54 protein-coding genes and 1 tRNA gene (2 of these 55 only partly in view) are annotated in these 55844 nt (G+C 73.2%); 42 read left to right on the top strand and 13 right to left on the bottom strand.

The genetic code is table 11. The features are described 5' to 3' along the window. The 7 genes from IF129_RS05090 to IF129_RS05060 form a co-directional block, all read left to right on the top strand. Positions 1–782, top strand: the 3' portion of a protein-coding gene (locus IF129_RS05090; protein WP_191208153.1) for a nitrate/nitrite transporter. Its footprint begins 622 nt before the window's first position; the window shows 782 of its 1404 coding nt (coding positions 623–1404); its start codon lies off the left edge, out of view; the stop codon is at positions 780–782. A 206-nt stretch (positions 783–988) separates the two neighbouring features. Further along, entirely contained in the window at positions 989–2113 is a 1125-nt protein-coding gene (locus IF129_RS05085) for a uroporphyrinogen-III synthase (protein ID WP_191208152.1), read from the top strand. A gap of 107 nt (positions 2114–2220) precedes the next feature. Continuing rightward, complete coding sequence (locus IF129_RS05080) at positions 2221–2760, top strand: sigma-70 family RNA polymerase sigma factor (RefSeq protein WP_381480130.1); 540 nt, start codon at positions 2221–2223, stop codon at positions 2758–2760. Beyond that, positions 2757–3467 carry an anti-sigma factor family protein gene (locus IF129_RS05075; protein WP_191208150.1) on the top strand — a complete coding sequence of 237 codons (711 nt, stop codon included), beginning with the start codon at positions 2757–2759 and terminating at the stop codon, positions 3465–3467. The genes IF129_RS05080 and IF129_RS05075 overlap by 4 nt, the downstream gene beginning before the upstream one ends. Before the next feature lie 80 nt (positions 3468–3547). Beyond that, a complete protein-coding gene (locus tag IF129_RS05070; RefSeq protein ID WP_381480309.1) occupies positions 3548–5911 on the top strand; it encodes a HelD family protein in 2364 nt (787 codons plus the stop codon). 403 nt (positions 5912–6314) lie between these two features. Continuing rightward, a complete protein-coding gene (locus IF129_RS05065; RefSeq protein WP_191208148.1) occupies positions 6315–7727 on the top strand; it encodes an NAD-dependent malic enzyme in 1413 nt (470 codons plus the stop codon). A 368-nt stretch (positions 7728–8095) separates the two neighbouring features. Further along, positions 8096–8377, top strand: coding sequence for an HU family DNA-binding protein (locus IF129_RS05060; RefSeq protein WP_191208147.1), 282 nt, complete (start codon positions 8096–8098; stop codon positions 8375–8377). 76 nt (positions 8378–8453) lie between these two features. Here the strand turns inward: IF129_RS05060 and murA are convergent, their stop codons facing one another. Then, positions 8454–9779, bottom strand: a complete 1326-nt coding sequence (gene murA / locus IF129_RS05055; RefSeq protein ID WP_191208146.1) for a UDP-N-acetylglucosamine 1-carboxyvinyltransferase — start codon at positions 9777–9779, stop codon at positions 8454–8456. Between the two features lie 271 nt (positions 9780–10050). Between murA and IF129_RS05050 the strand changes: the two genes are divergently transcribed. The 8 genes from IF129_RS05050 (at position 10051) to IF129_RS05015 (ending at position 19679) form a co-directional block, all read left to right on the top strand. After that, positions 10051–10614, top strand: a complete 564-nt coding sequence (locus IF129_RS05050) for a YqgE/AlgH family protein (protein ID WP_191208145.1) — start codon at positions 10051–10053, stop codon at positions 10612–10614. Between the two features lie 42 nt (positions 10615–10656). Further along, entirely contained in the window at positions 10657–10980 is a 324-nt protein-coding gene (locus IF129_RS05045; protein WP_191208144.1) for a DUF3039 domain-containing protein, read from the top strand. A gap of 394 nt (positions 10981–11374) precedes the next feature. Further along, on the top strand, positions 11375–12304 hold the full coding sequence (locus tag IF129_RS05040) for an FAD binding domain-containing protein (protein ID WP_191208143.1): 930 nt from the start codon (positions 11375–11377) through the stop codon (positions 12302–12304). Beyond that, on the top strand, positions 12301–13563 hold the full coding sequence (locus IF129_RS27050) for a 2Fe-2S iron-sulfur cluster-binding protein (protein ID WP_191208142.1): 1263 nt from the start codon (positions 12301–12303) through the stop codon (positions 13561–13563). The genes IF129_RS05040 and IF129_RS27050 overlap by 4 nt, the downstream gene beginning before the upstream one ends. Then, positions 13560–15881 carry a xanthine dehydrogenase family protein molybdopterin-binding subunit gene (locus tag IF129_RS05030; RefSeq protein ID WP_381480134.1) on the top strand — a complete coding sequence of 774 codons (2322 nt, stop codon included), beginning with the start codon at positions 13560–13562 and terminating at the stop codon, positions 15879–15881. The genes IF129_RS27050 and IF129_RS05030 overlap by 4 nt, the downstream gene beginning before the upstream one ends. 161 nt (positions 15882–16042) lie before the next feature. Then, positions 16043–17824 carry a DEAD/DEAH box helicase gene (locus IF129_RS05025; RefSeq protein WP_191208141.1) on the top strand — a complete coding sequence of 594 codons (1782 nt, stop codon included), beginning with the start codon at positions 16043–16045 and terminating at the stop codon, positions 17822–17824. A gap of 330 nt (positions 17825–18154) precedes the next feature. Beyond that, positions 18155–18799, top strand: a complete 645-nt coding sequence (locus tag IF129_RS05020; protein ID WP_191208140.1) for an IclR family transcriptional regulator — start codon at positions 18155–18157, stop codon at positions 18797–18799. Between the two features lie 94 nt (positions 18800–18893). After that, entirely contained in the window at positions 18894–19679 is a 786-nt protein-coding gene (locus IF129_RS05015) for a S16 family serine protease (protein WP_191208139.1), read from the top strand. A 60-nt stretch (positions 19680–19739) separates the two neighbouring features. Here the strand turns inward: IF129_RS05015 and IF129_RS05010 are convergent, their stop codons facing one another. Next, the gene (locus tag IF129_RS05010; RefSeq protein ID WP_191208138.1) at positions 19740–20225 is read right to left on the bottom strand and encodes an Lrp/AsnC family transcriptional regulator; all 486 of its coding nucleotides are present in this window, start codon (positions 20223–20225) and stop codon (positions 19740–19742) included. A gap of 121 nt (positions 20226–20346) precedes the next feature. Here IF129_RS05010 and hppD point away from each other — a divergent pair, with 121 nt between their 5' ends. Together hppD and IF129_RS05000 are read left to right on the top strand one after the other, a co-directional pair. Next, positions 20347–21489, top strand: coding sequence for a 4-hydroxyphenylpyruvate dioxygenase (gene hppD, locus IF129_RS05005; RefSeq protein WP_191208137.1), 1143 nt, complete (start codon positions 20347–20349; stop codon positions 21487–21489). A 99-nt stretch (positions 21490–21588) separates the two neighbouring features. Next, positions 21589–23001: an FAD-binding oxidoreductase gene (locus IF129_RS05000; protein ID WP_191208136.1), complete on the top strand. Its 1413-nt coding sequence runs from the start codon at positions 21589–21591 to the stop codon at positions 22999–23001. 31 nt (positions 23002–23032) lie between these two features. Here IF129_RS05000 and IF129_RS04995 read toward each other — a convergent pair whose 3' ends face one another. Further along, positions 23033–23473 (bottom strand): SsgA family sporulation/cell division regulator, encoded by a 441-nt coding sequence (locus IF129_RS04995; RefSeq protein ID WP_191208135.1) that lies wholly within the window; start codon positions 23471–23473, stop codon positions 23033–23035. Between the two features lie 255 nt (positions 23474–23728). On the opposite strand from IF129_RS04995, the gene IF129_RS04990 reads away from it, so the two are divergent. Further along, positions 23729–25237: an RDD family protein gene (locus tag IF129_RS04990; protein ID WP_191208134.1), complete on the top strand. Its 1509-nt coding sequence runs from the start codon at positions 23729–23731 to the stop codon at positions 25235–25237. Between the two features lie 98 nt (positions 25238–25335). After that, entirely contained in the window at positions 25336–26031 is a 696-nt protein-coding gene (locus tag IF129_RS04985; protein ID WP_191208133.1) for an RDD family protein, read from the top strand. Positions 26032–26057: 26 nt separating this feature from the next. Here IF129_RS04985 and IF129_RS04980 read toward each other — a convergent pair whose 3' ends face one another. Then, positions 26058–26333 carry a hypothetical protein gene (locus tag IF129_RS04980; RefSeq protein WP_191208132.1) on the bottom strand — a complete coding sequence of 92 codons (276 nt, stop codon included), beginning with the start codon at positions 26331–26333 and terminating at the stop codon, positions 26058–26060. A gap of 414 nt (positions 26334–26747) precedes the next feature. Here IF129_RS04980 and IF129_RS04975 point away from each other — a divergent pair, with 414 nt between their 5' ends. Together IF129_RS04975 and IF129_RS04970 are read left to right on the top strand one after the other, a co-directional pair. Continuing rightward, a complete protein-coding gene (locus IF129_RS04975; RefSeq protein WP_191208131.1) occupies positions 26748–29051 on the top strand; it encodes an immune inhibitor A domain-containing protein in 2304 nt (767 codons plus the stop codon). Between the two features lie 144 nt (positions 29052–29195). Then, positions 29196–29525, top strand: coding sequence for a hypothetical protein (locus IF129_RS04970; protein WP_191208130.1), 330 nt, complete (start codon positions 29196–29198; stop codon positions 29523–29525). 62 nt (positions 29526–29587) lie between these two features. On the opposite strand, the gene IF129_RS04965 is transcribed toward IF129_RS04970, so the two are convergent. Next, the gene (locus tag IF129_RS04965; protein ID WP_191208129.1) at positions 29588–30172 is read right to left on the bottom strand and encodes an isochorismatase family protein; all 585 of its coding nucleotides are present in this window, start codon (positions 30170–30172) and stop codon (positions 29588–29590) included. 139 nt (positions 30173–30311) lie between these two features. Beyond that, positions 30312–31649 carry a nicotinate phosphoribosyltransferase gene (locus IF129_RS04960; protein ID WP_191208128.1) on the bottom strand — a complete coding sequence of 446 codons (1338 nt, stop codon included), beginning with the start codon at positions 31647–31649 and terminating at the stop codon, positions 30312–30314. A gap of 120 nt (positions 31650–31769) precedes the next feature. Between IF129_RS04960 and clpS the strand changes: the two genes are divergently transcribed. The 8 genes from clpS to IF129_RS04925 all read left to right on the top strand — a co-directional run bounded on the left by clpS (position 31770) and on the right by IF129_RS04925 (position 37938). Continuing rightward, the gene (gene clpS, locus IF129_RS04955; RefSeq protein WP_191208127.1) at positions 31770–32078 is read left to right on the top strand and encodes an ATP-dependent Clp protease adapter ClpS; all 309 of its coding nucleotides are present in this window, start codon (positions 31770–31772) and stop codon (positions 32076–32078) included. Then, on the top strand, positions 32078–32671 hold the full coding sequence (locus IF129_RS04950) for a DUF2017 domain-containing protein (RefSeq protein ID WP_191208126.1): 594 nt from the start codon (positions 32078–32080) through the stop codon (positions 32669–32671). The genes clpS and IF129_RS04950 overlap by 1 nt, the downstream gene beginning before the upstream one ends. A 464-nt stretch (positions 32672–33135) precedes the next feature. Further along, entirely contained in the window at positions 33136–34719 is a 1584-nt protein-coding gene (locus IF129_RS04945; protein ID WP_191208125.1) for an alanine/glycine:cation symporter family protein, read from the top strand. 310 nt (positions 34720–35029) lie between these two features. Next, entirely contained in the window at positions 35030–35482 is a 453-nt protein-coding gene (locus IF129_RS04940; RefSeq protein WP_191208124.1) for a Mov34/MPN/PAD-1 family protein, read from the top strand. Between the two features lie 76 nt (positions 35483–35558). Next, a complete protein-coding gene (locus IF129_RS26875; RefSeq protein WP_318153546.1) occupies positions 35559–35654 on the top strand; it encodes a putative leader peptide in 96 nt (31 codons plus the stop codon). A gap of 88 nt (positions 35655–35742) precedes the next feature. Further along, complete coding sequence (locus IF129_RS04935) at positions 35743–36021, top strand: MoaD/ThiS family protein (RefSeq protein ID WP_191208123.1); 279 nt, start codon at positions 35743–35745, stop codon at positions 36019–36021. Next, positions 36021–36971, top strand: a complete 951-nt coding sequence (locus tag IF129_RS04930) for a PLP-dependent cysteine synthase family protein (protein ID WP_191208122.1) — start codon at positions 36021–36023, stop codon at positions 36969–36971. Before IF129_RS04935 ends, IF129_RS04930 begins: the two co-directional genes overlap by 1 nt. 211 nt (positions 36972–37182) lie before the next feature. Next, positions 37183–37938 carry an MBL fold metallo-hydrolase gene (locus IF129_RS04925; protein WP_191208121.1) on the top strand — a complete coding sequence of 252 codons (756 nt, stop codon included), beginning with the start codon at positions 37183–37185 and terminating at the stop codon, positions 37936–37938. 45 nt (positions 37939–37983) lie between these two features. Here IF129_RS04925 and IF129_RS04920 read toward each other — a convergent pair whose 3' ends face one another. Continuing rightward, complete coding sequence (locus IF129_RS04920) at positions 37984–39228, bottom strand: PTS transporter subunit EIIC (RefSeq protein WP_191208120.1); 1245 nt, start codon at positions 39226–39228, stop codon at positions 37984–37986. 199 nt (positions 39229–39427) lie between these two features. On the opposite strand from IF129_RS04920, the gene IF129_RS04915 reads away from it, so the two are divergent. The 4 genes from IF129_RS04915 (at position 39428) to rdgB (ending at position 41595) form a co-directional block, all read left to right on the top strand. Beyond that, positions 39428–39661, top strand: a complete 234-nt coding sequence (locus IF129_RS04915; protein ID WP_191208119.1) for a glucose PTS transporter subunit EIIB — start codon at positions 39428–39430, stop codon at positions 39659–39661. Positions 39662–39742: 81 nt separating this feature from the next. Beyond that, complete coding sequence (gene rph / locus IF129_RS04910; protein WP_191208118.1) at positions 39743–40471, top strand: ribonuclease PH; 729 nt, start codon at positions 39743–39745, stop codon at positions 40469–40471. A gap of 133 nt (positions 40472–40604) precedes the next feature. Then, positions 40605–40979 (top strand): hypothetical protein, encoded by a 375-nt coding sequence (locus IF129_RS04905; RefSeq protein ID WP_191208117.1) that lies wholly within the window; start codon positions 40605–40607, stop codon positions 40977–40979. A 4-nt stretch (positions 40980–40983) separates the two neighbouring features. Further along, complete coding sequence (gene rdgB / locus IF129_RS04900) at positions 40984–41595, top strand: RdgB/HAM1 family non-canonical purine NTP pyrophosphatase (RefSeq protein WP_191208116.1); 612 nt, start codon at positions 40984–40986, stop codon at positions 41593–41595. 53 nt (positions 41596–41648) lie between these two features. Here rdgB and IF129_RS04895 read toward each other — a convergent pair. From IF129_RS04895 to bcp, 3 genes are all read right to left on the bottom strand, one after another. Continuing rightward, positions 41649–41730, bottom strand: a tRNA-Leu gene (locus IF129_RS04895). Beyond that, positions 41696–42859, bottom strand: a complete 1164-nt coding sequence (locus IF129_RS04890; RefSeq protein WP_224754466.1) for an HNH endonuclease signature motif containing protein — start codon at positions 42857–42859, stop codon at positions 41696–41698. The genes IF129_RS04895 and IF129_RS04890 overlap by 35 nt, the downstream gene beginning before the upstream one ends. Before the next feature lie 140 nt (positions 42860–42999). Beyond that, entirely contained in the window at positions 43000–43476 is a 477-nt protein-coding gene (gene bcp / locus IF129_RS04885; RefSeq protein ID WP_191208115.1) for a thioredoxin-dependent thiol peroxidase, read from the bottom strand. A 138-nt stretch (positions 43477–43614) separates the two neighbouring features. Here bcp and IF129_RS04880 point away from each other — a divergent pair, with 138 nt between their 5' ends. The 3 genes from IF129_RS04880 (at position 43615) to IF129_RS04870 (ending at position 44785) form a co-directional block, all read left to right on the top strand. Then, positions 43615–43929 (top strand): DUF3618 domain-containing protein, encoded by a 315-nt coding sequence (locus IF129_RS04880; RefSeq protein WP_191208114.1) that lies wholly within the window; start codon positions 43615–43617, stop codon positions 43927–43929. A gap of 85 nt (positions 43930–44014) precedes the next feature. Then, a complete protein-coding gene (locus IF129_RS04875; protein WP_191208294.1) occupies positions 44015–44317 on the top strand; it encodes a GroES family chaperonin in 303 nt (100 codons plus the stop codon). A 147-nt stretch (positions 44318–44464) separates the two neighbouring features. Continuing rightward, a complete protein-coding gene (locus IF129_RS04870) occupies positions 44465–44785 on the top strand; it encodes a DMT family transporter (protein ID WP_191208113.1) in 321 nt (106 codons plus the stop codon). Positions 44786–44837: 52 nt separating this feature from the next. On the opposite strand, the gene IF129_RS04865 is transcribed toward IF129_RS04870, so the two are convergent. Then, a complete protein-coding gene (locus IF129_RS04865) occupies positions 44838–47099 on the bottom strand; it encodes a transglycosylase domain-containing protein (protein ID WP_191208112.1) in 2262 nt (753 codons plus the stop codon). Between the two features lie 305 nt (positions 47100–47404). On the opposite strand from IF129_RS04865, the gene IF129_RS04860 reads away from it, so the two are divergent. The 3 genes from IF129_RS04860 to IF129_RS04850 are packed head-to-tail and all read left to right on the top strand — an operon-like array spanning position 47405 to position 50026. Beyond that, positions 47405–48214: an ABC transporter permease gene (locus IF129_RS04860; RefSeq protein ID WP_191208111.1), complete on the top strand. Its 810-nt coding sequence runs from the start codon at positions 47405–47407 to the stop codon at positions 48212–48214. Positions 48215–48245: 31 nt separating this feature from the next. Next, on the top strand, positions 48246–49013 hold the full coding sequence (locus IF129_RS04855; RefSeq protein ID WP_191208293.1) for an ABC transporter permease: 768 nt from the start codon (positions 48246–48248) through the stop codon (positions 49011–49013). Next, entirely contained in the window at positions 49010–50026 is a 1017-nt protein-coding gene (locus IF129_RS04850; RefSeq protein WP_224754243.1) for an ABC transporter ATP-binding protein, read from the top strand. The genes IF129_RS04855 and IF129_RS04850 overlap by 4 nt, the downstream gene beginning before the upstream one ends. 15 nt (positions 50027–50041) lie before the next feature. Here IF129_RS04850 and IF129_RS04845 read toward each other — a convergent pair whose 3' ends face one another. Further along, positions 50042–51379 (bottom strand): SGNH/GDSL hydrolase family protein, encoded by a 1338-nt coding sequence (locus IF129_RS04845; protein WP_191208109.1) that lies wholly within the window; start codon positions 51377–51379, stop codon positions 50042–50044. Between the two features lie 214 nt (positions 51380–51593). Here IF129_RS04845 and IF129_RS04840 point away from each other — a divergent pair, with 214 nt between their 5' ends. Continuing rightward, complete coding sequence (locus IF129_RS04840) at positions 51594–52940, top strand: DUF445 domain-containing protein (protein ID WP_224754242.1); 1347 nt, start codon at positions 51594–51596, stop codon at positions 52938–52940. A 258-nt stretch (positions 52941–53198) separates the two neighbouring features. Here the strand turns inward: IF129_RS04840 and IF129_RS04835 are convergent, their stop codons facing one another. Next, positions 53199–54608: an aldehyde dehydrogenase family protein gene (locus tag IF129_RS04835; protein ID WP_191208107.1), complete on the bottom strand. Its 1410-nt coding sequence runs from the start codon at positions 54606–54608 to the stop codon at positions 53199–53201. Between the two features lie 59 nt (positions 54609–54667). Between IF129_RS04835 and IF129_RS04830 the strand changes: the two genes are divergently transcribed. Beyond that, positions 54668–55351, top strand: coding sequence for a TetR/AcrR family transcriptional regulator (locus IF129_RS04830; protein WP_191208106.1), 684 nt, complete (start codon positions 54668–54670; stop codon positions 55349–55351). Positions 55352–55549: 198 nt separating this feature from the next. Beyond that, positions 55550–55844, top strand: the start of a protein-coding gene (locus IF129_RS04825) for a fumarylacetoacetate hydrolase family protein (RefSeq protein WP_191208105.1). Its footprint extends 563 nt past the window's final position; 295 of the gene's 858 nt are visible here — the first part of the coding sequence; the start codon lies at positions 55550–55552; the stop codon falls past the right edge of the window.

The raw sequence follows: 55844 nt of genomic DNA, 5'->3' as shown, positions 1-55844 counted from the left end.
CCGCCGTCTGCGCCTGGCTGTTCATGGACAACCTGAGCGTCATGCAGAACGACACCGGCGCCGCTCGGGAATCCGTGCGCGACCGGCACACCTGGATCATGTCCTTCCTGTACGTCGGCACGTTCGGCTCGTTCATCGGATACAGCTTCGCGTTCGGCCTCGTGCTCCAGAACCAGTTCGACCGCACCCCGCTGCAGGCCGCCTCCCTGACGTTCATCGGCCCGCTCCTCGGCTCGCTGATCCGCCCCCTCGGCGGTTCGCTCGCCGACCGCTACGGCGGCGCCCGCATCACCCTGTGGAACTTCGCCGGCATGGCCGCCGCGACCGTGGTGATCATCCTGGCGTCCGTCCAGGAGTCGCTGCCCGTCTTCCTCGGCGGCTTCATCGTGCTGTTCGTCCTCACCGGCGTGGGCAACGGCTCCACCTACAAGATGATCCCCGGCATCTACCACGCCAAGGCCCTCGCCCTCGGCCTCACCGGCGAGGACGCCGCCCGCTACGGCCGCCGGCTCTCCGGGGCGGCCATCGGACTCATCGGCGCGGTCGGAGCGGTCGGCGGCCTGGGCATCAACCTGGCCTTCCGCCAGTCCTTCCTCTCCACCGGCACGGGCATCAGCGCCTTCACCGCCTTCCTGGTCTTCTACGGCCTGTGCTTCGCCGTCACCTGGGCCGTATACCTCCGCCGCCCCGCTGCCACGGGCCGCCGCACGGCGGCCCCCGGCACGGTGTCCGGCGACCGTGCGGACGCGGCCGACGAGCGTCCCACCTACGCCCGGGTCTGACCGGCCCGGCGATACCGGCACCACCCCGTTCCGGCGGCACCGCCACCGGAACGGGGTGGCACTGCGGCGGTGCCGCCGACGACGATCCGACGAACGGCGGAACCCCCGCGTAACAGGCGGGAAACGCGGTGGAACCGAGCCTGTCACGCGGCACGGGCAGGCTCGGTTGCACGGTGTGCGACCCCAGGGGACGAGGACCACTTCCCATGCAAGAACCCACGCACGACATCAAGCCCCTCGCGGGCTTCACGATCGGCGTCACGGCGGCCCGCCGGGCCGAGGAGCTGATCGCGCTCCTCGAACGCCGGGGCGCCGTGGTGCAGCACGCCCCCGCCCTGCGCATCGTGCCGCTCACCGACGACTCCGAACTCCTCAGCACCACCGAGCGGCTCCTGGCCGCCGCCCCCGACACCGTCATCGCCACCACGGCCATCGGCTTCCGCGGCTGGATCGAGGCCGCCCACGGCTGGGGTCTGGGCGAGGACCTGCTCGCCCGCCTCGACGGCGTCGAGCTGCTGGCCCGGGGGCCCAAGGTGCGCGGCGCGATCCGTGCCGCCGGGCTGACCGAGGCGTGGTACCCCGAGTCGGAGTCGATGGCCGAGGTCCGCGCACGGCTGCTGGCCCAGGGCGTGGCGGGCCGCCGCATCGCGGTCCAGCTGCACGGCGAGCCCCTGCCGGGCTTCAGCGAGGCGCTGCGCTCGGCGGGCGCGGAGGTCGTGCCCGTCCCCGTCTACCGCTGGCTGCCGCCGGAGGACCCGTCCGCGCTCGACCGGCTGATCGACGCCCTGCGCGCCCGGGCCCTGGACGCGGTCACCTTCACCAGCGCCCCCGCCGCGCTGTCCCTGCTGCGCCGGTCCGAGGAGCGCGGACTGCGCGAGGAGGTGCTGGCGGCGCTGCGCGCGGACGTGCTCCCCGCCTGCGTCGGCCCGGTGACGGCGGCGGTCCTGGAACGCCACGACGTCCCGACCTCCCAGCCCGAACGCTTCCGCCTCGGACCGCTCGTGCAGCTGCTGTGCGCGGAACTACCGGGCGCGGTACGGCCGTTGCCCGTGGGCGGGCGATGGCTGGAGATCCGCGGTCACGCCGTCGTCGTCGATGGCGAGCTGCGCCCCGTCCCGCCCGCCGGAATGGCGCTGCTGGGCGCGCTGGCCGCGCGGCCCGGCTGGGTGGTGCCGCGCGCCGACCTCCTGCGGGCGCTGCCGGGCGCGGGCCGCGACGAGCACGCCGTCGAGACGGCCATGGCCCGGCTGCGCTCCGCGCTGGGCGCGCCCAAGTTGATCCAGACGGTCGTCAAGCGCGGCTACCGGCTGGCCGTCGACGCCTCCGGGTGAGAGATCCGCGCCCCACCGGCTGAACGGAGTGCGTGCCCCGCCCGTATGCAAGGGTGGGCGCGGAACGCGCCAAGAACTCGCACGTCGTATCGACCGGGGGGCGCACCGTGAGTGAGGATGCCGGCGTGGCCGACCGAACGTCGCAGGACGACGCCCTCATGCGAGCCCTCTACGACGAGCACGCCGGACCGCTGCTGGCCTTCGTGCTGCGCCTGGTCGGCGGCGACCGCCACCGCGCCGAGGACGTCGTGCAGGAGACGCTGCTGCGCGCCTGGCGCAACGCCGAACAGCTCCAGCGGGCCACCGGGTCGGTGCGGCCGTGGCTGGTGACGGTCGCCCGCCGCATCGTCATCGACGGTCACCGCAGCCGACGGGCCCGGCCGCAGGAGGTGGACGCCGCGCCGCTGGAGACGATCCCGGCCGCCGACGAGATCGACCGCGCGCTGCGCCTCATGACGATCTCCGAGGCCATGGCCGATCTCACCGACGCCCACCGCGAGGCGCTGGTGGAGACGTACTTCAAGGGCCGCACGGTGAACGAGGCGGCCGAAGTGCTCCGGGTGCCGCCCGGTACCGTCCGGTCCCGGGTCTTCTACGCGCTGCGCTCGATGAAGCTCTCGCTGGAGGAGAAGGGGGTGACGGCATGACCACCGGGGACCCGCACGCGCACCACACGGACGTCGGTGCCTACGCCATCGGTGTGCTGGACCCCGCCGACGCGGCGCGCTTCGAGGAGCACCTGGCCGTGTGCAGCGCCTGCGGGCGCGAGTTGGAGGAACTGCTGGGCCTCGGTCCCGTGCTCGCCGAGTACGCGCGGGACGCCCCGGGCGCCGACGCGCTCACCGCCCGCCCCGGTCCGGGGCTGCTGGCGGGGCTGCTCGACGAGGTCGCGGCCACCGCGCGGCGGCGGCGCGGTCGGCGGCTCGCCCTGGTCGCCGCGGCCGTCGTCCTCCTCGTCGCCGGTCCGGTCGCCGGCGCCGCCTGGAGCGAGCGGGACGGCGGCCCGGCGCAGGCGCGCGGCGCGGCCGAGGCCGTCTTCGCCGACGGCGACAAGCTGACGGCCACCGACCCCGGCACCCGGGTCGCCGCCACCGTCTCCACCGTGCCGCGCGCCTGGGGCACGGAGATCGCCGTGCGGCTCGACGGCGTCACCGGGCCGCGGACCTGCGGCCTCGTGGCCGTCGGCACCGACGGGACCGAGCAGACGGTCACCACGTGGTCGGTGCCCGCCGGCGGCTACGGCTGGGAGGAACCGCGCCTGTACGTGGGCGGTGCCGCCTACGACCGTCCCGAGATCGCCCGCTTCGAGGTGCGCACCCTGGACGGGGAGCACCTCGTCACCGTCCCCGGCTGAGCGGCGTCGCGCCCGTCGCCGCAGCTCACCCCGGGTCGTCGTGCGTGCGCAGGGGGGCCCGGGTCGCGTACGGTGGACGGCTGCCCTGGACACAGCGGAAGGGGGCCCTTGCGTTGGAGGCGCAGGACACCGGCGTGCGGGAACGCGAGATCCACGCCGAGCAGAACCACCTGGACGCGGTCTACCGCCGCCTGGCGGAGAAGATCCACGACGCCGAGTTCCTGATGGCCGACGCGGGCCGGCGCGCCCAGGTCGGCACGCCCGGCGCGCTCGCCGAACGGGACGCCCAGGTGTTCCGCGCCGGCGTCCACCTGAACCGGCTCAACAGCGAGTTCGAGGACTTCCTCTTCGGCCGCATCGACCTGCTGGACGGCAAGGACGGGGAGCGGGGCCCCGACGGCGCCTACACCTCCGTGGAGCCCGCCGAGGGAGCGGTCCGCCCGGACATGACCGCCGACATCGCCGAGACCCTGCACATCGGCCGGCTCGGCGTGCTCGACGCCGACTACGCCCCGCTCGTCATCGACTGGCGCGCCCCCGCCGCCGCCCCCTTCTACCGGGCCACCCCCGTCGCCCCCGGCCGCGTCGTCCGTCGCCGGGTCATCCGCTCCCGGGGCCGCCGGGTCCTCGGCGTCGAGGACGACCTGCTGCGGCCGGAACTGACCGCCCGCCTGGCCGGCGCGGAACTGCCGGTCGTCGGCGACGGGGCGCTGATGGCCGCGCTCGGCCGCGCCCGCGGCCACACCATGCGGGACATCGTCGCCTCCATCCAGGCCGAGCAGGACGAGGTCATCCGGGCCCCGGCCGCGTCCGTCACCGAGGTGGAGGGCGGACCGGGCACGGGCAAGACGGCCGTCGCCCTGCACCGGGCGGCCTACCTGCTCTACCAGGACCGGCGCCGGTACGCGGGCGGCATCCTCGTCGTCAGTCCCACCCCGCTGCTCGTCTCCTACACCGAGGGCGTGCTGCCCTCGCTGGGGGAGGAGGGGCAGGTGGCGATCCGGGCGCTCGGCTCCCTCGTCGACGGAGCGGAGGCCGCCGCGTACGACCCCATGGACGTCGCGCGGATCAAGGGCTCCAGCCGGATGGCGAAGGTGCTGCGCCGTGCCGCGCGCGGCACGTTGGAGCAGGCCGGCGGGGCGGGGGCCGGGCTGCGGGTGGTCGTCTTCGGCGCCCGCGTCGAGTTGGACGCCGAGGAGCTGCGGGCCGTGCGGACGGCCGCGCTCGGCGGCACCGCGCCGGTCAACCTGCTGCGCCCCCGAGCCCGCAAGCTGCTGCTCGACGCGCTGTGGGAGAAGGCGGGCGGGCCCGTGCGCCACCCGCCGGGCAGCGACCCGGAGCTGGCGGCCGAGGCGCGGCAGGCGTTCGACGACGACGTCTCGGAGGAGGACGCCTTCCAGGAGTTCCTGGCCGCCTGGTGGCCGGAGCTGACGCCCCGGCTCGTGCTCGCGGCCCTGCGCGACGAGCGGCGCCTCGGCCGCTGGGCGCGCCGGGTGCTGCAGCCCCGCGAGGTGCGCCGCCTCGCCCGCTCGCTGTCCCGGCTGGACGCCGCCGGGCAGGGCCCGCTGTCCGTGCACGACGTCGCGCTGCTGGACGAGCTCCAGCAGGTCCTCGGCGCGCCGGCGCGGCCGAGGAAGCGGGAGGTGGACCCGTTGGACCAGTTGACCGGCCTGGCCGAGCTGACCACGGCGGCCGACCGCGACCCCACGCGCCGGGCGACCCGGGCCGAGCGGGCGGGGGAGGACCGCCGCGACTACGCCCACGTCATCGTGGACGAGGCGCAGGACCTCACCCCCATGCAGTGGCGGATGGTGGGCCGGCGCGGACGGCAGGCCACGTGGACGGTGGTCGGCGATCCGGCGCAGTCGTCCTGGTCGGACCAGGAGGACGCGGCCGAGGCGCGGCGGGAGGCTCTCGGCACCCGCCCCCGGCGGCGGTTCGAGCTGACCGTCAACTACCGCAACCCGTCGGAGATCGCGGAGCTGGCCTCGCGCGTCCTGGCGCTGGCCATGCCGGGAACCCAACCGCCCAAGGCGGTGCGCTCGACCGGCCTCGTGCCCCGCTTCGCCGTCGTCGGCGGCCCCGCCGACTCCCGCGGCCGTCCCGGCGGCCTCGGCGACGCGGTGCGCCGGGAGGCGGAGCTGCTGCTCGACGAGGTGGAGGGCACGGTCGGGGTGGTCGTCCCCATGGCCGCGCGGGAGCGGGCGGGCCGCTGGCTGGCCGGCCTCGGTGACCGGGTCGTCGCGCTCGGCAGCCTGGAGGCGAAGGGGCTGGAGTACGACGCGACGCTCGTCGTCACGCCGGCCGAGATCGCCGACGAGTCCCCGGCCGGGCTGCGGGTGCTCTACGTCGCCCTCACCCGGGCCACGCAGCGGCTGACGATCCTCTCCGGCGAGCGTGACCTGCCGGACGGGGACGGGGTGCCGGACCTGCTGCGGGAGTAGGGGCGCCCCGGGCGGGGAGGGGGCGCGGAACGCGGTGAGGCGGGTCCCGGTGCGGGACCCGCCTCACGGACGTGTCAGGTGGCGCCGACCCGCCAGCTCGCCTCGCGGCAAGTGGTCGCTCGCAGCGACGATGGTTGGGCCCGGGGGCATGGATCGGGCCGACGCCACGTCCAGGCTAACAAACGGGATTCCCTTGTGGGCAAGGCCGGTTGTGCGTCCGGTCACGGAGCGGTCCGAACCGGGCGGTGCGGGGGGAGGGACTTCCGTCGGCACGCTTTCTCTCGTATCGTGGAATTATCTTTCCGAATCAAGGTCCGCTTACCGCGTACCCGGAGGTAGGTGCGACGATTCGGAGGCAAACGCGCACCCGCGAAGTGCATGAGGGAAAGCAGAGGAAGTCGGCATGGCAACGGCGCCCAGCGTCTCCTACTCGATGACCGTCCGGCTGGAGGTTCCGGTCGGCGGCTCGGCGGTCAGCCAGATCACCACCGTCGTGGAGTCGTCCGGAGGTCACGTCACCGCCCTTGACGTCACCGCGTCCGGCCACGAGCGGCTGCGCATCGACGTCACGGTCGCCGCGACCTCGACCGACCACGCCGCGCGGATCGTGGACAGGCTCGGCGAGATCGACGGCGTCACGCTCGGGAAGGTCTCCGACCGTACGTTCCTCATGCACCTCGGCGGCAAGATCGAGATGTCGTCCAAGCACCCCATTCGCAATCGCGACGACCTCTCGATGGTCTACACCCCCGGTGTCGCCCGCGTCTGCACGCAGATCGCGGAGAACCCCGAGGACGCCCGGCGGCTGACGATCAAGCGCAACAGCGTCGCCGTCGTCACCGACGGCTCGGCCGTCCTGGGGCTGGGCAACATCGGGCCGCAGGCCGCGCTGCCCGTCATGGAGGGCAAGGCCGCCCTCTTCAAGCGGTTCGCCGGGATCGACGCCTGGCCGCTGTGCCTGGACACCCAGGACACCGACGCCATCGTGGAGATCGTCAAGGCCATCGCCCCCGGATTCGCGGGCATCAACCTGGAGGACATCTCGGCCCCCCGCTGCTTCGAGATCGAGGCCCGGCTGCGCGAGGCCCTGGACATCCCCGTCTTCCACGACGACCAGCACGGCACCGCCATCGTGGTGCTCGCCTCCCTGCACAACGCGCTGCGCGTCGTCGGCAAGGCGATCGGCGACGTGCGGGTGGTCATGTCCGGCGCCGGGGCCGCCGGCACCGCCATCCTCAAGCTGCTCATGGCGGCCGGCGTCAAGCACGCCGTCGTGTGCGACATCAACGGCGTCGTGCACTGCGAGCGCGACGACCTCAAGGCGGCCGACGGCGGCACCGCGCTGCGCTGGATCGCCGACAACACCAACCCCGACGGCGTCACCGGCACGCTCAAGGAGGCCGTGGCGGGCGCGGACGTCTTCATCGGCGTCTCGGCCCCCGACGTCCTGTCCGCCGAGGACGTCGCGGCCATGGCCGAGGGCGCCATCGTCTTCGCGCTCGCCAACCCGGACCCGGAGATCGACCCGGCCGTGGCGCGCCGGACCGCCGCCGTCGTGGCCACCGGCCGCTCGGACTTCCCCAACCAGATCAACAACGTCCTCGTCTTCCCCGGCGTCTTCCGCGGCCTGCTGGACGCCCAGTCCCACACCGTGACCGACGGGATGATGCTGGCCGCGGCCCGCGCCCTGGCCGACGTCGTGGGCGAGGACGAGCTCAACGCGAACTACATCATTCCGAGTGTCTTCAACGAGAAGGTCTCCGGTGCGGTGGCGGACGCCGTCCGGGAGGCCGCGAAGGCGGCTCCGGCGAACTGACCCGCACGGCCGCGGGCCGTCTCCGGGCGGGCGCCGCCCCGCGTCCGGGTGAACGCCGCACGGTGGGCACCCGGACGTCGGGGCGTCCCGCGACGCGGGGGTACGGCGCGTCGCGGGATGACGCGCGGCCCGGCGGCCGTAGGGTTGCGGGCGGACAAAGCCTGCGGAACGTCAGCGCGACGGGACGGCGGAGCTTTTCGTGTGATGCGACGGCCCCGGATTGGCTTTCCCGCCACTGGTGCGGGCAGGATGCGTGCCGGGCGCGAGGGTCTGGGAGCAGACCCCGGGTCGCGGCACTGTCCGAGGGCCCTGGCAGCATCGGCTTCGTCTCACGCCTCAACGGCAAGAAGAACACGGGAGTAACACACATGAACCGCACTGAGCTGGTGGCCGCCCTGGCCGACCGCGCCGAGGTGACCCGCAAGGACGCCGACGCCGTTCTGGCCGCCTTCGCCGAGACCGTCGGCGAGGTCGTCGCGAAGGGCGACGAGAAGGTCACCATCCCGGGTTTCCTCACCTTTGAGCGCACCCACCGTGCCGCTCGCACCGCCCGCAACCCGCAGACCGGCGACCCCATCCAGATCCCGGCCGGCTACAGCGTCAAGGTGTCCGCGGGCTCGAAGCTGAAGGAAGCCGCCAAGGGCAAGTAACCCACGGCAACCAGGGGCGGCCGCCCCGGCCCCCGGGGCCGGAGCGGCCGCCCCTCGCCGTGTGCGCGCGGACGGGCTACGCCGCCTCCACCTTCGCGCCGAGGCCGGGGAGCTTCTCCATGAAGTTCTCGTAGCCCCGGTTGATGAGCTCGATGCCGTGCACGCGGGACGTCCCCTGGGCCGCCAGCGCCGCGATGAGGTAGGAGAACCCGCCCCGCAGGTCCGGGATCACCAGTTCGGAGGCCTGGAGTTTCGTCGGGCCCGACACCACGGCCGAGTGCAGGAAGTTGCGCTGCCCGAAGCGGCACGGCGTGCCGCCCAGGCACTCCCGGTAGAGCTGGATGTGCGCACCCATCTGGTTCAGGGCCTCGGTGAAGCCGAGCCGCGACTCGTACACCGTCTCGTGCACGATCGACAGGCCCGATGCCTGGGTGAGGGCCACGACGAGCGGCTGCTGCCAGTCCGTCTGGAACCCCGGGTGGACGTCCGTCTCCAGCGCGATCGCCTTCAGCGGGCCGCCGGGGTGCCAGAAGCGGATGCCGTCGTCCTCCACGGCGAAGGCGCCGCCCACCTTCCGGTAGGTGTTGAGGAACGTGAGCATCTCGCGCTGGCTGGCGCCGTGCACGTACACGCTGCCCTCGGTCGCCAGGGCGGCGCACGCCCAGGACGCGGCCTCCAGCCGGTCGGGCAGGGCCCGGTGCTGGTAGCCGCCCAGCCGGTCCACACCGGTGATGCGGATGGTGCGGTCGGTGTCGAGGGAGATGATCGCGCCCATCTTCTGCAGGACGCAGATGAGGTCCTCGATCTCCGGCTCGACGGCGGCGTTCGACAGCTCCGTCACGCCTTCGGCCAGGACGGCCGTGAGCAGGACCTGCTCGGTGGTGCCCACCGAGGGGTACGGCAGCTTGATCTTCGTGCCGCGCAGCCGCTGCGGGGCCTCCAGGTACTGGCCCTCGGGGCGCTTCTCGATCGTGGCACCGAACTGGCGCAGCACGTCGAAGTGGAAGTCGATCGGCCGGCCGCCGATGTCGCAGCCGCCCAGGCCGGGGATGAAGGCGTGGCCCAGCCGGTGCAGCAGCGGGCCGCAGAACAGGATGGGAATGCGCGAGGAGCCGGCGTGCGCGTCGATGTCGGCGACGTCGGCGCTCTCCACGTTCGACGGGTCGAGCACCAGCTCACCGGCCTCCGAGCCGGTGCGCACCGTCACCCCGTGCAGCTCCAGCAGTCCCCGGACGACCCGCACGTCACGAATGTCGGGGACGTTGCGCAGGCGGCTCGGTTCGCCGCCGAGGAGGGCCGCGACCATCGCCTTGGGCACGAGGTTCTTCGCGCCGCGGACCCGGATCTCACCCTCCAGCGGGGTGCCGCCGTGGACGAGCAGGACGTCTTCGTTGCCGGTCATGTAACTCGCGATCTCTACAAACTGGGCGGGGGACGAACAAGTGGGCGGGAGACAGAGGAATGGTAGCCGCCGGTCGGCCGGGCCACGGAGGTCCCGCGCGGTCCCGCGCGCCCGGGCCCGGGGGCGCGCGGCACGCCCCGCCCCGGGCGGGCCCGGCGCCCGGGCGCGGCCCGTCCGCGCCCCCGTACGCCGTCACCAGGAGAAACACCACGGGTGGCGCACCTGCCGGAGCGCGTGGACCGCGGTGCGCCGCGTACGGAATCATGGGCGCATGTCCTCCGAGGTGTCCTCGCTCACCGGACGGCTGCTGGTCGCCACTCCGGCACTGACCGATCCGAACTTCGAGCGTGCCGTCGTGCTCCTCCTCGACCACGACCGGGGCGGCTCCCTGGGCGTCGTCCTCAACCGCCCCACCCCCGTCGGCGTGGGCGACATCCTTCAGGCGTGGGCGGAGATCGCGGGCGCCCCCGGGGTCGTCTTCCAGGGCGGCCCGGTGTCGCTGGACGCCGCGCTGGGCGTCGCGCTCATCCCGGGGAGCGAGGGGCCGCTCGGCTGGCGACGGGTGCACGGGGCGATCGGGCTGGTGGACCTGGACGCGCCGCCCGAGGTCCTCGCCGCCGAGCTGGGCTTCCTGCGCATCTTCGCCGGGTACGCGGGCTGGGGCCCGGGTCAGTTGGAGGACGAGGTGGAGGAGGGGGCCTGGTACGTCGTGGACTCCGAGCCCGGCGACGTCTCCTCGCCCGACCCGGAGCGCCTGTGGCGCGCGGTGCTGCGGCGGCAGCGCGGCGAGTTGGCCTTCGTCGCCACGTATCCGGACGACCCCTCGCTCAACTGAGGCCCGTCCCGCACCCCGGACGGGTCGGTACCCTTGGGAGCCATGAGCACTCCTCTTGAGCCCGGGCCCGAGCGCGGCACGGGGACCGGAACGCTGGTCGAGCCGACGCCCCAGGTGTCCCACGGTGATGGCGACCACGAGCGCTACGCCCACTATGTCCAGAAGGACAAGATCATGGCGAGCGCGATGGACGGCACGCCCGTGGTCGCGCTCTGCGGCAAAGTGTGGGTGCCCGGACGCGATCCGAAGAAGTACCCCGTCTGCCCGCTGTGCAAGGAGATCTACGAGTCCATGACCAGCGGCGGAGACAAGAACGGCAAGGGCGGCAAGGACGGCAAGGGCGGCGGGGACGCCGGCCGGAAGTGACCCGGGTCCGGGCCGGCCGCCGCGCGGCCGGTCCGGGTGCCGCGGCGCCGCGCCCCGCCCCGGCGGGCCGCGCCCGGCGGGTTGCGGCGTTCGCACGCGTGAGCGACGCCGGGCCCCCGATCGTGTGAGAGCCGCGCACCGCCCCGCACCGGGGCGGTCGGCCCTGCGAGCGTGGGGACGTGCAGCCGCGATCCGTGCGCGTTCTCGCGGGAACGATTCACCGGCCCCCGGCCGTCGAGCCCCCGCCCGGCCGCCCCCGCCGGGCGGAACTCACCATTCCGTCATGGACCTGCACTCCTCCGGCGTCAAGACATGTGCCAGAGTTGCCACGTCCGCCCCGTGAGCACGTACGGTACGGCTGGGCATCCGGGAGACCGGGGAAGGGGCAGCTGGGTTGAGCACGCACGCACCGCATGCGCCACATGATCCCGGGGTGACGCGGTCCGTCACCCTGCCGACGACGCTGGACGAGGCCGTGGCGGCACTCACCGCCATGCCCGCGGCCGTGCCCGTCGCCGGCGGCACCGACCTGATGGTGGACGTCAACGCCGGGCGGCTGCGCCCGGCGGCCCTCGTCGGCCTCGGCCGGATCAGCGAGATCCGCAGCTGGGAGTACCAGGACGGGCACGGCCTCCTCGGCGCCGGACTCACCCACGCCCGCATGGGCCGCCCCGACTTCGCCGCCCTCTTCCCCGCCCTCGCCGCCGCCGCCCGCGCCGCCGGGCCGCCGCAGACCCGCAACGCCGGGACCCTCGGCGGCAACATCGTCAGCGCGGCCCCCACCGGCGACACCCTTCCCGTCCTCGCCGCCCTGGAGGCCGTGCTCGTGGTCGCCGGTCCCGGCGGCGCCCGGCGCGAGACGCCGGTCAGCCACCTCCTGAGCGGACGCGAACTGCTCAACCCCGGCGAGGTCGTCGGCCACATCCGCGTGCCCCTGCTGCACGCCCCGCAGACGTTCCTCAAGGCCACCGGCCGCACCGGCCCGAGCCGGGCCCTCGCCTCCGCCGCCGTCGTCCTCGACCCCGCCCGGCGGGGCGTGCGCTGCGCCGTCGGTGCCGTCGCCCCCATGCCGCTGCGCCCGCTGGAGGCCGAGCAGTGGGTGGCCTCGCTCATCGACTGGTCCATGGTCCGCGTCGCGGGCGGTGTCGCCCTTGCCCCCGAGGCCCTGCGGGCCTTCGGCGACTACGTGGCGATGGCCTGCATCCCCGATCCCGTCCCCGGCCCGGACGGCGGGGAGACGCCCGCCCTGCCGCCGGCCGTCCTCCAGCTGCGCCGCACCGTCGCCGCGCTGGCCCGCCGAGCACTCGGGAGGGCGCTCGCATGAGCAACGACCCGCACGCGCCGTCCGCCCACCCCGACGCGTCCGCGCCTCCGCAGGGCGGCTGGGGTGGCGAGTACGACGCCGACGCCACCGCGTTCATCCAGCTCCCGCCGCAGGTGACGGAGCACGGCCCGCCCGGCCCCGGCCACGACGGCCGCACGCCGCTGGCTGCCCCCGGCACCGGGCAGGGCTGGGAACCGCCGGTCATCCCACCGCCCACCCCCGCGGCCACCACGGACCCGACGGACACCGGCACCTGGACGCTGCCGTTCGCGCCGGCCGTCGCCGACCCGTCGCCCGAGGGCCTGCCCGCCGACGGGCAGGCCCCCCCGGCCGGGCTCGGCCAGGACGCCGCCGCACTCGGCCAGGGAGCCGCCGCCGCACTGGCCGGCTCCCACGAAGGCCGGCTGCACGCCGACACCGGCGCCGCCGACCCACCCGAGCAGCCGTGGCCCGCCCCGGCACCCGGCGGCGCCGAGCCGTACGACACCGGGACGTGGGACACCACGGCGCTCCCCGCCGAACCGCCCGCCTTCGTCCCCCACCCCTCGCCGGCCCCGGACGCGGCCGGGCCGTCCGCCGCCGAAGCGGCGTCCGAGCCGGGCCATCCCGCCGGGACCGCGCCGTCGGACCTCGCCGAGGAGCCGTCCGCCGCCGCGCCCCCGGCCGAGGACGACGAACACCCGCTCGTCTCGTACACGTTGCACGTCAACGGCGCGGAGCGGCACGTCGCCGACGTGTGGCTCGGCGAGTCCCTGCTCTACGTCCTGCGCGAACGCCTCGGCCTGGCCGGTGCCAAGGACGGCTGCTCCCAGGGCGAGTGCGGCGCCTGCTCCGTGCAGGTCGACGGACGGCTCGTCGCCTCCTGCCTGGTGCCCGCCGCGACCGCCGCCGGAAGCGAGATCCGCACCGTCGAGGGGCTCACCCGCGACGGCGTCCCCTCCGACGTGCAGCGCGCCCTCGCCGAGCGGTCCGGCGTGCAGTGCGGGTTCTGCGTGCCCGGCATGGCCATGACCGCGCACGACCTGCTGGAGGGCAACCACACCCCCACCGACCTGCAGATCCGCACCGCCCTGTGCGGCAACCTGTGCCGCTGCACCGGGTACCGGGGCGTCGTGGACGCCGTCCGCGAGGTCGCCGCCGAGCGTGCGGCCCGCTCCCGTCCGCAGCCCGAGGACCGGGGCGGGGCCGTCGAGGGCACCGGCGGCGCACCCCGCATCCCGCAGCAGGCCGGGCCCAGTGACGAGGGAGACCCGCAGTGACGTCCAGCGACGCGGTGACGGCGACCCCGGCCGGGGGCACTCCGCTGCCGTCCGCCCGCCCGCACGCCGAACCGGCACCGCACGGCCTCGGCGCGTCCGTCCTGCCCACCGACGCGCTCGCCAAGGCGCAGGGCACCTACGCCTACGCGGCCGACCTGTGGGCCGAGGGCCTGCTGTGGGCGGCCGTCCTGCGGGCCCCGCACCCCCACGCCCGGATCGTCTCCATCGACACCGGGCCGGCCGAGGCCATGCCCGGTGTGCGCGCCGTCGTCACCCACGCCGACGTGCCCGGCGACGCCAACCACGGACGGGGCGTCGCCGACCGTCCGGCCTTCGCCCGCGACCTGGTGCGGCACTACGGCGAGGCCGTCGCCGCCGTCGCCGCCGACCACCCGGACACCGCCCGGCTGGCCGTCGCGGCCATCGCCGTCGAGTACGAGGTCCTGGAACCCGTCACCGACCCGGAGAAGGCCTTCGAGGCCGAGCCGCTGCACCCCGACGGCAACGTGGTGCGTCACCTGCCGCTGCGCTACGGGGACGCCGACGCCACCGGCGACGTCGTCGTGGAGGGGCTCTACCGCGTCGGCCGCCAGGACCCGGCGCCCATCGGCGCCGAGGCCGGGCTCGCCGTGCCGCGCGTGGACGGCGGCGTGGAGCTCTACACCGCCTCCACCGACCCGCACACCGACCGCGACCGCGTCGCCGCCTGCTGCGGGCTCCCGCCCGAGCAGGTCAAGGTCGTCGTCACCGGCGTGCCCGGGGCCATGGCCGACCGCGAGGACCTGAGCGTCCAGATCCCGCTGGGCCTGCTGGCCATCCGCACCGGCTGCCCGGTCAAGCTCGCCGCCGGGCGTGAGGAGTCCTTCCTCGGCCACCCCCACCGGCACCCCACGCTGCTGCGCTACCGGCACCACGCGGACGGCGCGGGCAAGCTCGTCAAGGTCGAGGCGCAGATCCTCATGGACGCCGGCGCCTACGCCGACGGCTCCCACGAGGCGCTGGCCGCCGCCGTCTCCTTCGCCGCCGGCCCCTACGTCGTCCCGCACGCGACGATCGACGGCTGGGCCGTGCGCACCAACAACCCGCCCTCCGGGCACGTGCGCGGGGAGGGCGCCCTCCAGGTCTGCGCGGCCTACGAGGGCCAGATGGACAAGCTCGCCAAGGCGCTCGGCATGGACCCGGCGGAGCTGCGCGCCCGCAACGTCATGGCCACCGGCGACCTCCTGCCCACCGGGCAGGCCGTCACCTGCCCCGCGCCCGTCGCCGAGCTTCTGCGCAACGTCCGCGAGGCGCCGCTGCCCGCGCTCCCCAAGGACTGCCCCGCGGACCAGTGGCTCCTGCCCGGCGGCCCCGAGGGCGCGGGCGAGCCCGGCGCCGTCCGGCGCGGGGTGGGACACGCCGTCGGCATGGTCCACCTGCTCGGCGCCGAGGGCACGGACGAGGTCGCCACGGCGACGGTGAAGGTGGACGGCGCCGTCGCGACCGTGCTGTGCGCCGCCGTCGAGACCGGGCAGGGCTTCACGACCCTGGCCCGGCAGGTCGTCCAGGAGGTGCTGGGGGTCGACGAGGTGCACGTCGCCCCCGTCGACACCGACCAGCCACCCGCCGGGCCCGGCGCCCGGGGCCGGCACACCTGGGTGTCGGCCGGCGCCGTGGAGCGGGCGGCCAAGATGGTTCGCACCCAGCTGCTCCAGCCGCTGGCCGCGAACTTCGGCATGTCCACGGAGCTGCTGTCCATCGCCGACGGCAAGATCACCTCCTACGACGGCGTCCTGTCCACGACGGTCGCCGAGGCGCTGGAGGGCAAGGAGCTGTGGGCCACGGCCCAGTGCCGCCCGCACCCCACCGAGCCGCTGGACGACACCGGGCAGGGCGACGCCTTCGTGGGCCTGGCCTTCGCCGCCGTGCGGGCCGTGGTCGACGTGGACGTCGAGCTGGGCTCCGTCCGCGTCGTCGAGCTGGCGATCGCCCAGGACGTCGGCCGGGTGCTCAACCCGGCGCAGTGCCGCGCCCGCATCGAGGCGGGCCTCACCCAGGGAGTCGGCGCGGCCCTCACCGAGCACCTGCGGGTCGCCCGGGGCGTCGTGCGCCACCCCGACTTCACCGGGTACGCCCTGCCCACGGCACTGGACGCGCCGGACCTGCGGATCGTCGAACTCGTCGAGGAACGCGACGTGGTGGCGCCCTTCGGGGCGAAGTCCGTCAGCGCGGTGCCCCTGGTCGTGACGCCCGCCGCCATCGCCTCCGCCGTCCGCGCCGCCACCGGCCGCCCGATCGGCCGCCTCCCCATCCGCCCCTCCGCCGTGGTGACAGAGTAGAACGCCCCGGTGGACACCCGAGCACCGCGGGAGGCCGGGAAGTGGCGGATCTCCTGCGGCGGCTCGGGTGAGCGGCGTCCGACCGCCGGGTGGCGGTCGGGCGGGGTGCGGGGCCGGGTAGGCTGGCGCGGTCCTGGCGTCGACCCCACCGCACGGAGACCGTGACTACCACCTCACACCACCTCTCCCCGGCCTTCCCCGGCCGTGCCCCCTGGGGCACCGCGGGCAAGCTGCGCGCCTGGCAACAGGGTGCGATGGACCGCTATCTCACCGCGCAGCCCCGGGACTTCCTCGCCGTCGCCACACCGGGCGCCGGCAAGACGACGTTCGCGCTGACGCTGGCGTCCTGGCTGCTGCACCACCACGTCGTGCGGCAGGTGACCGTCGTCGCGCCGACCGAGCACCTGAAGAAGCAGTGGGCGGAGGCCGCCGCCCGGATAGGCATCAAGCTGGACCCGGAGTACAGCGCGGGTCCGGTCGGCCGGGAGTACCACGGCGTCGCGGTGACGTACGCGGGGGTGGGCGTGCGGCCCATGCTGCACCGCAACCGCTGCGAGCAGCGCAAGACCCTGGTGATCCTGGACGAGATCCACCACGCGGGCGACAGCAAGTCCTGGGGCGAGGCGGTCTTCGAGGCGTTCGAACCGGCGACGAAGCGGCTGGCGCTGACCGGCACGCCGTTCCGCTCCGACACCAACCCCATCCCGTTCGTGGAGTACGCCGAGGACAACGCGGGCATCCGGCGTTCCGTGGCCGACTACACCTACGGCTACGGCAACGCGCTGTCCGACGGCGTGGTGCGGCCCGTCATCTTCCTCTCCTACAGCGGCAACATGCGCTGGCGCACCAAGGCCGGGGACGAGGTCGCCGCACGGCTGGGCGAGCCGATGACGAAGGACGCCGTCTCCCAGGCGTGGCGCACGGCGCTCGATCCGCGCGGGGAGTGGATGCCGAGCGTGCTCGGCGCCGCCGACCGGCGGCTGAGCGAGGTGCGCAAGGCCATCCCGGACGCCGGCGGACTGGTGATCGCCAGCGACCAGGACTCCGCGCGCGCCTATGCGAAGCTCATCCGCGAGATCACCGGCGGCTCCGCGACGCTCGTGCTGTCCGACGACTCCGGCGCCTCCCAGCGCATCGAGGACTTCAGCCACTCCGACGACCGCTGGATGGTCGCCGTCCGCATGGTGTCCGAGGGCGTGGACGTCCCCCGGCTGGCGGTCGGGGTGTACGCGACGACGATCTCCACTCCGCTGTTCTTCGCGCAGGCCGTGGGGCGTTTCGTGCGGTCCCGGCGGCGCGGTGAGACCGCCTCGGTGTTCCTGCCGACCATCCCCATGCTGCTGTGCTTCGCGCACGAGATGGAGGTCGAGCGCGACCACGTCCTGGACAAGCCGAAGAAGGGCGGGGACGAGGACCCGTACGCGGAGGAGGCCGACCTGCTGAAGGAGGCCGAGCGGGAACAGGACGAGGACACCGGCGAGCAGGACCTGCTGCCCTTCGAGGCGCTGGAGTCGGACGCCGTCTTCGACCGGGTCATGTACGACGGCGCCGAGTTCGGCATGCAGGCGCATCCCGGCAGCGAGGAGGAGCAGGACTACCTGGGCATCCCCGGTCTGCTGGAGCCGGACCAGGTGCAGTTGCTCCTGCAGAAGCGGCAGGCGCGCCAGATCGCGCACAGCCGCAGGCGTCCCGACGAGGAGGCGGACCTGCTGGAGGTGCCCGCCGAGCGCCGTCCCGTCGTCACGCACAAGGAGCTGCTGGAGTTGCGCAAGCAGCTCAACTCCCTCGTCGGCGCCTACTCCCACCAGAGCGGCAAGCCGCACGGCGTGATCCACACGGAGCTGCGGCGGCTGTGCGGCGGGCCGCCGACGGCCGAGGCGACGGCGGGACAGCTGACCCAGCGCATCACCAAGGTGCGGGAGTGGGCCACGCGGATGCGGTGACCCCCCCCGCGGTGGGGCCGCCCGCGACGGCATCCGGACACCGGCGGTCAGCCGCCGACACCTTTCGGACATGGAGCGTAAAAAGGGGGCCACTCTCTACCCCGGAGTGCCCGGATTCTGGACGAAGTCTTCCGGTGAGCGGATCGGGTCGCTAAGTTTCGGACACGCACACGCCCCGTGGCAGCGCCGCCTCGGAGCGCAGCCGGTGCGGCCCTTGCCAGCGCGACCGGTGGCCTCCCCTCTTCGCTGCCCACGGGACCCGGGCGGCGACGCACAACGCATCCGTGCGCAGGGTGGACGCCGCCGGCACTGACCCGAAAAGGGGGCGTCGTGACCGCGGAGACCTCTCAGACGCTCGACCGGGGACTCAGAGTCCTGAAACTTCTCGCCGACACCGATCACGGGCTGACGGTGACCGAGCTCTCCCACAAGCTCGGCGTCAACCGGACCGTGATCTACCGGCTGCTCGCCACGCTGGAGCAGCACTCCCTCATCCGCCGGGACCTCGGTGGCCGGGCCCGGGTCGGGCTCGGCGTCCTGGGCCTCGGCCGTCAGGTGCACCCCCTGGTGCGGGAGGCGGCCCTGCCGTCGCTGCGCTCCCTGGCCGAGGAGGTCGGTGCCACCGCCCACCTCACCCTGGTCGACGGCAGCGACGCGCTCGCCGTCGCCGTCGTCGAACCGAGCTGGACCGACTACCACGTCGCCTACCGGCCGGGCTTCCGGCACCCCCTCGACCGGGGCGCCGCCGGGCGGGCCATCCTCGCCGGCCGCCACCCCGACGCGGACCCGCTGGACTCCTACGTGCTGACGCACGGGGAACTGGAGGCCGGCGCGAGCGGGGCCGCCGCGCCGCTGCTCGGGGTGGCCGGGATAGAGGGCAGCGTCGGCGTGGTGATGCTCTCCGACTCGGTGCCGGAGAAGGTCGGCGACCGCGTCGTGGCCGCCGCGCAGGAGGTCGCGGAAGCCCTGCGCTGAGCCGGACGCCGACCCCCGGCGGGCCGCACCCGCCGGGACGTCGCGCACGGGTGGTTCGGCCCCGGCCCGAGGCAGCGCATAGATTGCACGGGTGATGTCTGCTCTCGCCGCCCGCCGCCGTCCGGTGCTGGCCGTCTGCGGCCTCGTGCTGGCCGCTCTCGTGGCCGCCGCCGCCCTCGTCCCCCTGCCGTACACCCTCGTCCAGCCGGGCGTCACCGCCGACGTCCTCGGCGAGTACCGGGGCGAGCGGGTCATCACCGTGCGCGGGGGCGACGCGGCGAAGGACCCGGAGGGCGAACTGCTGATGACCACCATCGCGGCCACCGGTCCGGACGCCACCGTGCGGATCGGCGACGTGCTCTCCGGGTGGTTCGCGCACGACCGGGCGGTCATGCCCCGCGAGGTGGTCTACCCCGTCGGGGACTCGCCCGAGGAGATCCGCGACTACAACGACGAGCGGATGGCCGACTCCCAGCGGGCCGCCGTGCGGGCCGCCCTGGACGAACTCGGGCTCGACGAGGGGGACCTGCGGGTCACCGTGCGGCTCGACGAGATCGGCGGGCCGAGCGCGGGCCTGCTGTTCGCCCTCGGCATCGTGGACACGCTGGACGGCGACGGCAGCCTGACCGGCGGCCGCACCGTCGCGGGCACCGGGACGATCGCCGCCTCCGGACGCGTCGGCCCGGTCGGCGGTGTTCCGCTGAAGACCCAGGCCGCCCGGCGCGACGGGGCGACCGTCTTCCTCGTGCCGCGCGCCGAGTGCGCGGACGCGGCCGCGCAGGCCCCGCCGGGGCTGCGGCTGGTCCCCGTCGGCACGCTCGACGACGCCCTGGAGGCGCTGGCCGACCTCCGGGCGGACCGTCCGACGCCGACCTGCTGAGCCGCTCGACCGCCGACACGTGGCCCGCCCCGCGCCCGCCTCGCGCCCGCCCCGCACCCGTCAGGCCCCGCCGCGGTCCGCGGGTCCGGACGCCTTGCGGACCAGGGGCACGATCCGCAGCGGCACCGGGTTCTCCATGACGATCGCCGTCGAGGCGCGCACGATGCCCGCGAACCCCACCACGCGGTCGATGACCCGCTGGAGGTCGGCGTTGGAGCGGGCCACGAGGCGGCAGAGCATGTCCCCGTGGCCGGTGATCGTGTGCAGCTCCAGCACCTCCGGCACGGTGGCCAGATGGGCGCGTACGTCCGCGCCCTGGCCCTGCTTGATCTCCAGGGTGGCGAACGCCGTCACCGGGTAGCCGAGGGCGGCCGGGTCCACGTCGGGGCCGAACCCCCGGATGACGCCGGTGCTCTGCAGCCGGTCCAGGCGGGCCTGCACCGTGCCGCGGGCCACGCCGAGCCTGCGGGACGCCTCCAGCACCCCGATGCGGGGCTCCGCCGCGAGGAGCTCCAGCAGCCTGCCGTCCAACTCGTCCACGCCCATGCGCACACCTCCGTGGTCATTGTGTACAGATCGCCCGGTGCTTCCGCGATACCGCTGCACAGATTGTTCATTGCCATGTCAAACTATTGCGCATCCTGTGGAACGGCGAGACCCTGCGCACATGACTGAGACCCTTCAGAACGCCCAGACCTCCCGGCAGGACGACCCCTTCCCGGTCAAGGGAATGGACGCGGTCGTGTTCGCCGTCGGCAACGCCAAGCAGGCGGCCCACTTCTACTCCACGGCCTTCGGCATGCGCCTGGTCGCCTACTCCGGGCCGGAGAACGGCAGCCGCGAGACGGCCAGCTACGTGCTGGAGTCCGGTGCGGCGCGGTTCGTGCTGACCTCGGTCATCAAGCCGGTCACCGAGCACGGCCGCTTCCTCGCCGAGCACGTGGCCGAACACGGCGACGGTGTGGTGGACCTGGCCATCGAGGTGCCCGACGCCCGCGCGGCGTACGCGTACGCCGTCGAGCACGGCGCCACCGGGCTCGCCGAGCCGTACGAGGTGAAGGACGAGCACGGCACCGTCGTCCTCGCCGCCATCGCCACCTACGGCCAGACCCGCCACACCCTGGTCGACCGCTCCGGCTACGACGGCCCCTACCTGCCCGGCTTCGCCGCCGCGCAGCCGATCGTCGAGCCCCCCGCGCGGCGCACCTTCCAGGCCGTCGACCACTGCGTCGGCAACGTCGAGCTCGGGAAGATGAACGAGTGGGTGACCTTCTACAACAAGGTCATGGGCTTCACCAACATGAAGGAGTTCGTCGGCGACGACATCGCGACCGAGTACTCCGCGCTCATGTCCAAGGTCGTCGCCGACGGCACCAAGAAGGTGAAGTTCCCCATCAACGAGCCGGCGATCGCGAAGAAGAAGTCGCAGATCGACGAGTACCTCGAGTTCTACGGCGGCCCCGGCGTCCAGCACATCGCCCTCGCCACCAACGACATCGTCTCCACCGTGCGGACGATGCGCGCGGCCGGCGTGGAGTTCCTCAACGTGCCGGACACGTACTACGACACGCTCGGCGAGTGGGTCGGCGACACCCGCGTGCCCATCGACGAACTGCGCGAGCTGAAGATCCTGGCCGACCGCGACGAGGACGGCTACCTGCTCCAGATCTTCACCAAGCCCGTCCAGGACCGTCCGACCGTCTTCTTCGAGATGATCGAGCGGCACGGGTCCATGGGCTTCGGCAAGGGCAACTTCAAGGCCCTGTTCGAGGCCATCGAGCGCGAGCAGGACCGACGCGGCAACCTCTGAGCCGCCCCGCAACCCGCACGTGCGCCGGACGGACGCCACCAGCTCCCGTCCGGCGCACGGCCGTTGCCGGGTCACCGCGCGGCTGGCAGGCTGAGACGCATGGGCGCAGGCGCAGGCGTGGTGATCGAGCGACTCCGGCAGGGACTGCCCGGCGAGGCCGTCCTCACCGACCCCGACGTGACGGCCGCCTACGCCAGGGACCAGGCCGGGTTCTGCCCCGCCGGCACCCCCGGCGTCGTCGTGCTGCCCCGCACCGTGGAGCAGGTGCGGCACGTCATGCGGACGGCGACGGCCACCCGCACCCCCGTCGTGCCGCAGGGGGCCCGCACGGGCCTGTCGGGCGGCGCGAACGCCTCCGACGGCTGCATCGTGCTGTCGTTGGTGAAGATGGACCGCATCCTGGAGATCAGCCCCGTCGACCGGCTCGCGGTCGTCGAGCCCGGCGTCGTCAACGCGGACCTCTCCCGGGCCGTGGCCGCCCACGGCCTCAGCTACCCGCCGGACCCCTCCAGCTGGGAGGAGTGCACGATCGGCGGCAACATCGGCACGGCCTCCGGAGGGCTGTGCTGCGTCAAGTACGGGGTCACCGCCGAGTACGTCCTCGGACTGGACGTCGTCCTCGCCGACGGGCGACTGCTGTCCACCGGGCGCCGCACGGCCAAGGGCGTCGCCGGCTACGACCTGACCCGGCTGTTCGTCGGTTCCGAGGGCAGCCTCGGCGTCGTCGTGCGCGCGGTGCTGGCCCTGCGGCCCGAGCCGCCGCGCCCCCTCGCGCTGGCCGCCGAGTTCCCCACGGTGGAGGCCGCCTGCGACGCCGTGTGCCGCATCATGGGCGGCGGTGGCGGCGTTGACGGCGGTGGCGGCGAACCGGCGCACACGCCCGCGCTGCTGGAGCTGATGGACCGCACCACACTGCGGGCCGTCAACGACCTCACCCGGATGGGGCTGCCCGAGACCACCGAGGCCCTGCTCCTCGCCGGGTTCGACACCCCTGACGCCGCCGCCGACCTCGCCGCCGTCGCCGGGCTGTGCAAGGCCGCCGGCGCCACCGAGGTCGTCCCCGCCGAGGACGCCGCCGAGTCCGAACTGCTGCTGGCCGCCCGGCGCTCCGCGCTCGTCGCGCTGGACCGGGTGAAGGGCACCACCATGATCGACGACGTCTGCGTGCCCCGCAGCCGGCTCGCGGACCTGCTGAAGGGCGTGGCCGCCGTCGCCGACCGCAACGGCCTCACCATCGGAGTCCTGGCCCACGCGGGCGACGGCAACAGCCACCCCACCGTCTGCTTCGACGCCTCCGACCCCGACGAAGCCGCCCGCGCCCGCGCCTCGTTCGACGAGATCATGGCCCTCGGGCTGGAACTCGGCGGCACGATCACCGGCGAGCACGGCGTCGGGCTGCTGAAGAAGGAGTGGCTGGCCCGCGAGCTGGGACCCGTCGGCCTGGAGCTGCAACGCGGCGTCAAGCAGGTCTTCGACCCCCTCAGCCTCCTCAACCCGGGCAAGCTCTTCTGACGGCGCTCCGGAGCCCCGGGCGACGGGAGGCTCAACCGCCCGACTCCTCGCCGAGCAGGGCGCACAGCGCCTCGTCCAGCCCCAGCTCCGCCGACTCGCGTCCCGGCGGTACCAGCCGCAGCGTCCGCTCCACCCACGCCGCCACCGGACCGGCCGGCGCCTGGAGCAGCGCCTCGCCCTCCGGCGAGCTGAGCGCCATGCACACCGCGTTGCGCCGCTGCGGCCGCCCGCCGTGGCCGGCGGAGAGCGGCCACACCCGCACGTCACCGTGGCCGCTCGGCCGGAAGACGCCCTCCACCAGCAGCTCCCTGGCGAACGTCCAGTGCACGGGGGTGTCGGAGCCGATGTGGAAAGAGACGTGCACGGCGTAGGGGTCGTCGGTGCGGTAGAGGAGCTTCGCCGGAACCGCGACGCTGCGCTCCGGAGACAGCACCAGAACCATCTCCAGCTCTCGTTCGACGGTGGTGTGCATGCGCGTAGACCCTTCCTCGGATGCTGCGGTGACGCAGGACTGCACCCGGTGAGAGCGCGTACCGGGCGGATCGTTACGCGACTTCGGGAGTGAATCCGCGCACGCCTGTCCGAATCCGTTCGGCGGGTGACGGCCCGGAGAGTTTTCGTGCCCGAAGTGATGGGGTCGGGCGACGCCCCGGCAACCCCCGGTCCGACTCTGGTAGATGTGGACGCTGCAACCCACCTTCGGCCAAGCAGATACGGGACCGGACAGATGAGCGCGCCTCCCTCGGCATCCGCCAACGGCAGCACCCCCGCAGGCTATTACCCCGACCCGTCCATCCCGGGGTACGTCCGCTACTGGGACGGCGTCGCGTGGGTACCGGGCACCAGCCGCCCCGCTCCGCGCGCCGGGGACCCGTCTGCGCCGCCGCCCGCCGGGTCCGGCACGGCCGCGCCCCTCCCCGGCGGGGCCCCGACCGCACCGCCCCCCGCGCCCGCCGTGCCGCAGGACGCCGTTCCGGGGCCGCGTGAGGAGACCGGGCCCGTCTTCCTGGACGAGACGCCCGAGCCGGCCTCCGTGTCCGAGCCCGGACCGGCTCCGGCGTGGCGGGCGGACGCCTCCCGCCAGGCGGGTTTCGGTGCCGACCCCGAGCGCGTCTCCTGGGGAGCCGGATCCCCCGATGCCGCCGACGCCGCCGACGCCCCTGACCCCGCCGGACCCGCCGAGCGTGCCGCGTCCGTCGAGCGTCCCGCGCCGACCGGGGATCCGCAGGCACCGGCCGATGCCCGTCCGGCGGCCGGTACGTCCGGCGGTTCCGCCGCCGGTCCGCCGGTCGCGGACCCCCGGGGCGGCTGGCTGCGGCCCGAACCGGCGGCCCCGGTGCGGGAGGATCCGCCGTCCACGGCGCCGCCGGAGGCCCGTCCGACGCCGACCTCGCGGTCGGACGCCACGTTCACCCTGCGGGCGGCCCGGCCGGACAGCCCGCCGCACCCCGGTGCCGAGGCCCCGGCGCCCACCGGCCCCTCCGCACCGGCGCCCGTCGCCCCCTCCGCCCCCGCCCCCTCCGCCCCGGCCCCGGCGGCCCCCGCCCCGGCACCGGCCCCCGCCCCGGAGCCGGTGCGGCAGCCCCCCGCGGGGCAGGAGCAGTCCGGCGGCTGGGCGCAGCAGGTCCGCGAACTCGCCCGGCCCGAGGAGGCGAAGGGCGGCGCCGGTCCGGTCACGCCCTGGCGGCCGCCGGTCAGCGACCCGTTCCTCCGTGCCGCGCAGGAGCAGGCCCGACCCGCCCCCTTCGGCCGTCGGCTGGCGGCCCGGCTCCTCGACACGCTCGTGCAGGGGGCCGTAGCCGGTGCCGTGGCCGCGCCGTTCGTCCCCAAGGCGCTGGACCACTGGCGCGCCCAGGTGGACGCGGCCGAACAGGCCGGCGTCACACGGGAGATCTGGCTGATCGACGGGACCACCGGCGGGTACCTCGCCGTCGTGGTCGGAGCCTTCCTGCTCTTCGGTCTGCTGTACGAGGCCCTGCCCACGGCGCGTTGGGGCCGGACGCTCGGCAAGAAGGTGTGCGGGGTGCAGGTCCTGCGGATGGCGGAGCAGACCCCGCCGGGCTTCGGCGCGGCAGCGGTGCGCTGGCTGCTGCACGGCGTGCTGGCCCTCGTGGCCCTCGGGCTGCTGAACGTCGCCTGGTCCCTGTTCGACCGGCCGTGGCGGCAGTGCTGGCACGACAAGGCCGCCGGCACGTTCGTCGGGCGCCCGACGGCCGGGGGCGTGCGGCTGGGCTGAGGGGCCGCGGGTGTGCCGGGTCCGAACGGGGTCCGGGGCGTTCCCCCGGACGGACCGTGCGGGATGCGGGGCGGGGAACGGCACGATGCACTCGGGCCATGAGCACCGACCAGCCGCGCCCCGGTGGGGAGCCCCCGGAGGAGGACCCGTTCCGCAAGCCGCCCCCGGCGCCGCCGCCCCCCGGCGCCGGCGGTCCGCGCGACCCGGGCCCCCCGGCGGGCGGCCCGTACGGTCAGGGTCCCTACGGCCAGGAACCGCCGGGCCAGGGCCCCTACGGCGGCCAGGGCGGGCCGGGCGGCTACGGCGAGTACGGCTACGGGCCGCCGAGCCCGCTCGCCGGGATGCCGCCGCTCGCGTCGCGCGGCAAGCGGCTGCTCGCGCGCATCATCGACTGGGTGGTCGTGGCCGTCCCCGTGCTCGTCGTCACCGGGCTGCTGTTCAACACCTGGGTGATCGACACGGAGGGTTCGGACACCGCCTACGACGGTTCGGACTTCGCGCAGACGATCATCTACACCCTCGTCTACTTCCTCTACGAGGGGCTGATGCTCACCACCCGGGGGCAGACGCTCGGCAAGATGGCCATGCGCATCCGGGTCGTCATGCTGGACAACGGTGCGCTCCCGGCCGGGAACCCCGGCTGGTTCCGCGCGGCGGTGTACTCACTGCCGACCGTCGTCCCGTGCCTCGGGTTCCTGTTCTGGCTCGTCAACGTCCTGTGGTGCACGTGGGACCAGCCGTACCACCAGTGCCTGCACGACAAGGCGGCGAAGACCGTGGTGGTCCGGGCGTGACGCGGGGCGCCCGGGGGAGCGGCGGTTCAGCGGCGCAGTGAGGGCTCCGGCAGTGGCCGCTCGGTGGCGGGCCGGGCGGCCGTCGGGTGCACCGCCGCGCCGGTCGGGGCGGAACCGGTCTGTGCGGCCCGGGCCCTGGTCGGCACGGTGAGGGAGACGACCAGCCCGAGGACGAGCGAACCGCTCGCGACGAGGACGGCTCCGGTGCCCGACTCCGTCCGGGTGAGCAGCAGCAGAGCGACGGCTGTCAGCATGACGGTCGCGAGACCGTAGGCGATCTGGGCGGGGCTCGGGCGCGGCATGGCGTAATCCGTCCTCGGGGGGTCAGCTGCGGTGGTCGGTCAGGTCAGGCGCGGCCGTCGAACGACTCTACGATGCGAGATGCCCGCGAGGAACGGTGAGTAAGCGTGACCTGACCCACGGCGCCGGTGCACGGGGGGCGCACGGAGACGTACCCGCGTCGGACGGATGACGCTTTACGGTCGAGTCACGGTCAAGAATCCCCAGACAGATGCCAGTTGTGGTCAAGACACAGACGAGATCAGCAACGTACCGGTTTGACGTGTCTAAAACAAGGTCTGTCTTTTCTTGTTTCCCTCCTGTCGAATGCCTCCCGTCAAGTCACCGTGCTTGCAGGGGAGGACATCACACCCGTGATCAGAACAAATCGATCCATAAGATCGAGGACAACGGCGCTGGCCACCGCCGTCGCCGCGATGAGCGCAGCGGTCGTCATGCTGCCCGGTACCGGCGCGCAGGCCCAGGAACCGGCGAACGACCACACGACGCACCCGCAGGCGTCCGACCACCACGCCTCGCACGTGGACCACAACCTCGAAGGTCCGCTCACCCACCAGCAGAACGCCCAGAAGCAGGCGGCGCTCCAGAAGCTGGCGTCCGGTGAGAAGCCGGTGGAGCGCAACGGCTCCAAGGTCATGAAGCTCGACGACGAGAAGTACGTCGAGATGGAGCAGGTCAAGACCGACAAGATCTTCACGATCCTGATCGAGTTCGGCGACAAGGTCGACCCGCAGTACGGTGGTACCCGCGGGCCGCTGCACAATGAGATCGCCGAGCCGGACCGCGACGAGGACAACACCACGCTGTGGCAGGAGGACTTCGACCGCGAGCACTTCACCGACATCTACTTCGGTGACGGCCCCGGCAGCGTGAAGACCTACTTCGAGACGCAGTCCTCGGGCAAGTACTCGGTCGACGGCACCGTCTCCGACTGGGTCAAGGTCGAGTACAACGAGGCCCGTTACGGCAACAACGCCTGCGGCCAGAACAACTGCCCCACCGTGTGGGACGCCGTCCGCGACGGCGTCAACCAGTGGGTCGAGGACCAGAAGGCCGCCGGGCAGTCCACCGAGGACATCAAGGCCCAGCTCGCCGAGTACGACGTCTGGGACCGCTACGACCACGACGGCGACGGCGACTTCAACGAGCCGGACGGGTACCTGGACCACTTCCAGTTCGTCCACGCCGGTGAGGACGAGTCCGCCGGCGGCGGCGCGCAGGGCGAGGACGCCATCTGGGCGCACCGCTGGTACGCCTACGGCACCGACTACGGCAAGACCGGCCCGGAGTTCAACAGGGCCGGCGGCACCGAGATCGGTGACACGGGCGTGTGGGTCGGCGACTACACCGTGCAGCCGGAGAACGGCGGCCTCGGCGTCTTCGCGCACGAGTACGCCCACGACCTCGGCCTGCCGGACCTCTACGACACCTCGGGCACCGGCGAGTCCGCCGTCGCCTACTGGTCGCTGATGTCCTCCGGTTCCTGGCTGGGCAAGGGCGAGGACGCCATCGGTGACTGGGCCGGCGAGATGACGGCCTGGGACAAGCTGATGCTGGGCTGGCTCGACTACGACACGGCCAAGGCCGCGACGACGTCGTTCCACACCCTCGCGCCGCAGGCCGACGAGCCCGACGCGAAGAAGCGCAAGGGCGCCCAGGCGGTGCTCGTGGAGCTCCCGGAGAAGGAGCTCACCACGACCGTCGTCAAGCCGGCGGCCGGTGAGACGCAGTGGTGGAGCGGCAGCGGTGACGACCTCACCAACTCCCTGACCCGCAGCGTCGACCTCACCGGCAAGACCGGTGGCGCGGCCCTGTCGCTCAAGGGCTGGTGGGAGATCGAGGCCGGGTACGACTACCTGTACACCCAGGTCTCCACCGATGGCGGCGCCACCTGGAACGCCCTCGACGGCACCGTGAACGGCGAGCCGATCGGTCGGGACGGCAGTGACACCCCGGCGCTGGACGGCGAGTCCGGCGGCTACGTCGACCTCGTCTACGGCCTCGACGACTACGTCGGCCAGGAGTTCGACCTGCGGTTCTTCTACCGCACGGACGGCGGCGTGGCCGAGATGGGCTTCGCGGCCGACGAGATCTCCCTCGTGGTCGACGGCGAGCTCGTCCTGGAGGACGGTGCCGAGGACGGCGACGCCGGGTGGACGGCCAAGGGCTTCACCCGCATCGGTGAGTCCTTCACCAAGTCCTACCCGCAGTACTACATCGCCGAGAGCCGCCAGTACACGGGCTACGACGAGACCCTGAAGACCGGCCCGTACAACTTCGGTTTCCCGGACCGTCCCAACTGGGTCGAGCACTTCAAGTACCAGACCGGCCTGCTGGTCTGGCTGTGGGACACCTCGCAGGCGGACAACAACGTCGGCGTCCACCCCGGCGAGGGTCTGATCCTCCCCGTCGACGCCCACGCCAAGCCCCTGAAGTGGTCGGACGGTTCGCTCATGCGCAACCGGATCCAGGGCTTCGACTCGACGTTCAGCTGGTACCCGACGTGGGGCTTCACGCTCCACAAGGGCGGTGAGCCGACGAAGATCAAGAGCCACCTGCCCAAGCCGGTCTTCGACGACCGCGTCGGCTCCTACTGGTCCGAGGAGAACCCCACGCACAGCGTGAAGGTGCCCGACACCAACACCCGCATCACGATCCTCAACCAGCCGTGGAGCGGGAAGCACATGAAGGTCATGGTCGGCCCCTCCAAGTGGTGGTGATCATGGCCTGAGCGTCCGTGACCGTACGCGTACGGTCATGGCCGCAGGTCAGCACGGTAACGGCCGTCGCCCTCTAGCGGGCGGCGGCCGTTCGCGTTTCAATGCGTGGTGACCACCGGACACGACCGAACGGGGAACTTGATCATGACAGGAGGCGGGTACGCTCGTCAGCCGGACGGGAGCGTCGTCGTGGCGCTCAGCCTCGCCGGGCCGGGGGGCGCGCAGGCCGGACGCATCCGCGTCCTGGTGCGCGCCGGGAACCGCGCCCGCGCCCTGACGCGGCTGCGCAACCTGGGGCTGCGCGCCGTCTACCTGCGCGGCAACGCCGAGCCGCCGACGCCCGACGAGGTGACCGCCGTCCTGCACCACCCGGACGGGCTGGTCTGGCGGGAGGCCGTGGCGGCCGACCCCGGGTTCTGGCAGCCGGCGACCATGTTGCCGAGGCCGCGCGCCGCCGCCCCGGCGGGGGGCTGACGGCGCGGGGCCGGGGCGGCGCCCCGCGGGTGCGCCGCCCGGTCCGCGGGGCGGGAGGGCCGTCAGCCGACGGGCGCGCCGGTCAGCGCGACGCCCGCCGCGCGGAGCTCGTCGGCCGCCGTGGCGGCCGTCGCGGGGGAGACCGCGGCCGTCAGGTTGAGGAGCACCCGGGTGCGGAAGCCCTCGCGGGCCGCGTCCAGGGCCGTGGCCCGGACGCAGTGGTCCGTGGCGATGCCGACGACGTCGACCTCCGTCACCTCCCGCTCCCGCAGCCAGCGCGCCAGCGGGACGCCGTGCTCGTCCGCGCCCTCGAAGCCGCTGTACGCCGCCGTGTGGTGGCCCTTGTCGAAGACGGCGTCGATCGCGCCCGAGGCGACCACCGGGGCGAAGTTGGGGTGGAACCCGACGCCCTCCGTCCCGGCGACGCAGTGGGCCGGCCAGGACCGCGCGTAGTCGGGGCGCTCCGAGAAGTGGTCCCCCGGGTCGATGTGGTGGTCCCGTGTGGCGACGACGTGCCGGTACCCGGCCGCGGAGTCCCCGACCAGGTCCGTGATGGCGGCGGCGACGGCCGCGCCGCCGTTCACGGCGAGGCTTCCGCCCTCGCAGAAGTCGTTCTGCACGTCGACGACGATCAGTGCCCGGTGCATGGTGCGGACCCTTCGAACGGTGTGCGGTGGAGTTGCGGACCGGTGACGGCCGGTACCAGCGAGCCTAGTGAGCGCGGGCCGGTTGCGGGAGGGCGGGCGGCGGGGTCGACGGGGTGCCGTCCCGGCGCACCGCCGTCCCTCAGGGCGTGACGTACTCGGTGGCGAGCACCGGGTCCCCCGCCGAGAGCTGGGTGGCCGAGAGCGGCAGGGCGGCGCGGGCCCTGCGGTGCCGGTCCCTGGGGACGTCCAGCGGCTCGCGCCCGATGACGCGGCCCCCGCGCACCAGCTCGACGCCGACCCGGTGCCCGGCCAGCTCGGGGGGCACCGGCCCGGTGCCGACCACCTCAGCCTCGGCGGTCCCGTCGGCGTCCGGCCGCCGCGCGGCCCACTTGGCGCCGCCGACCGACAGCTTGCCGCCCATCGACTTCTTGGCCACCGGGCGCAGCGGCGCGTCCGGCCGGTCGCCGTCGGCGCGGGCGACCAGCTTGTAGACCATCGAGCACGTGGGGTGGCCGCTGCCGGTCACGAGCCGGGTGCCCACACCGTAGGCGTCCACGGGCGCGGCGGCGAGCGAGGCGATGGCGTACTCGTCCAGGTCGGAGGTGACGATGATGCGCGTCCTGTCCGCCCCCAGCTCGTCGAGCTGCTGGCGCACGCGGTGGGCCAGCAGGAGCAGGTCCCCGGAGTCGATGCGGACCGCGCCCAGCTCGGGGCCGGCCACCTCGACGGCGGTGCGGACGGCGGTGGCGACGTCGTAGGTGTCGACCAGCAGCGTCGTCCCCCGGCCCATGGAGTCGACCTGGGCGACGAAGGCGTCCCGCTCGGTGTCGTGCAGGAGGGTGAAGGCGTGCGCGCTGGTGCCCACCGTGGGGATGCCGTAGCGGAATCCGGCGGCGAGGTCGGAGGTGGAGGAGAAGCCGCCGACGTAGGCGGCGCGGGCCGCGGCGACCGCCGAGAGCTCGTGCGTGCGGCGCGCGCCCATCTCCACCAGCGGCCGGTCCCCGGCGGCGACGGCCATCCGGGAGGCGGCGGCCGCGACGGCCGAGTCGTGGTTGAGGATCGACAGGATCACGGTCTCCAGCAGCACGCACTCGGCGAAGCCGCCCTCCACGCGCAGCACCGGCGAGCCGGGGAAGTACACCTCTCCCTCGGGGTAGCCCCGGATGTCCCCACGGAACCGGTAGTCGGCCAGCCAGCGCAGGGTGGGCTCGTCCACGACCCGCTGGGCGCGCAGGTACTCCAGCACGGGTTCCTCGAAGCGGAAGTTCTCGACGGCGTCGAGCACCCGTCCGGTGCCCGCGACGACGCCGTAGCGGCGCCCCTCGGGCAGCCTGCGGGTGAAGACCTCGAACACCGAGCGGCGGTGCGCGGTGCCCCCGCGCAGAGCCGCCTGCACCATCGTCAGCTCGTAGTGGTCGGTGAACAGCGCGGTCGAGGGCACGACGACCGGCAGAACCGGCTCTCCAGCAACGTCCATGCGGCGATGCTACCGCACATTTCGTCAGTGTGACGATATCGAGGTCCGCTCCCCGTTCCCCGGCGCGTATCGCCCCGTTGGCGCGGGGCGTTTGCGCACCCACCCCCGGGCGGTGGCAGCATGGAACCCGTGACCGTACCCCTGGAGATCGAACGGACCGAGGCGAGCGAGGCCGCCGAGGCGGTGCCCGAGCCCGACGTCCCCTGGGTGACGGTCGTGCACAACGACCCGGTCAACCTCATGAGCTACGTGACCTACGTCTTCCAGGCGTACTTCGGCTATCCGAAGGACACGGCGCACCGGCTCATGCTCGACGTCCACCACAAGGGCCGCGCGATCGTCTCCAGCGGGACGCGCGAGGAGATGGAGCGCGACGTGCAGGCGATGCACGGCTACGGCCTGTGGGCGACCCTCCAGCAGGAGCGCTGATGGCGGCCCAGTTCGAGCCCTCGCCCCGTGTGCGCGGAGGCGCCGTGATCGCGCTGGACGAGCTGGAGATCTCCATCCTGCGCAGTCTCACCGTGCAGCTGCTGGAGCTCATCGGCCCGGGCGACGAGCCCGAAGCCGACGACGACCCGCTGGCGGAGCTGTTCGCCGACGGGCCCAGCGAGCCGCCCAGCGACCCCGCGCTCGCCCGCCTCTTCCCGGACGCCTACACCGGACCGGGGGAGCGCCAGGACCGGGCGGCCCGCGAGGCGGGCGCCGAGTTCCGGCGCTTCACCGAGACCGAGCTGCGCTCCCGCAAGCGCGGCGACGGGCTGGCCGTCGTCCACGCGCTCGACACGCTGGAGCCGGCGGAGGGGTCGGGCGCCGCGGTCCTCACGCTCGCCCCCGCGGAGTCCCGGCGCTGGCTCGGCGCCCTCAACGACCTGCGTCTGACGATCGGGGCGCGGCTCGAGGTCGACGAGGACACCGACGACCTGTACCGGCTGCCCGACAGCGACCCGCGGAAACCGTTGGTGATGGCCTACCTCTGGCTCGGCGCGCTCCAGGAGTCCCTGATCGAGACCCTGCTGCCCTGAGCCGCCGCACCCACCGTCGCCGTCCCGAACGGCCCTGCCCGCGCGCCCGGTTGGGTCCGGGCCGGGCCCCGCGGTGCACCGTGCCGCTTTGTTCCCGGTCCGCGGTGTGAGCTTCACCGCCCGCAGCCGTACGGCGTACTACGATCACGTAACGTCACGGATTTCGGTCGATAATCGGCGTCCGGCACGTCACTCAGCGTTGTAAAAGGATGATTTGGGGTGGTTCATCCAGACTGTGATGCGGCCGTTATGTGGGCGTGTGATTCGTGTCACACGAAATCCGTAGCTCTCCGTGGTAGGAACAGCCAATCCGATATTTCCGCGGGGCTGACACCTGGGTGAATTTCGGAGGAGACTGCGTGGCGATCCGCTTTCGTACATGCGGTTGAACCCTTGCGTCGCAGCACCGGTAACCCCGCCGGTGGCCCCCCACTACCGTCCGCCGCACTAGGCAGAGGTTTTTCATGGCAAGCAGCGAAACGACGTGGACCGACTCGGTCGACGAAGCGGTAAACAACGTATTTGAGCCGGTCGCCACCTTCCTGGGCGACATCGTCTTCTACACCGTCAACATCTTCGGGACGGATTTCCCGCTCATCGTCGGCTGGCTCGTCGTCGCCGGTCTCGTCTTCTCGGCCTACTTCGGCCTCGCCCAGGTCCGGCACCTGAAGGTCGCCTACCGCCTGGTGCGCGGGAAGTACGACCAGAAGGACGCGCCCGGCGAGGTGAACCACTTCCAGGCGCTGACCTCGGCGGTGTCCGGAACGGTCGGCCTCGGCAACATCGCCGGTGTCGCCATCGCGATCTCCATCGGCGGCCCCGGCGCCACGTTCTGGATGATCCTCTGCGGCCTGCTCGGCATGGCCACCAAGTTCGTCGAGTGCACGCTCGGCGTGAAGTACCGCGAGTTCAACGCGGACGGCACCGTCAACGGCGGCCCGATGCTCTACCTCCGCAAGGGGCTCGCGGAGCGGGGCAAGGCCGGACTGGGCAAGGTGCTCGCCATCGGCGCCGCCGCCAGCCTCCTGTTCTTCACCTTCTTCGGCGGCAACCTCTTCCAGGTCAACCAGTCCCTGGAGCAGGTCGTCTCCGTCACCGGCGGCCAGGACGACAGCATCTTCGCCACCAGCGGCGGCGCGATCTTCTTCGGCCTCGTCCTCGCCGGCCTCGTCGCGCTGGTCCTCATCGGCGGCATGAAGAGCATCGGCGCGGTCACCAGCCGCCTGGTGCCGTCCATGGCGATCATCTACGTCATCGCCTGTCTGCTGGTCATCACCTTCAACATCACCGAGGTGCCCAGCGCGCTCGGCACCATCTTCACCGAGGCGTTCCAGCCCGAGGGTGTGGCCGGCGGTGTGATCGGTGCCCTGATCGTCGGCTTCCAGCGGGCCGCGTTCTCCAACGAGGCCGGCATCGGCTCCGCGCCGATCGCCCACTCCGCGGTGAAGACGAAGCGCCCCGCCACCGAGGGTCTCGTCGCGATGCTGGAGCCGTTCATCGACACGGTCATCATCTGCACCATGACCGCCCTGACCATCGTCATCGCGGGCGGCCCGCTCTACCAGCAGACCCGTGACGCGGCCATCAAGGGCGAGGAGTTCGACACGGGCACCGGCGCCGGTATCTCCATCACCTCCGACGCCTTCGACACCGCGCTGCCCTGGTTCCCCTACATCCTGACCGTCGCCGTGGTCCTGTTCGCCTTCTCCACGGTCATCACCTGGGGCTACTACGGCCTCAAGTGCTGGGGCTACCTGTTCGGTTACAGCAAGACCGGTGAGCTGGTCTACAAGGTCCTGTTCTCCATCATCATCGTCACCGGCGCGCTGCTCAGCCTGGGCACGCTGGTGTCGCTGGCCGACTCCACGCTCTTCATGGCGGCCCTCTTCAACATCCTGGGCCTCTACTTCCTCGCCCCCGTGGTGCGGAAGGAGCTGCGCAAGGTCCTCAACTACGTCCGCCGCCGCGACGCGGGCGAGTCCGAGGAGGAGATCGAGGCGGCCGAGGCCGCCGAGGAGGCCCAGGAGGCTTCCCTCCGCAAGGCGTGACGCGAATCCGACGCGCAGGCCCCACCGGCTCCGAAGCCGAGTGATCCGTGTGCCCCCGCCCCTCCCGGGTGGGGGCACACGGCGTTTCCGGTACCGCGTGCCCGGCCTCCATGTTATTGATTGCAGTAAGCATGTATTTCCGGGCCCGCCGGGTGGGCGGGGAAGAATTTCCGGACACCGCCGCATTTCCTCCGGCGGATTCGACCCCACGGGTCCATTTCGCCGGACCGGGCACCGTGCGGAAGGCCGCCGCCGAAGACGCCCACGGGGCCCGGAACTCCGTCGGGCGCCCGTGCGTATGCTCGTTCCCATGCTGACCATCACCCGAGAGCTGCACGACCGGATCGTGGCCCACGCCCGCGAGGACCACCCCGACGAGGCGTGCGGCGTCGTCGCCGGACCGGTGGGCCAGGGGCGCCCCGAGCGCTTCATCCCGATGCTCAACGCCGCCCGCTCGCCCACCTTCTACGAGTTCGACTCCACCGACCTGCTGAAGCTCTACCGGGAGATGGACGACCGGGACGAGGAACCCGTGGTCATCTACCACTCGCACACGGCGACCGAGGCGTACCCCTCCCGCACCGACATCGGCTACGCGAACGAGCCCGGCGCGCACTACGTGCTCGTCTCCACCGCCGAGTGCGGCAACGACGAGGGCCCCTTCTCCTTCCGCTCGTTCCGCATCGTGGACGGTGTGGTGACCGAGGAGGACGTCCGGATCGTCGACGCCTACGCCCCGGCGGCCCAGGTCACGGCGTCCTGAACGGTTCTGAGACGCCAACGTCCGCATCATGAAACGCCCGTCCGATCCCGGGATCGGGAATCGCTACGATGTGCCCATGGTTATCCACGACGTGAACACCGAGGCCCCGGGCTGCCTGCTCGTCGCGCGCCTGCACGTCGACCTGTGCCGCCTCTCCAGCGCCATGTGTTGAGGCCCGTCCGGCGCGTGCCCGCACCGCCGACGCGACACCTCCGTACGCCCTCGCGCCCCCGCACACTTCACCGACCAGGAGCACACCCATGGCCATCGAGGTCCGCATCCCGACCATCCTCCGCACCTACACCGACGGCCAGAAGGCCGTCGAGGGCAACGGAGGCACCCTCGCCGAGCTCTTCACCGACCTGGAGTCCCGCCACAACGGCATCCGGGAACGCCTGGTGGACGGCGGCGAGCTGCGCCGCTTCGTGAACGTCTACCTCAACGACGAGGACGTGCGCTTCCTGGACGGGATCAACACCGAGCTCGGCGACGGGGACAGCGTCACCATCCTCCCCGCCGTCGCCGGGGGCATGCGCTGATGCGCTACGACGCGCCGCTGGCCGCGGTGGGCAACACCCCGCTGGTGCGCCTGCCGCGGCTCTCGCCGTCCGAGGACGTCCGGATCTGGGCCAAGCTGGAGGACCGCAACCCCACGGGCTCCATCAAGGACCGCCCCGCCCTCCACATGATCGAGGAGGCGGAGAAGGACGGCCGCCTCACCCCGGGCTGCACCATCCTGGAACCCACCTCCGGCAACACCGGGATCTCGCTGGCCATGGCGGCCAAGCTCAAGGGCTACCGCATCGTCTGCGTGATGCCGGAGAACACCAGCGAGGAGCGCCGCGAGCTGCTGGCCATGTGGGGCGCCGAGATCATCTCCTCCCCCGCCGCCGGCGGATCGAACACCGCCGTCCGCGTCGCCAAGGAACTCGCCGGCGAACACCCCGACTGGGTGATGCTCTACCAGTACGGCAACCCCGGCAACGCGGGCGCCCACTACGCCACCACCGGCCCGGAGATCCTCACCGACCTCCCCTCGATCACGCACTTCGTCGCCGGCCTCGGCACCACCGGCACCCTCATGGGCGCCGGCCGCTACCTGCGCGAACACCGCCCGGACGTCCAGATCGTCGCCGCCGAGCCGCGCTACGACGACCTCGTCTACGGCCTGCGGAACCTGGACGAGGGCTTCGTCCCCGAGCTGTACGACGCCTCCGTCCTCACCTCCCGCTTCTCCGTCGGCTCCGAGGACGCCGTCACCCGCACCCGGGAGCTGCTGGCCCAGGAGGGGATCTTCGCCGGCGTCTCCACCGGGGCCGCCCTGCACGCGGCCATCGGCGTCGGCCGCAAGGCCGTCCGCGCCGGGGAGTCCGCCGACATCGTCTTCATCGTCGCCGACGGCGGGTGGAAGTACCTGTCCACCGGCATCTACACCGCCGCCTCCACCGAGGAGGCCGTCGCCCGGCTCCAGGGCCAGCTCTGGGCCTGACGACGCGGCCCCGGCCCTGCCGCCCCGGCGGCGCGCAGGGCCGCGGCCCCGGCGTCCGCGCTGGTCGAACCCCGTGCCGGACACCGGGCACGGACGTCACACTGACTGGTGATTCCGCGCACACATAGTGTCCCCGAGGAGCCGCCGGGGCCGACGGCCCTTACGCTCGGAAAACCCCCCTCTACCGGGCTGCGCGGAGGTTCCCACCCCTATGAAGCTCACCGTCGTCGGCTGCTCGGGCTCGTTCCCGTCCGCCGACTCCGCCTGCTCCAGCTACCTGGTGGAGGCCGACGGCTACCGCCTGTTGCTCGACATGGGCAACGGCGCCCTGGGAGAACTCCAGCGCCACTGCGGACTCTACGACCTCGACGCGATCATCCTCAGCCACCTGCACGCCGACCACTGCATCGACATGTGCGCCTACTTCGTCGTGCGCTACTTCCGCTTCGAGGGCGGACGCTGCGCCGCACTGCCCGTCTACGGCCCCGCCGGGACCGAGCAGCGGCTGACGGCCGCCCACGCGGACGTCCCGTCGGAGGGCGCGATGCGCGAGGTCTTCGACTTCCGGACGCTGACCGACGGCGGCGAGCTCGCACTCGGCCCGCTGCGCGTCCGCTCCGCACGGGTGGACCACCCCGTCGAGGCGTACGGATTCCGGATCGAGCACGGCGACGCGGTGCTCGCCTACTCCGGCGACACCGGCGAGACACCCGCCCTGGACGAGCTGGCCCGCGACGCCGACCTCTTCCTGTGCGAGGCGTCCTTCACACACGGCAAGGAGGACATCCCCGGCCTGCACCTCAACGGCCGCGAAGCCGGCGAGACGTCCCGGCGGGCCGGCGCGTCCCGACTGGTCCTCACCCACGTGCCGCCCTGGACGGACGCCCAGGTCAACCTCCGCGACGCCAAGACCGCCTTCGACGGACCCGTGGAACTGGCCCGCCCCGGCGCCACCTACGAGGTCTGAGACCCGGGCCCGCCGAGGCGGTCCGCCCGTCCGGCGCGGCTCCGCTCACGAGAGGTTCTCCCGCTCCATCGCGGCGATCTCCTCGTCCGACTCCCGACCCGGCGTCCTCAGGTCGAACTTGGTGATCACCACCCGGAACAGCACGTAGTAGACCACCGCGAAGACCAGCCCGACCGGGATGAGCAGCCACGGCTTCGTCGCCTCCCCGTAGTTCAGCAGGTAGTCGAAGAGGCCCGCCGAGAACGTGAAGCCCTCCCGGATGCCCAGCGCCCAGGTCACCGCCATCGAGACACCCGTCAGCAGCGCGTGGATGCCGTAGAGCGCGGGCGCCAGGTATACGAAGGAGAACTCGATCGGCTCCGTCACACCGGTCACGAACGACGTCAGCCCCAACGAGAACATCATCCCCGACACCGCCTTGCGACGCTCCGGCCGCGCGCAGTGCGCCATGGCCAGCGCCGCGGCCGGCAGGGCGAACATCATGATCGGGTAGAACCCCGTCATGAACATCCCCGCGTCCGGGTCCCCGGCCAGGAAGCGGAAGAAGTCGCCGTTGGCGGTCTCGCCCTCCTCGTCCGTGTACGCGCCGAACTGGTACCAGGCGAACGTGTTGATCAGCATGTGCATCCCGAACGGGATGAGCAGCCGGTTCATCACCCCGAAGATGCCCGACCCCCACGCGCCCAGATCCGACAGGCTCTCCGCCGCACCGTTCAGCCCGTTCCCGATCGGCGCCCAGCCGTAACCGAACACCACCGCCAGGACCAGCGCGATGAACGACATCAACACCGGCACGAAACGCCGCCCGCTGAAGAAGCCCAGCCACTCCGGCAACCGCGTGCGGTGGTAGCGCTCCCACACCTTCGCCGTGATCACCCCCAGCACCACCCCGCCCAGCACCCCCGGATTCACCGGGTCGCCGGTGACCTCGTCGGTGAACGCGCTCACCAGGGTGCTGCTGAACACCAGATACGCCACCACGGCCGCGAACGCCGTCGACCCGTCCGCCTTGCGGGCGAAACCGATCGCCACCCCCACGCAGAACAGGATCGCGATGTTGTCGATGATCCCGCCGCCCGCCCCGCTGAACACCGCCGCCAGCCGGTCCCAGCCGAGCCCCTCGTCACCCAGCACGTCCGGCTGGCCGATGCGCAGGATCAGCCCCGCCGCCGGAAGCGCGGCCACCGGAAGCTGCAGGCTGCGCCCCAGCTTCTGCAACGACCCCAGCGTCGCCTGCCGCCAGCCGCGCCGCGGCCTCGCGTCCTTCCGGGGGGTGGGCTCGGAGCTCATGGGCGCTCTCCCGGTTCGACCTGGCGGCGACGATGGGTGGAGCCCGGACGTGTCCCACGGACGGCGGGCGTCCGGCCCCGGAGCCGCTGCACGCCATCTTTCGGCACACATCACCCCAGCGCCCGCCAACCTGGGCCAACCGAGGGCCACTGTGGCAATCTGACGCATGGCGACCCCGCCGAGACACAGGAGAGCGCCCATGGCCACCAAGGCTGAGAAGATCGTCGCCGGGCTCGGCGGCATCAAGAACATCGAAGAGGTCGAGGGCTGCATCACCCGCCTCCGCACCGAGGTCATCGACTCCTCGCTGGTCGACGACGCCGCCCTCAAGAGCGCCGGCGCCCACGGCGTCGTCAAGATGGGCACCGCCGTCCAGGTCGTCATCGGAACCGACGCCGACCCCATCGCCGCCGAGATCGAGGACATGATGTAGCCGCACCGAACCCGGCCGCACCCCCACCCCGGGTTCCCCCTGCGGAACGGGCCTTCCGCATCTCCCACTAGGCTCGCCCCCATGTCTCGTATCGACGGCCGCACAGCCGAACAGCTCCGCCCCGTCACCATCCAGCGCAACTGGAGCAAGCACGCCGAAGGGTCCGTCCTCGTCTCCTTCGGCGACACCAAGGTCTTCTGCACCGCCAGCGTCACCGAGGGCGTGCCGCGCTGGCGCCGGGGCAGCGGCGAGGGCTGGGTCACCGCCGAGTACGCGATGCTGCCGCGCGCCACCAACACCCGCGGCGACCGCGAGGCCGTCCGGGGCAAGATCGGCGGCCGCACCCACGAGATCTCCCGCCTCATCGGCCGCTCCCTGCGCTCCGTCGTGGACTTCAAGGCGCTCGGCGAGAACACCATCGTCCTCGACTGCGACGTCCTCCAGGCCGACGGCGGCACCCGCACCGCCGCCATCACCGGCGCCTACGTCGCCCTGGCCGACGCCGTCGCCTGGTGCCACGAGCGCAAGCTCATCCGCGCCAAGGCCCAGCCCCTGACCGGCACCGTCGCCGCCATCAGCGTCGGCATCGTCGACGGCGTCCCGCTCACCGACCTCTGCTACGAGGAGGACGTCCGCGCCGAAACCGACATGAACGTCGTGTGCACCGGCGACGGCCGCTTCGTCGAGGTCCAGGGCACCGCCGAGGGCGAGCCCTTCTCCCGCGACGAACTCAACTCCCTCCTCGACCTCGCCGTCGCCGGCTGCGCCCAGCTCGACGGCGCCCAGCGCCAGGCCCTCGCCGCCCCGTAACACCCGGCAACCACCCGGGGCCCCCTCACGTCCAAGCCGGTACGGGCCGTACGCTGCACCCAGGATTCGCCGCGTACGGCCCGGCCGCCGGGCCGTACCCGGAGCGCATTCGTCACAAGGGAGAGGACCCGACGTGCGTCGCACCCTGCTCACCGTCGCCGCAGCCACCTTCGCGGCCACCGCAACTCTCGGCTGCAGCGCCGTCGAGAAGGCGATCAGCTGTGCCAACACCGCCGCCGCCGTGGCCCAGAGCGTCAACGACCTCCAGGACGCGATCGGCAACGCCGGCGAGGACCCCGTCGCCGCCGCCCAGGCACTCGACGCCATCGACAACGACCTGGACGAGATCGAGAAGAACACCGGCGACGCCGACGTCAACCAGGCCGTCGGAGACCTCCGCGACGCCGTCGACAACGTCCGCACCTCCCTCGACGACGGCCAGACGCCCGACCTCACCCCGATCGGCGACGCCACGGGCGAGCTGACCAACGTCTGCACCCCGGGCTGACCCCATGAGCCACACACCACGCCTGATCCTGGCCACCCGCAACGTCCACAAGGTCACCGAGCTGCGCGCCATCCTCGGCGCGGCCGACCTCACCGCCGACCTGACCGGCGCCGACGCCTACCCCGAGATCCCCGACGTCAAGGAGACCGGCGTCACCTTCGCCGAGAACGCCCTGCTGAAGGCGCACGCCCTCGCCCGCGCCACCGGCCTCCCCGCCGTCGCCGACGACTCCGGCCTCTGCGTGGACGTCCTCGGCGGCGCGCCCGGCATCTTCTCCGCCCGCTGGGCGGGCCGGCACGGCGACGACCGGGCCAACCTCGACCTGCTGTTGGCCCAGCTCTCCGACATCGACGAGGCGCACCGCGGCGCGCACTTCGCCTGCGCCGCCGCGCTCGCCCTCCCCGACGGCACGGAGCGGGTCGTCGAGGGGCGGCTGCGCGGCACCCTGCGCCACACCCCGTCCGGCGAGGGGGGCTTCGGCTACGACCCGGTCCTCCAGCCGGAGGGCGAGACGCGCACCTGTGCGGAGCTGACGCCCGACGAGAAGAACGCCATCAGCCACCGCGGCCGGGCGTTCCGCGCCCTCGTCCCCGTTCTCCGCGACGTCCTGAGCTGAGACGCCGACAGGCCCCTGACACCGTGCGTGTCAGGGGCCCCTGCGTGCTGGAGTGCGGCGGAAGGGATTCGAACCCTCAAGCCCTGTCGGGCCACAGGACCTAAACCTGCTGCGTCGCCGTTGCGCCACCGCCGCCGGTCACCGGCATCGTATCGCCTGCGGCGGCGACGCCCGGTCCGGGTGCCCGGGAGCGCACGACGGCCACACGTCCCGTGCTCCGGTTCCTGCCGCACCACGTAGCGGTGAGGGCATGGCAGTTGGGGCACAGGTACCGCAGGTTCTCGCGCCGGTTGTCGTGCCAGTCGCCGTTGACGTGGTCGATGTGCAGGGTCAGTGGTTCGCCCAGCCAGGAACCGCCGTTGCCGCATCGGCCGCAGGCGTACGCGACGCCCAGGGCGTCGAGCGCCCGGCGCAGCCTGCTCCGGTGGGTGCGTGAGCTGGTCGCGGGAGTGACCCGCAGAACGTCTTCGGGCCTCGCTCGTGCGGCCGGAGAAGCCGACGTGCGGGCACGCGGTCGACGGCGGAAATGGGAGGTGTCCCACCCGGCACGCGTGATGAGACGCCGCACCCTGCGCCAGTTCGCGTCCGTCTGCGGAAGCCCCAGGGCACGGACGACGGCCGCCACGCTCGTGTGCTCCGCCACGGCGGCCCGCACCCGTTCCTCGGGCAGCGCGGTGGGCGAGTGGCTGAAGTGCCGGACGTCGACGCCGCACCGGTCCAGGGTGCGGCGGAGCGCGGCACGTGTCGCCGCGTCGTCGGAGAGTCCGAGGGCACGTGCCAGGGCTCGGGTGCTCGTGCAGCGGGCGGCCTCCCGACGCAGCTCCGGCTCGGGAATCTGTACATGGAGCTCCGGGCGGTTCAGCCCGGGGAAGTGGCCGACATCGATCCCCGCCGAGTCGATGCGGCGACTGAGGTGCGAGAGCGTCCCGGTGGCGGGTCGGGCGCCCAGGGCGCACGCCACCTCGCGCAGGGAACGCGACCTGGCCACGGCTTCGGCGATCGCCGCGTCCGGGTACTTCCGCCAGGGGCTGCGGCGGGTGAAGTGCGCCGTGTCGAGACCGTACTCGGCCGCCTCGCGCCGGAGAGCGGTCCGCCCGGCCCGGTCGGGGGTCATGCCCAGCGCTCGCATGACCTCCGCCCAGTTCGACGACCGGGCGACCGCGTCGGCCAGGGCCCGGCGGGCGTGGGGCGGTCCGCCCGGCGGTGTACACCGAGCCCCGGTGGACGCCGCGGCCGTCCCGACATCGACGCCGTGCTCGGTCATCGGCACGTTCGACCCCCTGCGCTCGCCACCCCGTGTCCCGAAGCGCGGCGCGAACAGGCCGGCCGCCCTTCTGTTCGTTCAACGAACAGGGGAGCGGCCGGTTACGCCGGTCAGGGGGTGGGCTTCGGGGCCTCGTGGGGTCAGTCGGTGGGGATCTTGAGGTCCTTGAGGAGCTTGGCGACGTGGCCGGTGGCACGCACGTTGTACAGGGCCCGCTCCACGGCGCCCTGCTCGTCGACGACGATCGTCGAGCGGATGACGCCGGTCACCGTCCTGCCGTACATCTGCTTCTCCCCGAAGGCGCCGTACGCGGTGAGCGTCTCCTTCGACGGGTCGCCGACGAGCGTGACCTTGAGGTCCTCCTGCTCGCGGAACTTCGCGAGCTTCTCCGGCTTGTCCGGGGAGACGCCGATCACCTCGTAGCCGGCGTCCGCGAGGACGCCCAGGTTGTCGGTGAAGTCGCAGGCCTGCTTGGTGCAGCCGGGGGTGAGCGCGGCGGGGTAGAAGTAGACGATGACCTTGCGACCCGCGAAGTCGGCGAGGGAGACCTGCCGGCCGTCGGCGTCGGGGAGCGTGAAGGCGGGGGCGGTGTCGCCGGGCTGCAGGCGCTCGCTCATGGTGGCTCTCCTTGTCGTGATGCGTGCCCCCGAGCCTAGCCGCGCCGCAAACGGGGGTGTGGTGGGGCGCGGACGGGAGTGAGCTGACAGACTGTCCAGCAGTCATGACGTAAGCGACGGCTCGACGGAGGAGTTGCGGTGCCCGACAGGACCCCCGCGCAGATCGAGGCGGACATCGTCCGCCGACGGGAGCAGCTGGCCGCGACGCTGGACGAGATCGCGGTGCGGGTGCACCCGAAGACCATCGCGGACGGCGCCAGGGCCCGGGCGGCCGCCGCGGTGGACCGTACGGCGGGACGTGCCTACCTCGCGGCCAACCGCGCCGTGGGCTCGGTGCGGGACCAGCTGGTGACGGAGGACGGTGCGCCCCGCCTGGCACGGGTGGTGCCGTTGGCGCTGGTCACGGTCGCCGTGGCCGGTCTGTACCTCTCCTCGCGGCGCAGGCACCGCTGACGGAGCCCGGGCGCGGCGGCGTGGCGGCCTGGGATACGGTCGGCCCGTGAGCACGCACACGACCGACGACAAGCTGCCCATCCGGATGTTGCACGACCGGGTGCTGGTCCGTACCGACGTGCCCGAGGGGGAGCGCCGTTCCTCCGGGGGCATCGTGATCCCCGCGACGGCGGCGGTGGGCCGGCGGCTGGCCTGGGCGGAGGTCGTGGCCGTGGGCCAGAACGTGCGCACGGTCGAGCCGGGCGACCGGGTGCTGTACGACCCGGAGGAGCGCGCCGAGGTGGAGGTGCGCGGTGTCGCGTACCTGCTGATGCGCGAGCGGGACCTGCACGCGGTGGCGGCCGAGCGGCTGGCCGGGTCCGAGGACTCCACCGGGCTCTACCTGTGATGTCCGTCTTCGGGTAGGATGTCCGGAGTTCCGACGAGACGCGCCGTACCGGAACGCTCCGGGTGGGGGACGTGAGGACGTACCGCCCCGGGTGAAGGCAAAGACGACGCACCTGATGAGTGATCCCTCACGGAAGGTGTGTGCGTCATGGCGTGGGTTCTGCTGGTGGTGGCCGGTCTGCTGGAGGTCGGCTGGGCCGTCGGGCTGCCCTACACCGAAGGTTTCACGCGGCTGTGGCCGAGTGTCTTCACGGTCCTGGGTTTCGCGGCGAGCATGCTGCTCCTCGCACAGGCGGCCAGGACGCTGCCGATCGGTACGGCCTACGGCGTCTGGGTCGGCATCGGTGCCGCCGGTGCCGCGATCGTCGGGATGGCCGTCCTGGGTGAGCCGGTGACGGCGGCCCGGATCTTCTTCATCTCGCTGCTGCTCGTCGCCGTGGTCGGCCTCAAGGCGACGTCGGGCCACTGAGGCCGAGGGGCCGGTGTCGCCAGCGGGTCGCCGGCCCCCGCCCGCCGTCGGGCTAGCCGTCGGATTCCGCTCCGTCGGCCGCGTCACCCGGGCCGTCACCACTGCTGGCGCCGCCGCCGTCGCCCGTGCCGTCGGGTGAGCCGTCGCCCCGCACCGCCGTGGGGCCCGTGTCCGACGGCTCGCCGCCGTCCTCCCCGTCGTCGCCGCCGTCCTCCTCGGGGCTGCCGGACGCGCCGTCGCTGGGCAGCGGGGAGGGCTTGGGCACCTTCGGCGACAGCTCGAAGGCGCGGACCGGTTCCCCGGCCAGGGCGGCCGCGGTGTACTGGCCCCAGATGCGGGCCGGGAAGCCGCTGCCGCTGATCTTGGCCAGCCCGGCCGCGCCGTGCAGGGCCTTCTGGGCGCCGGTCTCGGGGTCCTGGCCCATGACGGCGACGACGGTGGCGAGCTCGGGCGTGTAGCCGGCGAACCAGGCGGCGCGGTCCTTCTCCGCGGTCCCGGTCTTCCCGGCGGCCGGCCGGCCGGCGCTCTGCGCGGCGGTGCCGGTGCCGCCCTCGACGACGCCCCGGAGCAGCGCGGTGGCGGCGTCGGCGGCCACCCGGGGGACGGCCTGTACGCCGTCGACCTCGGGGACCTTGATCTCCTCCTTGCCCCGGGTGACCTCGGTCACCAGCCGGTGGTCGACGCGTTCGCCGTGGTGGGCGAGGGTGGCGTAGGCCTGTGCGAGGTGGAGGGTGCTGGGGGTGGCCGTGCCCAGGGAGATGGACGCGCCGGCGTCGCGCAGGGCGGGGGTGTCCTCGGGGATGCCGGCGTTGACGAGCGTCTCGCGGACGTTGTCGGGCCCGACGTCCACCCCCATCTGGGCGAAGACGGCGTTGACGGACTGGTCCATGGCCTCGCTGACGGGGATGTCGTCGAAGGACCGGTCGCCCTCGTTCTGCGGGTTGTAGCCGATGGCGTGGCCGTCGTTGACGACCTCGCGCTTGCTCGTGCCGTCGTAGACGCTGCTCGGGCCGATGGCCTCGCCCTTCTGCGTGCGGGACTTGTTGGCGATGGCGGAGGCGTAGACGAACGGCTTGAAGGTGGAGGCGGCCTGGTAGTCGGTGCGGGTGGCGTTGTTGGTGTACTGCTCGGTGTAGTCCACTCCGCCGTACATGGCGACGACGTCGCCGGTGGCCACCTCGATGGACGTGCCGCCCGCGCGCACGTAGGCGTCCACCTCGCGGTCCTCGCTCAGGTTGCTCTGCAACTGCTCCTCGACGGCCTGCACGAGGGCTTCCTGCCGGTCCTTGTCGAGGGTGGTGGTGATGCGGAAGCCGCCGCCGGAGAGCCGCGACGTGCTGACGATGCCGTGGCTGTCGAGGTAGTCCCGCACGGCTTCCAGCAGGTAGCCGCGCTGGCCGGAGAGCGCCATGGGCGGTTCGATCGCGCGCGGCGTGGGGAACTCCATGGCGGCCCGCCGGGACTCGGTCAGCCAGCCCTCGCCGACCATGCCGTCGAGCACGTAGTTCCAGCGGGCGACGGCCCGCGGCTCGTTGTCGGGGTTGGCGATGACGTCGTAGCGGCTGGGGGAGTTGACGAGCGCCGCGAGGTAGGCGCCCTCGGCGGTGGTGAGGTCGCTCGCGTCCTTGTCGTAGTAGGCGTGGGCGGCGGCCTGGATGCCGTAGGCGTTGCGGCCGAAGTAGCTGGTGTTGAGGTATCCGGCGAGGATGTCGCTCTTGCCGACCTCCTGGTCCAGCTTCATCGCGATGATGAACTCCTCCGCCTTGCGGGTGAGCGTCCGTTCCTGCGAGAGGTAGTAGTTCTTGACGTACTGCTGCGTGATGGTGGAGCCGGACTGGGTGCCCTCGCCGCGCAGCATGTTCCAGCCGGCCCGGACCATGGCCGTCGGGTCGACGCCCGACTCGTGGTAGAAGTCGCGGTCCTCGGCGGCCAGCATGGCGTGCTGGGTGTCCTTCGGCACCTGGGCCAGCGTCACGTTCTCCCGGTTCACGTCGCCGTCCTTGGCGAGCAGTGTGCCGTCGGAGTAGAGGTAGACGTTGCTCTGCGCGGTGGCGGCGCGGTTGGGCTCGGGGATCGGCACGAGCAGGTACCCGAGGACGAGGGCCCCCGCGGCGAGCACCACGGAGACCAGGAAGGCGCCCACGAGCATGCGCCAGGTGGGGAGGAGGCGCCGCCACCCGGTGCGCCGTCGGGTGCGGCGCTCCCCGGACGCGGTGGGGGCGGCGGCCTCGTCGGCCGGGCCCGTGCCGTGCGCGGGGCCCGGGGCGTCGTCGCCGGGGGTCGCGTCGTCGCCGCGTGTCGGCTCGTCACTCATCTGTCCGCAGACTCCTCGTCCGGCGTCTCGTTCCGCAGGGCAGACCTGCCCGAGGGTTTCGGGATCTTCTTCCCATAGCACTCAAACACGCAGCAAACGTCATCACCCCCCAGGACACTCCAGCATCCCGGCGAACCGGTCCCCGGGCGGCGTGGCGTCCGGTGGAAAACCGGTGGCCCGCCGCCCGGGCCCGCCGCTAGGCTCCCCCAGCCGCGCCACCGATCCGGCGCGTTCACACCACCGCCACCGCCACCGACGGGCTTCCGTCGGCCCGTGGCCGGACGACGCCGAAGGGGACCCGGACGATGCATGCCGCGCGGCTCGCCCTCGTGGTGGCCGTCGGCAGCTTCCGCCGGTACGCCACCTACCGCGTCGCCACCGTCGCCGGGGTGGTCACCAACACGGCCTTCGGCTTCATCCTGGCCTTCACCTTCACCGCGCTGTGGAGCGAGCGCCCCCGGCTGGGCGGCTACGACCTGCCGCAGGCCCTCGCCTTCGTGTGGATCGGGCAGGCCCTGCTCGCCGCCACCGCGCTGATGGGCGGCGGGGCCGAGAACGAGTTGCAGGGCCGGATCCGCAGCGGTGACGTGGCGGTGGACCTCTACCGGCCCGCCGACCTCCAGCTGTGGTGGCTGGCCGCCGACCTCGGGCGGGCGGCGTTCCAGCTGCTGGGCCGGGGCGTGGTCCCCCTGGCCGTCGGGGCGCTGGCGTTCCCGCTGGCGCTGCCGACGACGCCGCTGCCGTGGCTGCTGTTCCTGACGTCGGTGACGCTCGGCGTGGTGGTGGGGTTCGCGCTGCGGTACCTGGTGGTGCTCACGTCGTTCTGGCTGCTGGACGGCAGCGGGGTGAGCGCGATGAGCGGGCTGCTCGGCGTCTTCTTCTCCGGCATGCTGCTGCCGCTGACGCTCTTCCCCGGCGCGTTCGGGGAGACGGTGCGGCTGCTGCCGTGGTCGTCGATGCTCCAGGTCCCGGCCGACGTGCTGCTGGAGGTGCGGCAGGGTCCGGACGCGGCGCGGGCGCTGGGCTTCCAGGCGCTGTGGGCGCTCGCGCTGCTGGGCGCCGGGCGGCTCCTCCAGCGCGTGGCGATCCGCCGGGTGGTGGTGCAGGGTGGTTGACGGAGCGCGGGCCTACGGGCTGATCGTGGCGATGTGGGTGCGTTCGACCGTCGCCTACCGGGCGTCGTTCCTCATGGCGGTGGCGGTCAACTTCGCCGTCACCGGGCTCGATTTCGCCGCCATCATGATCATGTTCACGCACGTGGACGCGCTGGGCGGCTTCACCGTGGCGGAGGTGGCGTTCCTCTACGGCACGACCGGCATGGCGCTCGGCCTGGCCGACCTCCTGCTGGGCTCGATGGACAAGCTGGGGGCCCGGGTGCGGGACGGCACCCTGGACACCCTGCTGGTCCGCCCCGTGCCGGTCTTCTTCCAGGTGGCGGCCGACCGCTTCGCGCTGCGCCGCCTCGGCCGCGTCAGCCAGAGCCTGCTCGTGCTGGGCTGGTCGCTGACGCAGCTGGAGACGGCCGCCTGGTCGGCCGTGCAGGTGGCCCTGGTGCCCGTCATGGTGCTGAGCGGCACCGCGATCTTCGGGGCGGTCTTCGCCTGCGGGGCGGCGTTCCAGTTCTGGGCGCAGGACGCGTCGGAGGTGCAGAACTCCTTCACCTACGGCGGCAACACGCTGTTGCAGTATCCGCCGACGGTCTTCGCGACGGAGTTGGTGAAGGGCGTCACGTTCGTCGTGCCGCTCGCCTTCGTCAACTGGCTGCCCGCCCTGCGCGTCCTGGGGCGCGACGATCCGCTCGGCCTGCCGGGGTGGGTGGACTTCGCCTCGCCGGCCGTCGCCGCGCTGTGCTGCGCGGTGGCGGCCGCGGCGTGGCGGCGGGGGCTGCGCGGCTATCGCAGCACGGGGAGTTGACCGGTGTCCGTACCTGTGGGGGGAGCGACGTGGAACTGATCGAACTGGACGGCCTGGAGAAGGTCTTCACCGTGCGCCGCTCGGCGGGGCGGCTGCGCCGCACCCGGCACGAGGTGCGGGCGGTCGACGGCATCAGCTGCACCGTCCGGCGCGGCGAGATGGTCGGCTACATCGGGCCGAACGGCGCCGGGAAGTCCACGACGATCAAGATGCTCACCGGCATCCTGACGCCCAGCGGCGGACGGCTGCGGGTCGCCGGGATCGATCCGGCGCGGGAACGCACGCGGCTGGCCGGCCGGATCGGTGTCGTCTTCGGCCAGCGCACGACGCTGTGGTGGGATCTGCCGTTGCGCGACTCCTACGCCCTGGTGCGGCGCCTGTACCGCGTCCCGGAGGCGCGCTACCGGGCGAACCTGGAGCGCTGCGTGGAGCTGCTCGACCTGGCTCCGCTGCTGCACGTGCCGGTGCGGCAGCTCTCCCTGGGGCAGCGCATGCGCGGGGACATCGCCGCGGCGCTGCTGCACGACCCGGAGGTGCTCTACCTCGACGAGCCGACGATCGGGCTGGACGTCGTCAGCAAGGCGAAGGTGCGCGGCTTCCTGCGGGAGGTCAACGCCGAGCGCGGCACGACGGTGCTGCTCACCACCCACGACCTCGGCGACATCGAGCAGCTCTGCGACCGGGTCATGGTGATCGACCACGGGCGGCTGGTCCACGACGGCGGGCTCGACGCCCTGCACGCGGCGGGGGAGAGCGAACGCGTCCTCGTCGTCGACCTGGAGCGCCCGACGGCGCCCATCGCGGTGCCCGGTGCCCGGTTCGTGCGCGCCGACGGACCGCGCCAGTGGCTCGCGTTCCCCGCGGCGGCCAGTGCGGCGCCCGTGCTCGCGGCCATCGCCGCACGGTATCCGCTGGCCGACCTGTCGGTGCGGGAGCCGGACATCGAACAGGTCATCGCGCGCCTGTACACGGAGGGCCGGGACGGCGGAGCGGGCCCGTCCGGCCGGGGGTGACCGCCCCCGCCGGTGTCACAGCTCCGTCGCGTCGGTCCGGGGCGTGTGACGGAGGGCGGCGAGGTCGACGGCGGCGGCCAGGGCGCGGTTGCCGTTGTCGCTCGGGTGGAGGTGGTCCCCGGAGTCGTAGGCGGCACGCAGCCGGTGCGGGGCCCGCGGGTCGCGGAGGGCCGCGTCGAAGTCGGCGACGGCGTCGAAGGCCGTGCTCGTGCGGAGGCGTTCGTTGACGGCGAGCCGGACGGCCTCCAGCCTCGGCGTGTGCTGGTCGTGGCCGCCGAACGGGGTCAGTGTGGTGCCGACGACGCGCAGTCCGCGCTGCCGTGCCCGGGTGGCCAGCTGCTCCAGGCCGCTGACGAGGGTCTCCGCGTCCATCCGCCGGGGTGAGCGCATCAGGTCGTTGAGGCCCAGCTGGAGGACGACGGTGCGGACGCCGGCGCGGGAGAGGACGTCCCGCTCCAGCCGGTGGAACGCGCTCTCGCCGTTGGACGGGGAGCCGGCGGGGGCGTCCGCCAAGGCCCGGTTCCCGCTGATGCCGGCGTTGAGGACGCTGTGGGGCGGGGCGCCCGGCTCGGTGCGCAGCCGCTCGGCGAGGAAGTCCGTCCAGCGGCGGTTGGCTCCGGTGCTGGAGGCGATGCCGTCGGTGATCGAGTCGCCGAGGGCGACGATCGCGCCGGTCGTCTCGGTGGTCCAGACGTCCACACCGGTCACGTACCGCCAGTACGGGGTGGGTTCGGTGTAGGCGGTGCCCTCGATCGCGCCGGCCCGGTCGCCGTGCGCGAGGTAGCTGGTCTGCCGTGCGAAGGGGTGGTAGGTCGCGGGGCCGGAGAGGCCGGGGGTGTGGACGGTCACCAGCAGGTCGGTGGCCTGCGGGACGCGGAGCCGCACCGGGTCGGAGACGACGCGGCCGCCGGGTGGCAGGGTCACCGACGGCTCGGTGCCGAACGTCAGCCGCCGCATGGTGCCGGCCTTGGCGGTCGGGGTGCTGGGGGCGGCGGCCACGGCGACGGTGGCGTGGCCGACGGTCAGCGGGGCCGTGCCGAAGACGTTGGACAGGTGGACGCGGGTCGCCGTCCCGCCCGCGGTGGTGCGGACGATGGTGCGCAGGGACCGGTCCGGGTGGCCGTGCGGGTTGTGGGGTTCGGCCGCGGCGGGAGCGGTGGCCCAGGTGCCGACCCAGCTGCCCGAGGAGGTCGCCGCGCCGGTGCCGGGTCCGCCCGACGGGCTCCCGGCGCCGGCGTTGCCGCCGCCGAACCCCACGTATATGACGCCCGAGACGGCGATCACGAGCGCGGCGAGCCCGGCCAGCAGGAGGTAGCCCGGGCCGCGCCGCGCGGTCGGTGTGCCAGTGGTCATGCTCGGTCGCCCCTCCGCACCGGTCGTTCGCGGGTGCCATGGTCCCACGCGCCCGCACGCCGCCCGTCACGTGCCCGGGGGGCGTGCTGCGACACATCGCGTGCGGCGGCGGGCCGGACTTCCGGGCCCGCCGGACGCACCTCACGCCGGGCGCGTTCCCCGTTCGGGGCGCTCACCCCGCACAATCGGTGCCAGGCGCGGAACGGGTGGAGTGATGACACGTACAGAGCAGGACGCGGTGGACGGGGCGCACGGCGGCGGGCGTGGTCGGGGCGGGACGGGCGGGATCACCCGGGATCTCGGCGCGTTCACGGCGGCCGACGTGGAGAAGCAGCGCGGCGTACGGCAGATGAAGGCGATCGCGACGGGCGCGCTCGTCCTGGCCGCCGTCGTGTACGGCCTGGCGACGTGGGCCGAACACGCCGGGGCGGGGCCGTGGGCCGGCTATGTCGCGGCGGCCGCCGAGGCCGGCATGGTCGGGGCGCTGGCCGACTGGTTCGCCGTCACGGCCCTGTTCAAGCGGCCGATGGGGCTGCCCATCCCGCACACGGCGATCATCCGTACGAAGAAGGACCAGCTCGGGCAGAACCTCGGGGACTTCGTCGGGGACAACTTCCTCTCCGACGACGTGGTGCGCTCCCGGCTGCGTGCCGTGGGGATCGGCTCCCGGCTCGGCGGGTGGCTGGCCGAACCCGAGCACGCGGACCGGGTGACGGCCGAACTGGCGGCCGCCGTACGCGGCGCGCTCACCGTGCTGCGGGACGCGGACGTGCAGGCCGTCGTGGGCGAGGCCATCAACCGGCGTGCCGACGCGCGGGAGATCGCGCCGGGGCTGGGCCGGCTGCTGGAGCGCGTCGTCGACGACCACGGGCACCGGCGCGCCCTGGACCTGGTGTGCGTGCGGGCCCACGACTGGCTGGTGAACCACCGGGAGCAGGTCATGGAGGCGGTCGCGGGCGGCGCGCCCGGCTGGACGCCCCGGTTCGTGGACCACAGGATCGGCGAGCGCGTCTACAAGGAGCTGCTGCGCTTCGCGGCGGAGGTCCGCGACGTGCCCGACCATCCGGCGCGGGTCGCCGTGGACCGGTTCCTGGGGGACTTCGCCCGCGATCTGAGGGACGATCCGGAGACCCGGGCGCGGGTGGAGCGGCTCAAGTCGGAGGTGCTGGCGCGGGACGAGGTGCAGGAGCTGATCGCCTCGGCGTGGTCGTCGGTCCGGGCGATGATCGTGGCGGCCGCGGAGGACGAGCGGAGCGCGCTGCGGCTGCGGGCGCGCTCGTCGCTGCTGTCACTGGGCCGGCGGCTGGCGGCGGACGGGCGGCTCCAGCACAAGGTGGACGACTGGGTCGAGGGTGCGGCCTCCTACGTGGTCACCACCTACCGGCACGAGATCACGTCGCTGATCACCGAGACGGTCGCCGGGTGGGACGCAGACCAGACGGCTCGCAAGATCGAGGCCAACATCGGCCGTGACCTGCAGTTCATCCGGATCAACGGCACGGTCGTCGGCGCGCTGGCCGGGCTGGCGATCCACACCGCCACCCGTGTGCTGGGGGGATGAGGACGCGCCGACGCCGCACGGGTGCCCGGCTCGGAGACCGGCCGCGAGCTCATCGGCGAGTGGCTTTCGCGTCGTCAGGCAGCCCCGCCCGGACCGACCGGCAGGTCCGCGGCTCGTCGCAGGCGGGGCCGCGGCGGTTGGCGTGGGTGAGGCAGCGGAGCGGGCCGTTGAGGACCTGAGCGGGGTGGACCTGCGAGACCGGCCGCCCGACGGTCTGACCCGTGCGGCCCGGCACCGTGCCGGTGCGGGCCGTGTTCCTCACAGGAGGCGGCGCAGGAGTCGGGACTTCGAGGGGGTGAAGGGCGGGTAGGCGAGGCGGAAGGTGTCGGCGAGGAGGGGCTTGTCGAGGACGGCCCTGGTGTGGCTGAAGGTGTCGATGGAGTACTCGCCGTGGTAGCGGCCGAGGCCGCTCTCGCCGACGCCGCCGAAGGGGAGGCCGGGGACGCCGAGGTGGGCGATGGGGGCCCCGAAGGACAGGGCGCCGGAGGATGTCTCCGAGGCCAGGCGGCGCTTGGCCGTTGCGGTGGCGGTGAAGGCGTACAGGGAGAGGGGCTTGTCCCGGGCGGTGATGAAGGCGATCGCGGCGTCGAGGTCGGGGACACGGATGATCGGCAGGACGGGACCGAAGATCTCCTCGCTCATCACGGGCGCGTCGGGGTCGACATCGGCCAGGACGGTCGGGGCGAGGTAGCGCGTGGCGCGGTCGTGCTCGCCGCCGGTGACGGTCCGGCCGTCGCCGAGGAGTCCGGTCAGGCGGTCGAAGTGGCGTTCGTTGACGATGCGGCCGTAGTCGGCGCTCTGCGCCGGGTCGGTGCCGTACATCTCACGGATCGCGGTGCTCAGGTGGGGTTCGATCGCGGTTGCGGTCTCACCTATGGCGAGGACGTAGTCGGGGGCGACGCAGGTCTGACCGGCGTTCATGAACTTGCCCCAGGCGATGCGGCGGGCCGCCGTCGCGAGGTCGGTGCCCGGTTCCACGACGGCGGGGCTTTTGCCGCCCAGTTCCAGGGTGACCGGGGTGAGGTGGCGCGCCGCGGCCGTCATGACGATGCGGCCGACCTTGCCGTTGCCGGTGTAGAAGACGTGGTCGAAGCGCTGCTCCAGCAGGGCCGTCGTCTCCGGCACGGCGCCCTCGACCACGGTCACCGCCTGTGTGTCCAGGGTGCGGGGCAGCCAGTGGGCGAGCGCGGCGGAGGTGGCGGGGGCGAGTTCGCTGGGTTTGACCACGGCGGTGTTGCCCGCCGCGATCGCGCCGACCAGGGGGGCGAGGGCCAGGTGCAGGGGGTAGTTCCAGGGGGCGATGATCAGGACGGTGCCGAGGGGCTCGCGCACCGTACGGGCCCGGCCCGGGCGCAGTCCGAGGGGGACGGGAACGCGCCGTGGGCGCAGCCAGCGGTCGAGGCGGCGCAGGGTGTGGTCGATCTCGTTGATCGTCGAACCGATCTCGGTGGTGTACGTCTCGGTGGCGTTCTTGGCCAGGTCGGCGTGGAGCGCGGCGGTGAAGGCGTCCGCCTGCTCGACGAGCAGGCGCCGCAGGGCGCGCAGCTGGGCCTTGCGCCAGGCCAGGGGCTTCGTGCGGCCGGTGGCGAAGGTGGTGTTCAGGCGGGCGACGATGTCCGCCGCGTCGTCCGGGGTGATGGACACGTTCTGGGTGGTGGAAGCGCTCATGCCGACGAGCATATACGAAACGGAATGATTTCGTTTCGTTCGTTGGTAGGATCGTCGCCATGACCCGCACCACACCGCCGGAGCGACGGCCGGAACCCGCCTCACCCACGCGCCGCCGTGGGCGCCCCCGCGACGCGGCCCGGGACCGGGCCCTGTTGGACGCCACCCTGGTCGTGCTGGTCGAGAGCGGCTTCGGCGGGCTGACCACGGCCGCCGTCGCCGCCCGGGCGGGAGTCTCCACCGCCACCCTCTACCGGCGCTGGTCGTCCAAGGAGGACTTGGTGGTCGCCGCGGCGGCCACCTTCATCGAGCCCCACGAGCCCCCGGCGACCGGCACCCTCGAAGGCGACCTGCGCGTGGTACTCCGGGACAAGGCCGCCGTCATGACCGGCGAGGGCGGACGGCTGATGCGGGCCCTGGTGGGCGAGGCCGCGCACAACAAGGCCCTCGCGGAGTCGCTGACGACCGTCTTCCTCGAACCGGCCTACGAGCGGGTCGCGGCAGTCGTACGCAGCGCCGTCCAGCGCGGCGAGATTCCCCCCGTCGAGGACTACGACCTCCTCGGAGGCGTGGTGCTCGGACCCGTCATGGCCGGCTTCTTCCTCACCTCCCAACCACCGGAACACATCGATCCGGCCACCGCGCGGGAGAGGGCGGACCGCCTCCTGCCCTTCGCCCTGCGCGCCGTCGGCGGCGGACACCTCCCACCCGGCGCACCCTCCGCCGGCGCGGGCGGGCCGTAGTCGGCCTCGGCGTCGCTCCGGCGATCTCTTGTCTGAGCGGGGACGTCAGGGCCGACGCCGCACGGGCGACGGATTTCGTGGAAGTTACGGTCCAGTACGTGGATAGTGGTTGCGCTCTTGTGAGTGGTTCTTGGAGGATCGCCCGATTCCTCTGATGGCCGTCCCCATCGCGACCCCTCACCACTTCGGAGTGTGACTGTGAAGCTGCTGCGTGTCGGGCCCACGGGGGCGGAGCGTCCGGCGGCCCTGGACGGGGCCGGAACCCTGCGGGACCTGTCGGGACTCGTCGCGGACATCGACGGCACGGTGCTCGCCGACGCCGCCGCGCTCGCCCGGATCCGGGAGGCGCTGGCCGATGGGGCCCTCCCCGCCCTCGACGCCACCGGACTGCGCGTCGGCCCGCCGGTCGGTGCCATCGGGAAGATCGTCTGCGTCGGGCTCAACTACCGCGACCACGCCGAGGAGACGGGGCAGCCCGTCCCGGCGGAGCCGC

Source organism: Streptomyces chumphonensis (assembly GCF_014779715.1).
GTDB lineage: Bacteria > Actinomycetota > Actinomycetes > Streptomycetales > Streptomycetaceae > Streptomyces > Streptomyces chumphonensis.
The sequence above is the reverse complement of the archived record's forward strand: the minus strand, read 5'-3'. Positions and strand labels throughout refer to the sequence as shown.

Excerpts from the sequence above, each read along its gene's own strand:
- IF129_RS05085 (WP_191208152.1), top strand. The coding sequence starts at position 989 with ATGCAAGAACCCACGCACGACATCAAGCCCCTCGCGGGCTTCACGATC.
- IF129_RS05075 (WP_191208150.1), top strand. The coding sequence starts at position 2,757 with ATGACCACCGGGGACCCGCACGCGCACCACACGGACGTCGGTGCCTAC.
- IF129_RS05065 (WP_191208148.1), top strand. The coding sequence starts at position 6,315 with ATGGCAACGGCGCCCAGCGTCTCCTACTCGATGACCGTCCGGCTGGAG.
- IF129_RS05060 (WP_191208147.1), top strand. The coding sequence starts at position 8,096 with ATGAACCGCACTGAGCTGGTGGCCGCCCTGGCCGACCGCGCCGAGGTG.
- murA (WP_191208146.1), bottom strand. The coding sequence starts at position 9,779 with ATGACCGGCAACGAAGACGTCCTGCTCGTCCACGGCGGCACCCCGCTG.
- IF129_RS05050 (WP_191208145.1), top strand. The coding sequence starts at position 10,051 with ATGTCCTCCGAGGTGTCCTCGCTCACCGGACGGCTGCTGGTCGCCACT.
- IF129_RS05045 (WP_191208144.1), top strand. The coding sequence starts at position 10,657 with ATGAGCACTCCTCTTGAGCCCGGGCCCGAGCGCGGCACGGGGACCGGA.
- IF129_RS27050 (WP_191208142.1), top strand. The coding sequence starts at position 12,301 with ATGAGCAACGACCCGCACGCGCCGTCCGCCCACCCCGACGCGTCCGCG.
- IF129_RS05015 (WP_191208139.1), top strand. The coding sequence starts at position 18,894 with ATGTCTGCTCTCGCCGCCCGCCGCCGTCCGGTGCTGGCCGTCTGCGGC.
- IF129_RS05010 (WP_191208138.1), bottom strand. The coding sequence starts at position 20,225 with ATGGGCGTGGACGAGTTGGACGGCAGGCTGCTGGAGCTCCTCGCGGCG.
- hppD (WP_191208137.1), top strand. The coding sequence starts at position 20,347 with ATGACTGAGACCCTTCAGAACGCCCAGACCTCCCGGCAGGACGACCCC.
- IF129_RS05000 (WP_191208136.1), top strand. The coding sequence starts at position 21,589 with ATGGGCGCAGGCGCAGGCGTGGTGATCGAGCGACTCCGGCAGGGACTG.
- IF129_RS04995 (WP_191208135.1), bottom strand. The coding sequence starts at position 23,473 with ATGCACACCACCGTCGAACGAGAGCTGGAGATGGTTCTGGTGCTGTCT.
- IF129_RS04990 (WP_191208134.1), top strand. The coding sequence starts at position 23,729 with ATGAGCGCGCCTCCCTCGGCATCCGCCAACGGCAGCACCCCCGCAGGC.
- IF129_RS04985 (WP_191208133.1), top strand. The coding sequence starts at position 25,336 with ATGAGCACCGACCAGCCGCGCCCCGGTGGGGAGCCCCCGGAGGAGGAC.
- IF129_RS04980 (WP_191208132.1), bottom strand. The coding sequence starts at position 26,333 with ATGCCGCGCCCGAGCCCCGCCCAGATCGCCTACGGTCTCGCGACCGTC.
- IF129_RS04975 (WP_191208131.1), top strand. The coding sequence starts at position 26,748 with ATGAGCGCAGCGGTCGTCATGCTGCCCGGTACCGGCGCGCAGGCCCAG.
- IF129_RS04970 (WP_191208130.1), top strand. The coding sequence starts at position 29,196 with ATGACAGGAGGCGGGTACGCTCGTCAGCCGGACGGGAGCGTCGTCGTG.
- IF129_RS04965 (WP_191208129.1), bottom strand. The coding sequence starts at position 30,172 with ATGCACCGGGCACTGATCGTCGTCGACGTGCAGAACGACTTCTGCGAG.
- IF129_RS04960 (WP_191208128.1), bottom strand. The coding sequence starts at position 31,649 with ATGGACGTTGCTGGAGAGCCGGTTCTGCCGGTCGTCGTGCCCTCGACC.
- clpS (WP_191208127.1), top strand. The coding sequence starts at position 31,770 with ATGGAACCCGTGACCGTACCCCTGGAGATCGAACGGACCGAGGCGAGC.
- IF129_RS04950 (WP_191208126.1), top strand. The coding sequence starts at position 32,078 with ATGGCGGCCCAGTTCGAGCCCTCGCCCCGTGTGCGCGGAGGCGCCGTG.
- IF129_RS04945 (WP_191208125.1), top strand. The coding sequence starts at position 33,136 with ATGGCAAGCAGCGAAACGACGTGGACCGACTCGGTCGACGAAGCGGTA.
- IF129_RS04940 (WP_191208124.1), top strand. The coding sequence starts at position 35,030 with ATGCTGACCATCACCCGAGAGCTGCACGACCGGATCGTGGCCCACGCC.
- IF129_RS26875 (WP_318153546.1), top strand. The coding sequence starts at position 35,559 with ATGGTTATCCACGACGTGAACACCGAGGCCCCGGGCTGCCTGCTCGTC.
- IF129_RS04935 (WP_191208123.1), top strand. The coding sequence starts at position 35,743 with ATGGCCATCGAGGTCCGCATCCCGACCATCCTCCGCACCTACACCGAC.
- IF129_RS04930 (WP_191208122.1), top strand. The coding sequence starts at position 36,021 with ATGCGCTACGACGCGCCGCTGGCCGCGGTGGGCAACACCCCGCTGGTG.
- IF129_RS04925 (WP_191208121.1), top strand. The coding sequence starts at position 37,183 with ATGAAGCTCACCGTCGTCGGCTGCTCGGGCTCGTTCCCGTCCGCCGAC.
- IF129_RS04920 (WP_191208120.1), bottom strand. The coding sequence starts at position 39,228 with ATGAGCTCCGAGCCCACCCCCCGGAAGGACGCGAGGCCGCGGCGCGGC.
- IF129_RS04915 (WP_191208119.1), top strand. The coding sequence starts at position 39,428 with ATGGCCACCAAGGCTGAGAAGATCGTCGCCGGGCTCGGCGGCATCAAG.
- rph (WP_191208118.1), top strand. The coding sequence starts at position 39,743 with ATGTCTCGTATCGACGGCCGCACAGCCGAACAGCTCCGCCCCGTCACC.
- rdgB (WP_191208116.1), top strand. The coding sequence starts at position 40,984 with ATGAGCCACACACCACGCCTGATCCTGGCCACCCGCAACGTCCACAAG.
- IF129_RS04890 (WP_224754466.1), bottom strand. The coding sequence starts at position 42,859 with ATGACCGAGCACGGCGTCGATGTCGGGACGGCCGCGGCGTCCACCGGG.
- bcp (WP_191208115.1), bottom strand. The coding sequence starts at position 43,476 with ATGAGCGAGCGCCTGCAGCCCGGCGACACCGCCCCCGCCTTCACGCTC.
- IF129_RS04875 (WP_191208294.1), top strand. The coding sequence starts at position 44,015 with ATGTTGCACGACCGGGTGCTGGTCCGTACCGACGTGCCCGAGGGGGAG.
- IF129_RS04870 (WP_191208113.1), top strand. The coding sequence starts at position 44,465 with ATGGCGTGGGTTCTGCTGGTGGTGGCCGGTCTGCTGGAGGTCGGCTGG.
- IF129_RS04865 (WP_191208112.1), bottom strand. The coding sequence starts at position 47,099 with ATGAGTGACGAGCCGACACGCGGCGACGACGCGACCCCCGGCGACGAC.
- IF129_RS04860 (WP_191208111.1), top strand. The coding sequence starts at position 47,405 with ATGCATGCCGCGCGGCTCGCCCTCGTGGTGGCCGTCGGCAGCTTCCGC.
- IF129_RS04855 (WP_191208293.1), top strand. The coding sequence starts at position 48,246 with ATGTGGGTGCGTTCGACCGTCGCCTACCGGGCGTCGTTCCTCATGGCG.
- IF129_RS04845 (WP_191208109.1), bottom strand. The coding sequence starts at position 51,379 with ATGACCACTGGCACACCGACCGCGCGGCGCGGCCCGGGCTACCTCCTG.
- IF129_RS04840 (WP_224754242.1), top strand. The coding sequence starts at position 51,594 with ATGACACGTACAGAGCAGGACGCGGTGGACGGGGCGCACGGCGGCGGG.
- IF129_RS04835 (WP_191208107.1), bottom strand. The coding sequence starts at position 54,608 with ATGAGCGCTTCCACCACCCAGAACGTGTCCATCACCCCGGACGACGCG.
- IF129_RS04830 (WP_191208106.1), top strand. The coding sequence starts at position 54,668 with ATGACCCGCACCACACCGCCGGAGCGACGGCCGGAACCCGCCTCACCC.